Consider the following 57671-nt stretch of genomic DNA (forward strand, 5'->3'; position numbering starts at 1 on the left):
GGCGCGGCCGTCCCGACGGACTTCCCGACAGAACAGCTCCGACTGCGGCGGGCCCATGGCGACGAAGACGAACCTCGCCGGGTGGGCGGCGACGAAATCGACAGCCTCCCGGACGGCCTTTGGATCGTGGATGAAACCCATCGGCGGAATGTGCTGGACCAGCGCGCGCAAGCCGTAGCGCTCGCGCAGGGCGGCGGCCATCTCGGGCGTGCCGCCCACCAGGGTGAGCCGGTCCCCCGGACGGATGTACGCCTCCAGCAGCTCGCGGGTCACGTGCGAGCCTGCGGCGAACTTCAGCTCGAGCCCGGCCCATTTGGCCACCCGGTGCAGGATGCGGCTGTCGTTGGTGCTGATCAGCGCCTGCTCATACGCATCGGCGAAGGCGGGGTCTGCGCGGTGGAGGTCGATGTGCTGCACGTTGGGCGTCACATAGTAGGCGAAGGGCGCCCCGGCCGGCCGCGCCGCGAGCGCGGCGGCCGCCTCCTCCATCCCAAGCGGCGTGAACCGCACGCCGGCGAACCGCACGTCGCTTGGGGACTGATTGCTCGCGGGACGGACTTCCGGCATGGGGGATCGATCAAACCTTAGAAGCGACTTGCGGACAAATGCCTAACGGCGGCGAGACAGACGACGAGGCCATGGCCGGCGTGGGCCCCGCAGGGCCACGGCGCAGCAGGCTCGCTCGGGCCGCCAAGCGGGCGATCGACGTCGTCGGGGCGGCCGTGGGCCTGGTCCTCCTGAGCCCGCTGCTGCTGCTGGTGGCGATCCTCGTCAAGGCGACGTCGCGGGGGCCGGTCTTCCATCCCTGCGATTGGGTGGGAGAAGGCGGCCGCCGCTTTCGTGGCTACAAATTCCGCAGCATGCAGGCGGGCGCCGCCGACATGGAGGCGACCCTGCAATCCCGCAACGAGATGCGAGGACCGGCCTTCAAGGTCACCAACGACCCGCGGATCACCCCGCTCGGCCGCTTCCTGCGCAAGTACAGCATCGACGAACTGCCCCAGTTGTGGAGCGTGCTGAAGGGGGATCTCTCGCTGGTCGGACCGCGCGCGCCGCGGGTCCATGAGTTCGAGCGGTTCACCGAGTACCAGAAGCGGAAATTGGCGGTGAAGCCCGGCATCACGTGCCTCTGGCAGGTGGAGGGCCGTCACCGGATCAACGACTACGACGACTGGGTGCGCCTCGACCTCGAGTACATCGAGCGCTGGTCCCTGTGGCTCGACATCAAGATCCTGGTCCGCACCCTACCGGCGGTCCTGCGGGGGACCGGGCAATGAACGGCGCCGAGCTCGACGCGAGCGTCGTGATCCTGAGCTACGACCGGGTTCACCTGCTGGAGCGGACCCTGCGCGCGGCGCTTGGCGACGACGTAGCCGGCCAGGTTCGGCACGAGATTATCGTCGTCGACAATCACCCGGACCGGCTGGCGGAGGCGCTCGTCGCCGAGCTGGCTGCCCATTCCGGTCGGCGCCTGCGCTACCTGCACGATGCGCGACGCAACATCTCCATCGTGCGCAACCTCGGCATCAAGGCCGCGCACGGCCGCTACGTCGCCTTCATCGACGACGACGAAGCGCCGCAGCCCGGCTGGCTGAACGAGCTGGTCGCCTGCCTGGACCGCACCGGAGCCGACGCCGCGTTCGGGCCGAAGCTGCCGGAGTTCGAGGCGGGCGCGCCGCCGGCCTGGGACCCCGAAGCCTGGAACTTCACCTGCGACTTCCGGGAGCCGCCAGACACCGAGCTCGTGATGTTCGGTCGCCTGCGGCGACGGGGCAAGGGACTGGGCAGCGGCAACGCCATCTTCCGGGTCGCGACCTGCCTGCAGGGACCGGAACCGTTCAGCGTCGCTTTCGGGGACGCCAACGGCGAGGACACCCACCTGCTCTTCCGCCTGGCGCTCGAGGGCCGGCGCTTCGTGTGGTGTCCGACCGCGATCGTCCGGGAGTACATGGAGCGCACTCGGTCCACCCCCGGCTACATCCTGACCCGGATGAAGCGGGGCTCGCAGCACTACGCCACCTGCCGGATCGCCACGAGCCCGACGCCGACACTCACGCGGCTCAAGATCACCGCGCTCGGGATGGCCCAGTGGGCGGTGCACGCCCTGCTCTTCGCCGGATCGGGCGAGTGGCTGGGCGAACGCTCGTACCGGCATCGGATCGGCATGGCCAAGGGGCTCGGCAAGCTGACCTGGCGCGCCCCGATCGGCTTCATCGACGAGCGGGCGGCGTGAGCGGCCCCGTCGACCTCACGATCGCGATCTGCACCTACGACCGGCCCGAGCTGCTCGCCCGCACCCTCCGCTCCTGTCTGGCGCAGCGGAACGCGCTGGGCCTGCGCTTCGAAGTGGTGGTGGTCGACAATCATCCGTCGGGCAGCGCTGCGGCCGTGGTCGCCCAGCTCGCGACGGAGACGGCCGTCCCGGTGCGGTATGTCACCGAGACCACACGCAACATGTCCGTGCTGCGCAACCGCGGTTTCTCCGAGGCGGCCGCCCCGCTGGTCGCCCTGATCGACGATGACGAGGTGGCCGATCCCGCGTGGACGGACGAGCTGGTGGGCGCCCTTCGTCGCACCGGCGCCGATGTCGCCGTCGGTCCCCGGCTTGCGGTGTTCGCCGAGGCGCCCCCGCCCTATGATCCGGCGGGAACGGGCTTCATGCGGGACCTCCGTCTGCCCGATGGCGCCGACATTCCGCTGCTGGACGCCCGCGGCAAGCCGCAGCATGGCCTGGGCACGGGCAATTCCCTGTTCGACATGGCCCGCTGCTTCCCCGACGGCGCTCCAGCCATGCGTCCCGAGTTCGGCGACGCCGGCGGCGAGGACTTTGAGATGTTCGTCCGGCTCCACCGCTCGGGCCGCCGCATCGTCTGGGCGTCCCGGGCCGTGGTCACCGAGACGGTCCTGCCGCATCGAACGTCGACGGCCTACCGGCTGATCCGCACCCAGCGCGAAGCGCAGCACTACGTCACGATCTATCTCGACGTGGCGCCGCATCCCGGCCGTGTCTGGCTGAGCCTGATGGCCAAGGGTCTGCTGCAGCTGGCGGTCGGTCTGGTCCTCGCCACGGCCACGTGGGAGTTCGGATCGACCCGGCGCATCGCGGGACGTCAGCTGATGGCGCATGGTTTGGGCAAGCTGCTCTGGCGCCGGCCCGTGGGCTACATCGCAGAGCCACCGGCTCGCCTTCCGTCCGGCTCAGCCTCGTAGAAGGAGGCCGCTTGCGGGCGTCAGGCGCATTGTCGCACCCGCTGCGCAGCCGCCTGGGGACGGCGGCGACCAGCTTCGGACCAGTCCAAGGCCTTGATCTCCCGAGCAGTTTCGCAGCCTAGCGGCTTCAAGCCTCACTATGCTGCACTGCAACCTTTAGTTAAGTCGATACACCAATCAGTGGAAAACACGGCGCTAGCGATCAACTTGAGAGAAGCGCGCCCCAATTTGAGTACAATCAACGCGCGAACAACACTGTTCGCAGACTTTTCTTCATCATCAAAGCCCCGTATTTCCACGCGACTTTCGGGGACGGGTAGATGATGATTCAGACCACGACTGCGATGGCCACGGTGACCCCGTGCGGTCCCGCCGGCATCAAGATCTTCGCCGATGGCGCGAGCGTCGCCGATTTCGTGCGCCTCCACGACGAAGGCCGGGTGACCGGCTTCACCACGAACCCGACCCTGATGCGCAAGGCGCAGGTCACCGATTACGAGGGCTTCGCCAAGGAGCTGCTCGCGCAGATCACCGACATGCCGATCTCGTTCGAGGTGTTCTCCGACGAGCTCGAGGAGATGGAGCGCCAGGCGCGGAAGATCGCCAGCTGGGGCGATAACATCTTCATCAAGATCCCCATCACCAATACGCGCGGCGAGAGCACCCTGCCCATCGTGCGCCGCCTGTCGCACGACGGCGTGAAGGTGAACGTGACGGCGATCCTCACCCTGCCCCAGGTCGCGGCCACCCTCGAGGCGCTCGATCCCCAGACCCCGGCGATCGTCTCCGTCTTCGCCGGCCGCATCGCGGACACCGGCGTCGACCCGATGCCGATCATGCGCGCCGCCGTCGCCATGGCGGCCTCCCGCCCGAAGGCGGAAGTGCTGTGGGCCAGCGTCCGCGAGGCCCTGAACATCTATCAGGCCGAAGCCTGCGGCTGCCACATCGTCACCTCGACGCCCGACGTGCTGAAGAAGATGGAGATGGGCGGCAAGGACCTCGAGGCCCTGTCGCTCGAGACGGTCGCCATGTTCCGCCAGGAAGCCGTCCAGGCGGGCTACACGCTCTAGCGTACCGCCCCGCCGCCAAGCGGCGGGACCCCGGAGATCCGAACGTGACCAAGGCTCTGGTGCTGGCGGCGGGCCTTGGAAGCCGCATCCGGGGCGTGACCGGCGCGGTCCCCAAGCCTCTTGCGCCGATCGGCGGCGCGCCCATCCTGGCGCACAACCTCGCCTGGCTGGCCCGTTCCGGGATCGACGAGGTCTGGATCAACCTGCACTACCAGGGCGATTTGATCCGCCACGCCGTCGGAGACGGGGCGGCGTTCGGCCTCAAGGTCCACTATGTGTTCGAGCCGGACCTGCTCGGCACCGCGGGGGCGCTTCGCAACCTGCCGCCTGCCGCCGAGGAGCCCATGTGGGTGGTCTACGGCGACAACCTCGTTCGCTTCGATCTCGCTGCCCTTGAAGCCGCCCATCGCGCGGCGAAGGCCGAGGTTACGATCGCGCTCTTCGACCCGGACACTCATGCCAACACCGGCATCGCCGGCGGGCGGGTGCGGCTCGCCGCTGACGGCTCGGTGGAGGCCTTCGTCGAGGGGGCGGCCGCGACGACCGGCCTGGTTAACGCAGGGGTCTACCTCGCCGAACCCACGGTGCTGGACCTCATCCCCCCCGGCCGCCTCGTCGACTTCGGCCGCGAAGTCTTTCCTGCAATGCTTGCGCAGGGCCGCCGTCTGCGCGGCCACGTGATGGAACCGGCCGGCTTCTGCCTGGGATTCGACACCCCCGAGAGCTTCGCCAACGGCCAGGCCCTGATCGCCCGCGGCGCCGTCGACCTGTCGTGACCCCCGCCGTGTTCCTGGACCGGGATGGCGTGCTCAACGCCATCGTCCGCCGTGGGGAGACCATCTCCTCGCCCCGCACGCCGGAGGAGCTGGTCCTCGAGCCGGAGGCGGAATCGTCCCTGCGCGCCCTCAAGCGCCGCGGCCTGCCGCTGTTCGTGGTCACCAACCAGCCGGACGTGCGGCGCGGCCTGATGACGCCGGCCGCCCTGGACGAGATCCATCGTCGCCTCCGCAGCGCTCTCCCGGTCGACGACATCGCCGCCTGCCTGCACGACAACGCTGACGCCTGCGCTTGCCGCAAGCCCAAGCCGGGGCTGCTGCTGGACCTCGCGCAGCGCCACGGCATCGACCTCGCCCGAAGCTGGATGGTCGGGGACCAGGATCGAGACATCGCCTGCGGCCGCGCAGCAGGTTGCCGCACCATCCTGCTCCGCCGTACGTATAACTCCGGATTGGCGGCGGAAGCCGACCTCGTGGTCGAGAGCCTCTCCGAGGCCGCGGCCGCGATCCTGGCCGCAGATCCAGACCCCGCCCAGCGGCTGGGCCCAGAGCACGTGGAGTGACCCGATGTTCGCCGACAGGTTCTTCGATGCCGCCGCCGAGGCTATGGCCCAGCTCGACCGCGAGGCGGTCGAGCGGATGGCCCACGTCCTCGCCGACGTGCGCGACCGCGGCGGCCGACTGTTCCTGCTGGGCGTCGGCGGAAGCGCGGGCCATGCCAGCCACGCCACCAACGACTTCCGCAAGATCTGCGGGTTCGAGGCCTATTGCCCGACGGACAACGTCTCGGAGCTCACGGCGCGCATCAACGACGAAGGCTGGGAGGGGGCTCTGGCGGCCTGGCTGACCACCAGCCGCCTGCGGGCCGAGGACGGCCTCCTGATCTTCTCGGTCGGCGGCGGCTCCGTGAACCCGCCTGTGAGCGCGAACCTCGTGCGCGCGATGGAGCTGGCCAAGGCGCGCGGCGCGGCGGTCACCGGAATCGTGGGCCGCAACGGCGGCTACACGGCCGAGGTCGCCGACGCCTGCGTGGTGATCCCGACGGTCGATCCGGAGCTGGTCACGCCTCTGGTGGAAGGTCTCGCCGCCGTGGTCTGGCACATGCTCGTGTCACATCCGGCGCTGGCCCAGAGCAAAGGCCATTGGGAGCTGGTCGCCGCGGGCGCGCGTCAGGCGGTCAACGGCTGAGCCGACGATGATCTGGACCCGCACACCGCTGCGCGTCACCCTCGGCGGCGGCGGCACCGACCTGAAAAGCTACTATCAGGGCAATGGCGGCTTCATCTTCGCCATGGCGCTCGACAAGTATATCCACGTCGGCGCCCACCGGCCGCTCTACGACGAGCGCGTCGTTCTGCACGGGCCTGACGCCGAGGCCGCGCCGACATCGCGGGATATCCGGCACAAGCTCGTGCGCGCCGCCCTGACGAGCCACGGAATAGACGATCGGTTCGAGATGGCCTCGCTCGCCGATATCGTCGGCGGCACGGGGCTCGGCTCCTCGAGCTGCTTCCTCGTCGGGCTCCTGAACGCGCTGCACGCGCTGAAGGGGCAGTCGCCCTCGCCCCAGGCGTTGGCCGAGGAAGCCTGCACCCTTGAGATCGACGTGCTGCAGCAGGGGATCGGCAAGCAGGACCAGTACATGGCGGCTTTCGGAGGGCTCACCACCCTCGACATCGCCCCCGACGGCGAGGTCCGCGTGGGCTCGGTGGCTCTGGACCGCGAGACGGAAGCCGCCTTCGTCGCCCACACCCACATCTACTACACGGGCCGTCGGCGGGACGCCGGCGTCATCCTCCAGGATCAGAACGCCGCGATGCTGGGCGCCGAGGCGCCGAAGCATGCCACGGTGGCGCAGAGCCTCGACGCCATCAAGGAACTCGGCCACCGCATCCTGGCGACCTGGCGCGCCGGCGACCTGGAGGGCTGGGGCGGCCTCCTGCACGAGCACTGGCTCAGCAAGAAGCAACTTTCCTCGAAGGTGAGCTGGCCGCACATCGATCAGCTCTACGACCATGTCCGCGCCAACTACGGCGTCACCGGCGGCAAGATCATCGGGGCCGGCGGCGGCGGCTTCCTCATGCTCTTCACCCCCGGACCCGGGGCGGAGCTGGAGGCCTACATGGCCAGCTGCGACATGCCCCGGCTGCACTACGCGATAAGCCGCACGGGCTCGGAGGTCCTGTCGGCCGCCGCGTGAGCCGGCGCCGGTCACGCGCCCCGGAACTCCCCACGACGCCGCCGGCCGGGGCAGCTTTTACAATTGTTGACAGTTCCAACTCGCGTGGCGCGGGAATCCAGCCGCGCCAGATGGAGACGCGCGGAGCTCTCCGCCTTCCCATCTTGGCACAGTCGCCCGCCAGGTCCCGAACCGAACCGGCGTCCAGCGCGGCATAAGGTCCTGCGGCGCCTCCGAACCATCGCCGAAACGGCAGCCTAGATCATTGTTTTTGCTGCAGAACGACCGCCCACGCGCTGCTGGCAAGGTCTTCGCATCGGCATGCCCCAGACACCCCTCGGGGCCTGCAACCTAAGGTCGCTGTAGGCGGCCGGGGACGGCCACTAAGGGTGAATGAAAACTTAAGAACGCCGCCGCCGGGCGACCGGTCAGGCGGCGACACAAGGTGTCGGGGTTAGTGCTGACTAGGACGCGGACATCTCGAGCGATCGGGCTCAGCCTGCTCGTGCGGCTGATGCTGACGGCCGTGCTCTGGTGCATGGCCGCGCCGGCGTTCGCGCAGCTGACCGTCTCGATGACGGTCCCGCCGCCCTATACGCCAAACATCCAGCCGGGCGACACGACCGCCCTGCAGATCACCATCACCAACGGCAATCCGAACGCGGCGATCACCGGGACGGGCTTCTCTCTGAACCTGCGGTCGAACGCGAACTCGCAGATCACCATCGTCGACGCTGGCAAGGGCAACGGCGGGGTCGACGCGTTCCGCTGCGCCGATGGCGACACCGCGCTGCCCGCCGGGAACAATGGCGCGGGCCTTGTGTCGGCGCCCGCGGGCGGAACGACGATCACGCTCTCGGGCGCCACCATCCCCGTTCGCGCCCAGCCGCCGAACAGCACGGCGGGACGCTGCGTGCTCACCGTGCTGGTCACCTCGACGCTGCCGGGCGGCAACGACGTGGTGATCCCGGCGGCGGCCGTCACCGGCAACGACGGCGCGGCCCAGAGCAACAGCCAGGCCGCGCCGCAGACGATCACGCCGGCTGCGTTCACCGCGCCGACGATCAGCAAGTCCTTCAACGTGCCCTCGATCGTCCTTGGGAGCACCGCCACCGCGACGCTGACCATCCAGAACAACAGCAGCGTCGCCAGCCTGCCGCTGAATGGCGCGTCGGCCACCCCGGCCTACGGCGTCCGCGACACACTGCCCGCCGGCCTGGTCGTCGCGCCCACGCCCAATCCCACGGTGAGCCCCGGTTGCGGCGGCGCGACGGTGAACGCTGCAGCAGGCGCGGGCTTCGCGGAGGTCGTGGGAGGCAGCATCGCCGCCGGCGGAACCTGCGTCGTCACCTTCGACGTCGCCGCCACCAGCACCGGCACGAAGGTCAACACCATCGACCGGCTGACTGATTTCCACAGCGTGCGCGGCGTGCCGCCGGGCGCGAACGCATCGGCTTCCATCAGCGTCAGCTCGTCCCTGGCGGTGACCACCAGCTTCCTCCACGACCCCGTCGCCATCGATCAGGAAAGCGAGTTCACCGTCCGCTTCGAGAACCTCGGCGGCGTCGACCTGACCCAGAGCGGCGTCTTCACCGACATCATCGGGCGGTTCGACATCAGCGAGACCGGACCCCAAGGCGATCCGGGCGAGGGCCTGATCATCCAGGGGACGGCTCCCGTCAGCATCACCAACTGCCCGGGCGCCAGCATCGTCGTGGCGCCGAACGGCAAGTCGTACGACCTCTCAGGCGTCACCTTCGCGGCCGGCCAGACCTGCACGATCACGTTCAAGTACCGGGGCATCATCACCGTCGACACGCGCGGCGCCGAGACGTTCACCCACTTCATCATGCCGGGCGCGGTGCAGACCACCGCCGGGGTCACCAACACCCTCTCCAGCGCCAGCGTGAACGTCTACAAGAGCCTGCTCGCCGACAAATACCTGCTGGACGCTGGCGGCAATCCGATCACCGATCCCGCGCTCGTTCTCGGCGGCGGTCAGGTGGTCCGCTACAAGCTGACGATCGGCAACTTCGGTCCCCAGGCGGCGCTCGTGGTGACCGATCGCCTGCCCGGCGGCATGCAGATCCTGAACGTGCCGGGCTTCCAGCCGACCTACCAGGGCGACACCGCGGACTGCGCCAATGTCACGCTTTCCGGTCCGGCCAACCGCCCCGTGTTCACATACGCGGGCTTCCCCGGCGCCACCACCTTCGACGCCAAGCGCTGCGACATCTTCTTCTACGCCCAGGTGCCGCTGAGCCTCCCCGACGGGACGGACCTGCGGAACATCATGGATCCGTGCGACTTCCGCATCGGAACCACCACACTGCCGAACCCCACCAGCGGCGGCGCCGACCCGTCGGCCGGAACCGGCGCCTGTGCGCTTCGCGGAACGGGCACCGTCGGCGGCTTCGCCGCTCCGGTCTCGATCAGCCAGCAGTTCTCGACGCCGACGGCAGCCACCGGCTCGCCGGTCCGGCTCACCTACACGTTGGTCAACCTCGGCGGCACCGTTCTGCAGGACGCCGCCTTCACCAACGCCTTCCCGTCCGGCCTGCGCGTCGCCGCCGTCCCCAATGTGGCCAGCACCTGCGGCGGGACGTTCAACGCGGTGGCCAACGCCACGAGCGTCTCCCTGACCGGCGGCTCCGTCGGCCCCCGCGCGAACGGCGGCCTCGGCACGCCCTATGGCAGCTGCACCATCGCCCTCGATGTCACCGGCACGCCGGGGGTCTACACCAACACCATCGCGGGCGGTGGCTTCACCGGCCTGCAGACGCAGCCGTCCGGCCCGCCGCTGCCGATCGCCAGCGCGGGCCAGCCGGTGAACGCGACCATCACCTTCGAGGCGGCGCTCAACACCTCCAAGAGCTTCCTGCCGGCGACCATCGCCAGCGGCGGCCAGTCGCGGGTGACGATCACCCTGCAGAACGCGAGCACCGGTCCCTACAACAACATCCAGCTCACCGACCCGCTACCCGCCGGCATGGTCGTGGCGCCCACGCCAAACGCGGCGACCACCTGTCCTGGAGCGCCTGTTGTGACGGCGGCGGCGGGCGCCTCGAGCGCCTCGCTCTCGGGCGTGATCCTGGCCGCGGGTCAGGTCTGCGACCTGCAGTTCAACGTCGTGGCCACCGGCGGGTCGAACTGGGAGAACCGCATCCCGGTCGGCGCCATCACGGCCGACGGCGGGATCAGCAACGTCACGGACATCGTCGCCACACTGAACAACAGCGCTTCGGCCAGCGTGACCGTGGTGAACGCCACCCTGCCCTCTTCGCTGACCGCGCCGGGCCAGACCTCCACCCTCACGGTCACCCTCACCAATCCGGGCTCAGTGACGCTGACCAACCTCGGCCTGACCAACTACCTCACGGCCAACGGGCTGCAGGGCGGCGCGCCGCAGGGCTTCGTCATCGCATCCAATGCCAATCCGGTGACCACCTGCGTCGGCGGCACGGTCACAGTGCTCGACAATCGCAGCTTCCGGCTCAACGGCGCGACCCTGGCCGGCGGCAACCAGTCCTGCACCTTCCAGGTGGACGTCACGCTGCTGGAGCTGGGCACCCGGACGAACATCATCCCAGCGGGCGCGGTCCAGAACGACCAGAACATCACCAACACGGCCCAAGCCACGACGAACCTGGCGCTGTCCGGCGACATCGGCGTGGTGAAGCAGTTCAGCCCGACGGTCGTGCGCCCCAACGTCCCGTCGCGGCTGCGGGTGACGGTCTACAACCTGCTGACCACGGCGGTGCAGAACATCCAGTTCACCGACACCCTGCCCGCAGGACTGGTGATCGCCCCAACCCCCAATGCGACCACGACGTGCGCCGGCGGCAGCATCACGGGCGCGGCGGCGGGAGGCACGACGATCGGCCTGACGGGCGGGCAGCTCGCCGCCTCGGCCGGCGTGGCTCAGATCTGCCTCGTTGAGGTGGATGTCGTCTCCGCCACCCGCAACGCTTACGTCAACACCATCGGCATCGGCGGCGTGACCGGAACGACCAACGGCGGCACGCCGGTACAGAACGTCGTCGAGGCCGAAGCCATCCTGCAGGTCCGCGACCCGGTGGTGATCACCAAGGCCTTCGCCGACGACGAGCGCACGCCCGGCCAGGCGAACCTGCTCACCATCACCTTGGCGAACCCGAATTCGGTGGCGCTCACCAATTCGAGCCTGGTGGACAACTTCCCCGCCGGCGTCACCGTCGCCCCGGCGCCCGCGCCGGCGGCGAGCACCACCTGCCCCGGCGGCGTCGTCAGCGCTCCGGTCTCGGCGACGAGCGCGGCCCTGACGGGGGCGACGCTGCCGGCGAACGCGAGCTGCGTGGTCACCGTCTGGGTGCGCAGCAACACACCCGGCGCCTACGTCAACACCATCCCCGCCAACAGTCTGTCGACGCTGATGGGCGTGACCAACGAGCTGCCGACGAGCGACCAGTTCCTGGTCAACGAGCCGCCCGCCGTCGCCAAGTCCTTCGGACCGCCGGCGATCGCGGCCGGCGGGGTCTCCACCCTGGTCATCGCCCTGACGAACAACAACGTCGGGCCCGCGACCCTGACGGCGCCGATGACCGACCTGCTGCCGGTCTCGCCCGGGGCTATCCTGGTTGCTCCCGCGCCCGCGGCCACCAGCACCTGCCTCGGGACCGCCTTCGCGCCGACGGCGGGCGCAGCCTCGGTGACCCTGCCGGCGGGGGCGATCATCCCGGCGGGCGGCTGCCAGCTTACGGTCGACGTCACGGGCGCCGTCCAGGGGACCCACGTCAACACCATCGACGCCGGGGCCCTCGTCACCAACCGCGGCGTCAACGTCCAGCCGGCGACGGCCAATCTGTCGATCAGCCCGCTCGGCGTGATCAGCGGGCGCGTGTTCCGAGACCGGAACCTCGTCCCGAACGGCCTGTTCGACGGCGCCGACACCGGCCTGGCGGGCGTGACGCTGACCCTCACCGGTCTCGACTTCGGACCGGATGGGACCCAGGGCACCCCCGATGACGTTGGTACGATCGCGTCCCGGAACACCACCACCGACGCCTTGGGCGCCTTCGCCTTCACAGGGCTGAACGCCGGCCAGTATACGGTGACCCAGGCCAGCCAGCCGGCGGGCACCGTCAACGGCATTACCACCGCTGGCTCCATCGTCGGCGCCGGCGGCGGCGCGACAGGCGCGGCCAGCAACCCCACGGCCACGTCGAGCGTGGTCGCCAACATCCGCCTCGGCTTCGCCGCCAGCCAGGTGGACAGCTCGCCCAACAACCTGTTCGCCGAGGTTCCGGTCTCCAGCCTGGCGGGCGTCGTGTTCCTGGACCTCGACAACGATGGGCTGAAGGATCCGGCCGACCTGGCGCTCGCCGGCGAGTCGATCGAACTGCTGGACGGCGGCGGAGCTGTGGTCGCAACGGCGGTGACCGACGCCGCCGGAGCCTACGCCTTCACGAATATCGGCCCGGGGACCTACACCCTGCGTCAGCCGAACCAGCCGGTGGGCACCACCGACGGCATCGTGAGCCCTGGAGCCGTCGGCGGCGGCGGCTCGCCCGGCGTCGTCGCGGCAGGCCCCAGCCGGATCCAGGGCTTGATCCTGCCCCCCGGGGCAGCTTCCACGGGCAACAACTTCGCCGAGCGGCCTGCCGGCCGGCAGATCTCCGGCCGGGTCTATCTCGACGTCAACAACAGCGGCGTGTTCGACGGCGGCGACACCGGCATCCCCGGTCAGACCGTGGTGCTGACCGGGACCGACATCAACGGTTCCGTCGGACCGGTCAGCCAGCTCACCGACGCCGCTGGCCAGTACATCTTCACCAACCTGCTGGCCGGCACCTATACGCTCACGCAGCCCGCCCAGCCGGCGTCGACCCTGAGCGGCCCGACAAATCCGGGCAGCACGGGCGGCCTGGGCAGCGACCCCGCGGTCACGCCCTCGACGATCGGCGGCGTCAACCTGACCGGCGGCGCCCTCGTGTCGACCGGGAATAATTTCGGCGAGCGCAGCGCCGCCCCCTCCGGCCCGGCGCCGATCCCGAGCAACGGGTCGATTTCCGGTCGCGTCTTCATCGACCTCGACGACGACGGTCAGCCGAGCGCGGGCGAAGCCGGCCTGGCGGGCGTCAGCCTGCGCCTCACCGGCCTGGCCAGCAACGGAACGCCGGTGGACCTGGCGGTCTTCACCGACGCCGAAGGCGGCTACCTGTTCGCCAACCTGCCGCCCTCGGGCGCAGACGGCTACACCTTGGCCGAGACCCAGCCCGCCAGCCATGCCGACGGCAAGACGTCCGCCCCCTCCGGCGCCCTGGCTTCGGCCAAGCCCGTTGCGGCGGGCGCGCAGGATACGGTGACGGGCATCGCGCTCGGCCCGGATGAGGCCCGCAGCGGCTATAATTTCGGCGAGCGGCCGCCCGGTGCGGCTGTGCGCGGCCGGATCTATCTGGACGCCAACGCCAGCGGCGCGTGGGACGCCGGCGACACAGGCCTTCCGGGCGTCGCCATCCGCCTGACCGGGACAGACACCGCCGGCGCCGCCGTGGACCGGAGCCTCGTGACCGACGCCGAAGGCCGTTACGCCTTCTCGGGCCTGCCGGCGAGCGGGGCCGCCGGTTACACCGTGACCCAGACCCAGCCCGCCGCCTATCGCGACGGCGTCACCCTCGTCGCCGCGGGGCAGCCCGGTACGGCCGCCTCGACCAAGCCCGTCGCGGCGGGCGACGCGGACCGCATCACCGGCCTCGTGCTCGCCGCCGGCGACGACCGGCCGGGCTACGACTTCGCCGAACTCAATCCCGGCGCCGAGTTGACCGGCTACGTCTTCATCGACGCAGACGACGACGGCGCGCGCGACGTGGGCGAGACCGGCATCGCCGGCGTGCCGATCCGGCTTTCCGGCGCGGACGCCACGGGCGCCGCCGTCGACCGCACCGTCCAGACCGACGCCGCGGGACGCTTCCGTTTCGCAGGCCTGCCGGCCAGCGGCGCGGCCGGCTATACCCTGACCGAGCTGCAGCCGTCGGGCGTGCGCGACGGGAAGACCGGCCCCGGCCAGGGCCTGCCCGGCCAGGCCGTCAGCGGCAAGCCGGTTGGCGTCGGCGATCAGGATCGGATCACCGGCATCGTCGTGGGCGCCACCTCCACCCTCGCCGACTACCTTTTCGGCGAGATCGGCGTCCCGCAACTGAAGCCGCCCATCGTCAACGGCTACGTCTACTTCGACCGCGATCGCACCCGCGTGCGGCCGACCGACGGCACGGTCGTGGGCCAGGCCGGCTGGACGGTGATCCTGCGGCAGAACGGGACGGTGATCTGCACGACCACCACCGATAGCCGCGGCTTCTATCAATTCGACAACCTGCACTGCCCGCCCTACGAGGTCAGCGGCCTGCCGCTCGGCCCGGGGTACTCGATCACCTTCGAGAAGGATGGCGGCGGTCTGCCGGCCGAGCCCACCTCGGGCGGCAACCGCGGGACCCCCGTCAGCCGCCAGATCCTCAACATCACCCTCGGCCCGGCCGATCAGGTCGTGGAACAGAACCTGCCGCTCGACCCGGCCGGCGTGGTCTACGACGCCCAGACCCGGGCGCCGGTGCGCGGGGCGGTCGTGGTCATCAGCGGACCCGCCGGCTTCGATCCCGCCACCCACCTGGTCGGCGGCCTCGCCGCCCGCAGCCAGGTGGTCGGCAGCGACGGGATGTACCAATTCCTGCTGCAGAACGGCTTCCCATCCGGCGTCTACACGCTCGCCGTCACGCCGCCCGAAGGCTACCGCCCGGGCCCCTCCACTCTGTTGCCGCCCTGCACGGGGACGCTGAACGTCGGGCCGATCCCCAGCCCGGCGCTGGTTCAGGCGGGGCTCACCGCGCCCTCGGCGGCCGTGACCTCGCAACTCGACCCCAACGCCTGCCCGGGGCTGGTCCCCGGCGGTGCGAACACCACCCAGTACTATCTGGCCTTTGGGATCACCAACGGCGGCTCGGCCGACATCCTGAACAACCACATCCCGCTGGATCCCTTCGCCGGCGCCCTGCTGATGGTCACCAAGACCACGCCCATGGTCACGGTCTCCCGCGGCGACCTGGTGCCCTACGTCATCACCGTCGCCAACCCGCTGCCGACAGCGCTGACCGGGGTCCGGGTGCGCGACCAGCTGCCCGCCGGCTTCCGCTATCGGGAGGGCAGCGCCACGCGTAACGGCCAGAAGGCCACGCCGGTGGTCTCGGGCGGGACCGTGGATTGGCCGGTCGAAGACTTCGCGCCCAACGAGAAGAAGACCTACGGGCTGATCCTCGTGGTCGGCGCCGGCGTCGGCGACGGCGACTACGTGAACCGCGCTTTCGTGGGTCGGCCCGCGGCCGCCGACCCGCTGTCGAACGTCGCCACGGCCAGCGTCCGCCTCGCGCCCGACCCGACCTTCGACTGCGCCGACGTCATCGGCCGCGTCTTCGACGACGCCAACGCCAACGGCTATCCCGACGCCGACGAACACGGCATCCCGGCGGTGCGACTGGCCGCGCCCAACGGCCTGCTGATCACGACCGACGCGGAGGGACGCTTCCACGTCCCCTGTCCGGCCGCGCCGGACCCCGACCGGGGGTCCAACTACACCCTCAAGCTCGACGCCCGCACCCTGCCGACCGGCTTCCGGGTCACCACCGAGAATCCACGCGAGGTGCGGCTGACGCGAGGCAAGATGGCGCGCCTCAACTTCGGGGCCACCATCCATCGGGTCGTTCGCATCGAGCTGACGGACGCCGCCTTCGCCGCGGGCGGGCTGGACCTGCTGCCGACCTGGCGGGCACAGCTCGACGCCCTGCCCCGGACCCTGCTGGAGCGTCCTTCGGTCGTACGGATCGCCTATGCGCCCGGGGCCGACGCCGCCCTGCGCAAGGCTCGCACCCGGGCCGTCCGCGAGCAGCTCGCCGCCGCCTGGTCGAAGCTGAAGGGCGCCTATCGTCTGGAGATCGAAGTGGAGGAGACGCGCTGATGCCGGCCTCCTCCAAGACCCGCCTGATGGCCGCCGCAAGCGTGTTCTGCCTCGCCCTCGCCGCGCCGGCCTCCACCGCCGCGCTGCAGGCGGCCGGGTCGCGCGAGCCGCAGGGACGCCGCCTCGACCGCAGTCAGGTGCGCGTCGCCCCGCCCGGTCCCAACACCGAGCGCGAGGACCGCGCCTTTGCGCCGCTAGGCGGTTCGGCGGCCGTCGTCCGCGAGATGCGTCCGTTAAGCGTCCCACCGGCGTCTCCCGCACCGACCCTGCCGCCGCTGGTGATCAGCGACCGCGTCGTCGGCGCCGGTTTCGCGTCGGGCCGGGCCGACCTGCGCCCGGAAGCGCTCGCTGAACTCCAGGCCCTCGTCGCCCGGGTCCGCGGCAAGCCCGGTCTACGGTTTGAGATCGTCGGCCACACCGACAACCAGCCGATCTCGGCCCGCCTCCGCCCCGTGATGCCCAGCAACCAGGCGCTGTCGGAAGCTCGCGCCGCGGCCGTCGCACGGCACCTGGCCCAGGCGCTCGAGATTTCGTCGGCGCAAATTGCCGTCTCCGGGCGCGGCGAGAGCGATCCCGCCGCAACCAACGATACGCCGGAGGGCCGGGCCGCGAACCGCCGGGTGGTGATCCAGGTCTGGTACGAGACGCCCGCTCCGGTCCCCGCGCCGCCGCCGCCACCGACGCCCCCACCGCTTGCGCCTGTGGTCACCGCTGACCCCTGCGCGCCGGCGGCGCCCGGCGGCCAGCCCTTCGCCATCAGCATCGACGGAGTCCCCCAGACGGGCGACACAACCCAACAGGAGGCCGACCGCCAACGCTGCGTGGACGTCGCCCTGCAGGAATCCGACATCCAGGTCCGCTACGATCCGCTGGACGCCGCCCGCAGCCTCAACGTGTGGCCGGCCACGGGCGTGGTGGGCCGTGACGGCGCCGTCACCTGGCTGACCCAGGCCAATTACAGCTGGTGGATCAAATCGGCCGAGGTGCGGGTGTTCACCTCCGGCCAGACGACGGACGATACGCCTGTCGCCGTCCTGCCGGTGGAGATCGGCCAGCCGGTCACCTGGCGTCCTCCGGCGGACGTCGGCGACACGATAGGCTATGTGCTGCGGGTTTATGACGCCGAGGGCCGGTTCGACGAGACGGCGCTCAAGACCGTCGACCGCCTCGACATGCCCGCGCCTCGGCAAGCCGCCGAAGCGGCGTTGGCCGGCTGGGGCGAGTCCAGCCTCAAGCTCAGCAACATCCCGCTCGACGGCGCGGCGGTCACGGTGAGCGGCAAGGGCGTCGCGCGCGACCAGACGGTCTCGGCGCTCGGCGCGGCGGTCCCCGTCGACGCCGACGGCGCCTTCGTGGTGCGCCAGATCCTGCCGGAGGGCGCGCATCAGGTGGAGGTGGAGGTCAAGGGCGCCGACGGCGTGGCCCAGAGCTTCGCGCGCAACCTGGCCGTGGCGCGCAAGGACCTGTTCTACGTGGTCACCGCCGAGGTGACCGCGGCCAAGGGCCGGACGACCGGTCCCGCCGCCCTGGTGACCGGCGACGACCGCCGCTACGACGACGCGGACACGCTCGACGGCCGGATCGCCTTCTACCTCAAGGGCAAGGTCCTGGATGACATCCGGGTGACGGCCAGCGCCGACACCCGCGAGCAGCCGATCGGCGACCTGTTCTCCAACTTCGCGCGCAAGGATCCCGACTACCTGCTGCGCCGGATCGACCCGAACCGCTACTACCCGGTGTACGGCGACGACAGCACGGTGGTGGACGACGCCCCCACCCAGGGAAAGTTCTACGTCCGGGCCGAACGCGGCGCCTCGCACCTGCTGTTCGGCAACTTCCACACGGCCTGGACCGGCACGGAGCTCACCCAGTACACGCGGGGCCTGTACGGCGGTCAGCTGGTCTGGAACTCCGCCGAGCAGATGGAGACCGGCGAGCGCCGCACGCGGGTCGAGCTGTTCGCCGCCGAACCCGGCACGCTGCAGTCGCGGGAGGAGTTCCGCGGCACCGGCGGCTCGCTCTACTACCTGCGACGCAAGGACCTCACCGAGGGCTCGGAGCGCATCTGGGTCGAGGTGCGGGACGCCGACTCGGGCCTGGTGCTGCAACGGACCCTGCTCGAGCCCGCGCAGGACTACGAGATCGACTACCTCCAGGGCCGCTTGACCTTGCGCGCGCCCCTGTCATCCACCGCCGAGGGCGGCGGCCTGGTCGCGGCGTCGAGCCTCGACGGCAACCCGGTCTACCTGGTGGCCTCGTACGAATACGTCCCGGGGCTGACCGAGGTGGAAGGGGCCGCCGTGGGCGTGCGGGCCAGCCACTGGCTCAACGACGTCCTGCGCCTGGGCGCCAGCCACTACCGGGAAGGCGATGACGCGGCCCGCCACGAGTTGAGCGGGTTGGACGTCACCATCCGCCGCAGCGCCGGCAGCTGGCTGCGGGGCGAGGTCGCCCGCTCGGAAGGCGCTGGGACCGGGGCGCTTACCTCCCTGACCGGAGGGTTCGACTTCAGCCAGAACACGGCCGCGACCCGGCGCAAGGCTGACGCCTGGCGGCTGGACGCCGCGATGGACCTGAACGACTTCATGGCCCGGGCTCGCGGCCGGGTGACCGCCTACGCCCAGCAGCGTGACGCCGGCTTCTCGGGTCCAGGCCTCCTCACCCCCGGCGGCGAGGGGCTGCGCCAGGAAGGCGTGGCGGCGGTCGTGCCGATCGCCGAGCGGGCCGAGATCGCAGTCAAGGCCGACGCGCTCAAGGCGGGCGACGCCCGCGCCGAGAGCGCCGAGGCGGCCGTGCGGGTGAAGCTCAACGACGAATGGGGCCTGTCCGCCGGCGTGCGGCACGACGACCGCACGCTGGGCGCCAGCGGTCTCGGCGGCCTGCAGAGCGCAAGCCCCACCCTGAACCGCAGCGGTGAGCGGACCGACGCGGTTGTGCGGCTGGACTTCCGCCCCCTCGCGCCTGCGCAAGCGGCTTCGGAGACTGGCCCGGCCGCCCTGCCGCCCCCCGCTCCCGCCACCGCAACCCTGGCGACCTCCATCCCGGGCCTTGTCGGCTCCGCCCCGGGTCCCGCCGGCAGTCTTCTCGCGACCACGTCACCTACTGCGCCCGGCGCGCTCAATCCGCTCGACGATCCCGCCGCGACGGTGGGTGTCGCGGCGACGCGGACGCCTGGGCTGGCCTACCGGCCCTACAATCTCTACGCCTTCGCGCAGGGCACCTTGGCGCGCACCGGCGACCGTGAGGCGAACGACCGTGCGGGCGTGGGCCTGGGCTGGCAGGTGAGCGAACGGCTGCGTCTGGGCGCTCAGGTGTCGGACGGGACCGGCGGCGTCGGCGGCAAGCTTTCCACCGACTACGCGCTCAACGACCGCAGCACCCTGTACCTGACCTACGCGCGGGAATCGGAGTCGCCCGAGCTCAACTACGGCGGCCGCCGCGGCGTGCTGACGGCCGGCGGACGTACGCGCCTGACCGACCAGCTCGGGCTCTTCGCCGAAACCCGCCAGGCGTCGGGCGAAGGCCCCTCCAGCCTCACGCGCGCCTTCGGCGTCGACTTCGCGCCGGCGCAGGCCTGGACCACCGGCGTGAAGGCTGAGTTCGGTCGTCTCAGCGACAGGCTCTCGGGCGACGTTGACCGGAAGGCCGTCAGCCTCAACCTCGGCTACAAGGACGAGCGGCTGAAGGCGGCGACGGTGCTTGAGCTTATCCGCGACGAGACCACCCGGCTGGGGACTGCGGACGGATCGTGCGCCGTCGCGGCCACGCCTGCGGCCAGCCCCTGCGTCGCGCCGGCGGGCTCCGATACTCGCGAGACCGTGCTGTCGCGAACCAGCCTCAGCTACCAGGCGACGCCGGATTGGCGGGCGCTCGCGGCCCTCAACCTGTCGCGCAGCGCGTCTAGCGAAGGCGCCTTCTACGACGGCGACTATACTGAGGCCGTCCTCGCAGCCGCTTACCGGCCGGCCGCCGGCGACCGCCTGAACGCCCTCTTCAAGTACACCTACTTCTACAATCTGCCCGCCAGCAGCCAGATCGATGGCTCCCGCGGCCGGCCGATCGACTACACCCAGCGCAGCCACGTGCTGAACGTCGACGCGATCTACGACGTGACCTCTTGGCTCTCCCTCGGCGCCAAGTACGGCCTGCGTATCGGCGAGCTGCGGGACTCTCGCACCGGCGGCCCCTGGTACGACAGCCAGGCCCAGCTCCTGGTGGGCCGCGCCGACCTCCACTTCGTGCGCGAATGGGACGCCACGCTCGAGCTCCGGAACCTGCGGGTGAAGGAGACCAAGGACGACCGCACAGGCGCGCTGGTGGCCATCTACCGTCACGTCGGAGACAACGCCAAGGTGGGCGTCGGCTACAACTTCACCGACTACTCCGACGACCTGACGGACCTGTCCTACCGCAATCGCGGCCTGTTCCTGAACGTCCTCGCCAAGTTCTGACGGCCGCCCGCGGGGCCGCCATCTAGTTGAACGCGACCTCCGAGACGATCCGGCGTCCATTGAGCCGGCGGAGCTGGACCGCAACCTGCACCACCCCCCGCACGTACTCGATGATCTCGCTGCGCTGCAGGTTGGAGCCGGCCTGAAGCACCATCAGCGCGATCTGCTCCACCGCGGCCGCGGGCCCGTCGGCATGCACGGTGGTCAGCGACCCTGGGTGGCCGGAGTTCACTGCGCGCAGGAAGCTGTAGGCCTCGGCCCCGCGCAATTCCCCCATGATGATCCGGTCCGGACGCAGGCGAAGCGACGCCTGCAGGAGATCGTCGGTGCTGACGCTCGTCTCGCCCAACCGCCCGCGCACCGCGACCAAGCCGACCGCGTTGGCGTGGCGAAGCACGAGCTCGGGCGTGTCCTCGATCAGCACCAGCCTTTCCTCGGCGGGGATTTCCCTGAGCAGTGCATTCAGGAACGTCGTCTTGCCCGTAGAGGTCCCACCCGAGACGACGATGTTCTTCCGGGCGAGAACGGCCGCCTTCAAGAACGCCCCGATGCGGCCCTCGCGCAGATGCGCGCGGAGCTGGGCGTCGGCGTCCGGCGGAGCGTCCAAATGCGCCATCCGAACCTCGGCGAAGGCGCCGGCTGCCTCGTAGTCGTCGACGCCCAGATCGCTCACCACCTGCTTGCGGATGGCGATGGCCATAGGCCCCCTCGTCGCTGGCGGAGCGACGATCTGCACGCGCGGCCCGTTCGGCAGGGTGGCCGCCAGGAGCGGGTTCTCGCGGTTGACCCCCTGATGCGAGGCGGCAGCGATCTGTTCCGCCAGCCGCCGCAGCGCGGTGTCGGTCAGTTCGGGGGCGGCGAAGCGTTCCGGCGGGCGCCCGAGGGTCTCGATCCAGATCTCGCCCGGAGCATTGATCATGATGTCGGTGACGTCGGGGCGCTCCAGCCAAGCCGACAACGGCCTCAGATAAGCGGACAGGTAAGCGCCGCGCTCCATCGAGATCGTACGGGCGCTCACGGCGGGGCCGCCCCGACCGAGGAGAAGTCCAGATCCCGCGCGACGAAGATGCGGATCGCGGTGCCCTGCGCCACCCGGATCGTCGGCGAGATCGCCTGAGGAGAAGATGCAGAAGACGCAATGGAGCTGGCGTCCTGCGACGAGCCGATGACGATCTGGGCTGCCGGCGGCCCCGCCGCCGCCGCGACGCCGGCGTTGATCACCGACAGCAAGATCGAGCCGCCGAAACGCTGCAGGAAATGGCGGTCGACCTTGCCGGCCAGACCTGCCCGGCCGAGCTCGTCGGCGCCGGACGAGCCGATCTGGATCGAGGCGCCGTCGGGCCGCAGGATACGGGTCCAGATCACGAAGGCGCGCGAGGCGCCAAGCGCCTGCGCATTGCGGTACTGGCCGATCACCCGACTGCCGCGGGGGATCAGCACGGTGCGCCCGTCGAAGCTTCGCACGTCGCGGCTGACCACCGCGCGGGTGAAGCCTGGGAGATCCGAATTGAGGGCGGTTTCGAGCACCGCCGGGATCATCGCGCCTTGCGCCACCACGGAAGAGGTGTCGTGCAGCATCACGGCGCGCGATCGTTCGGCGGGAGCCGCCTCGGCGCGGGCCGCGAACTGCTCGTCGGCGTTCTGACCGGGGCCGCGACCAGCGTCGGGCTGCGAGCCTGCCTTGGCCGGAGGGACCCCGGGGTTCGGGCTGTCGCCGAAGTCGATCACCAGAATCGGCGCCAGACCCCGCGGATCGCCCATCGGCCTGGCGACTGCGGGCGCCGGAGCTGGCGGTGTCGGCGGCGGCGCGGGCGCCGGCTCGAACGTGATCGGCGGAGGCTCCGGGAACGGCTCGGCGACGAACTCCGGCGCCGGTTCGGAGGGCGGCGCCAACGCCACCCCCCGCGCCGCAGCCTGCATCGCCAGGAGCTCGGGCGGCGGGGGCGGAGGAGGAGCCGGAGCGGCGGCGGCGCCTGACGGCTCCACCCGCATCGAGGGCGGCGACGCCGTTCGATGGGTCGAAAGGCCGACGAACACGACTAGCCCGACGAGCCCCGCGCCGACGCCGATGAGCCAGCCGCCCCGACGTCCGCTTCCGCCGACCGCCGGGCGCGGGTCGCCGTCGAATTTGATCGGCGCCGCCTGCCGCGGCGGGGGAGGAAGATCGAAGGCGTCGCTCATGGCCTCAGGCCTCGAAGCGCGGACCGTCTACGGGAGCTCGCCGGCCTCGGCGACCCGGCGACCGGGGCAGGTTCGCGCCAGGCCTCGTTGATCAGGACGGTGACGTCCTTGCCGTTGCGCAGCACGAAGCGGGGCGCAACCTGTTCCACCACCTGGAAACCGTCCCGAACGCTGTAGTTGACCAGACTTTCACCGCCGTCTGGGGACGCCAGGAACAAGGCCGGCACCGACACGGCGTCGGGCCAGCGGAAGTAGGTGAAGCGGCCGTCGTCGAACACCACGGCGGGCACGATCGCCCGCGATCCGGTGTAGCTGTAGGCGGTGTTGCGCCGTTCAGGCGGCGCAGCATCGTCGGCGGGTTGCTTCTCCTCGGGATAGGTGAAGCGCATCACGTAGGGCGCGGCCGTGGTCCCGTCGGCAGGGCGCGCATTCAGGTCGAACAGATAGGCGCGGCGGTCGCTCACCACCGTCATGTTCGTCTGGGTGGCCCTGTCCATCGGCTTGAGGAAGAGCAAGGTCGCCGCCTTGTTGGGAGTCACCTGCCAGGATGCGCCATCGCCGATCGAGACGTTCTCGATCCGCTCGCCAGGGGCGAACTGGATCATGATCTGAAAGCCGAAGGCCGCGTCCACCCGCACGACCTGATCGGGATCGTAAGGAACCACCAGGATGCGCGGATCTTGCAGGTTGGCGACCGGAGCCGGCGCATCCGCCGCCGCCGCGCTGGCCGCTATGACCAATGCTCCCAGGAAGGAGAGCGCGACCGCCGTCGACTTCATAGGGGCAGGTCCGCCATCGCGGCCGCCGCGCCTGGCGCAGTTTCGGCGTCGCGCCGATAGCGCGTCACCTGGAAGCCCAGCGGATTGGCCAGCCGCTCGCCCATGCGGGCCGGCGCATTGCTGTAGCGGAACGCGATCACCGAGGCCCAGGCCTCGGGGGGCGCGGGCGGGCCGCCGGCCTCGCTGCGGACAGTGTCGAACCGGACGAGGGCCGTCGTCGGGCTGAGGAGCGAGATGCTCTTGATGGTCGTGGACACCACCGTCGTGGGCCCGTTGACGTTGAGGGGGCTCTCCGGAGTGGATTTCTGCATCAGCCGCACGTAGTCCGCGCGCGCCGACCCGGCCGACTGGACCAGCACCTTGCGGTAAGCATCCCGAAGGTCCGTCGCGTCGAAGGTCTCGCGCGCGAGCACGTACTGCGCGAGATTGGCCTGGGTGACCGCCAGATCCTGGGTCAGCGGACCTTTCGCCAGAGGCTGCACCGTTTCGACGTAGCCGGTCTGACGATCCACGCTGATGGTGTAGGGAACGACGGTCTTCAGCGGCGCGAGGGCGGCGAGCGCCACGGCCTCCAGGGCGGCGATCGCCACGGCCGCGGCGGCGACGATCCAGGCGAGCTTTCGGGACGCGCGCAGCGAACCGTGGATGTCGGCCGCCCAGCTCCCGGCCTCCTTGTAGTAGCGCTCGCGCGCAGCCTTGTCCGCACCGGGGCCGTTCATGCTTCACCTCGCAGGCCACGGCCAAGGCGGGGCTGAGCGTTGCGGCGCGGCGCCTGACCCAAACGGACGTCCGGAGCGATCCCATCGCGCGGACGGGACCCTGACGCCGCTGGCCCTTCGCTGCGGTCTTGGGGCACGGACAAGGCGGCGACCGACCGCGCGAGCGTGGTGGCGGTGCGGCGATCCTGGGAGACCGCCGCCGCGGCGACCCGCTCGGCCCGGGTCTGAGTGGCGGGAGCGGGCGTCTGCCGCCGCTCGACCGCCTCCTGCCTGGCAGGCGGTCGTGATGCGCGCGGCAACCGGAAGCCGGTGGCGATCACGCCGGCGGCGATGCTGAGGCCGAGCGTGGCTACGGCGAGCACGACGACCAGGATCAGCACCCCGTAGGCAACGCCCGGCATGTAGGTCCGCGTCTCGCGCATCGTTTCGATGGCGGCGAGCGCTGGCGAGAGCAAGGCGAGACCGAGACCCAGGACCAGGGTGGTCGACAGCGGCGCGAAGGCGAAGCCCAGCGTCGCCCGCAGCCACCCCTCGAACAGTCCGCGCGTCGCGTCGAACAGGAACAACGCGAGGAAGATCGGCCCCAGCCCCAGAAGCAGGCCAAGCGCGATCTTGGACGCGAGCAGGACGCCGAGAGTCGAGATCAGGAGGATGATGGCCGAGCCCTGCAACAGGAGGGAGTCGAACCCGGGCTTGCTCAGGAGGCTCGACACCCCGACGCCTGTGGAAGGGGAAGCGGGCGCCGGCGCGGGAACGCCCGCCATGGGCAGCTGCGGCTCGGCTGCGGCCGGAGAGCCGGGCGGCGCCGCCGGCGAGAAGGCGGTCAGGTTGTCGAACGCGCGCTGGAGGCCGCTGAAGACGTCGCCGCCATAGGCCGCCCCGGAGGCTCCGAGGTTGTGGAGGATGGCGGTCCCGATCTGCTGGGGTCCGTCGAACAGCAGGCGATAGACGACGGTCTGGTACGTTCCCCATTGGGTGGCGAGCGCGACGACCGCGCCGATCTTGACCGCGGAGAGCGCCAGCTCGCTGACGTTCATCGGCGACCGGCCCAGCAGCAGACGGTAGCCGATCAGCGCCACATAGACGGTGAGCAGCACCGTCAGGACCGACGTGAAGGTCCCCGAGGGCGTGAAAAGGGCGTCATATCCCGAGCGGGCCAAGGTCCCCACGCGGCAGTCCGTCGAGCGCAGGAGGCTGGAGACCAGCGGGTCTTCGGGGCTCGGGAGCGGGCAGGCTTGAGGCATCAGGCGAGCCCCTCCACCAGGCGCGGCAACCACGCCTCGGGCGCGTCGCCGTACTTCGCGCGCAGGGTGTCGAGCTCGCGCACCGCGCTCTCGCGCCCCGACAGAACCTTCAGGAGGCCAGGCATGCCGGAGAGGTTCAGCCGCGCCACGACGCTGTCCGCGCCATGCTTGATGAGGAAACAGCGCGCGCTGTCCGGCAGGGTGCGCACCAGTTCGAACTCGTGATCGGTCAGGCCGAAGCCCGTGCAGTAGTCGGAGCGCTGCGCCTTCGGATTGACCATGAAGATCTGCGTCGCCGCCTGCTCGATGATGGCGGAGGCGATGCGGCTGGTGAGCGCATCAGCGGCGCTCTGGGTGGCGAAGCCGACGATCCCGTTGCGCTTGCGGATGGTCTTTTCCCAATCCTTGATCCGTTGGACGAAGACGTCGTCGTCCAGCGCCTTCCAGCCTTCGTCTATGACGATGATCGAAGGCGTGCCGTCGAGCCGCTCCTCGATCCGGTGGAACAGGTACATCATCGCCGGCGTGCGCGCGGCCGGATCATCCAGGATCTGGGTGAAGTCGAAACCCACCGTGCGGGCGTCCAGGTTCAGGCTGTCGTGCGCCTCCCCGGCGGTGGGCGGCGGGTTGTCGAACAGCCAGGCCCGCTCGCCCTCGCCGTGCCACGGGGCGAGCCGCGCGGCGAGATCCCCTGACGATGGCCGCCGCCCGCCGCGGAACAGCTCGGCGAACCAGCGCAGCTGCCGGTACTCCGCCGGCTGGGCGAAGTTGGCGTCCACCGCCTCCGCGATGGCCGCCATGTCCTCCACGTCCAAAGCAGGCCCGGACCCGCTGACAAGCTTGGCGGTCCAATCGATGAGGAAGCGCCGGTTGGCAGGCGTTTCGGGCAGGAGCAGGGGGTTGAAGCCGGTCGCCGCGCCGGGCCGCAGGATCGCGTAGGTCCCACCGATCGCCCGCAGGAAGATCTCCGCGCCGCGATCCTTGTCGAAATAGATCGTCCGCGGCGCCAGCTTCTGGGCCTGCGCGAGCAGGAAGGCCAAGACGACGGTCTTCCCGGAGCCGGAAGGCCCGATCAGGGTGAAGTTGCCCAGGTCGCCGTGATGGAAGTTGAAGTGGTAGGGTCCCGCCGAGGTCGTCTCCAGCAGGGTGATGGCTGCGCCCCAATGCCCTCCCCTCGCCTGCCCCACCGGAAAGCTGTGCAGGCTGGCCAGACCGGCGAAGTTGGCGGACGAGATTAGCGCCCGCCGGGCGATATCCTTGAAGTTGCCCGGGAACTGGGCCCAGAACGCGGACTCCAGATTCACGTCCTCGCGGACGGCGATGATGCCGAGTTCGGTGAAGGCAGCCTGCACGTCGGACGCCGCCTCGGCCAGTTCGTCGAGGCTCTGCGCCCGGACCATGACGCTCAGGTGATGCTCGCCAAAGCTGGCTCGGCCGGCCGCGACGTCATCCTTCGCCGCCGTGAGGTCGCTCCGAAGCGTGAGCGCCTCGTCGTCCGCGGCCCGCATGCGGCGGATCGCCGTGTTCATGCGGTTCAGCGTCTGCTGGCGCTCGACGAAGGCGAAGCTCTCGGTCAGCACCATTTCGGCCGGCAACCGGAGAAGGTCGTCCAGCATCCCGGGAGCCGTCTGCCCGGGATAGTCCTTCACCGAGATCATCGCCGCGAAGCTGCGGGGCATGCGTCCCGCCGCCGACATCTCGATAGCCTCGGCGCCGAAGCTGATGCGGCGGTAGGGCAGATAATGGCCCAGGTCGGCTTCCGGCAGGCGCACCGGACCCAGTTCGCCGTTGTAGATCGTCGACAGGAACTCCAGCGGCTCGGAACAGGCGCCCTGCGGTCCGTCGTACACCGTGAGGAGCCGCGCGCCATAGGCCGACAGAGCCGAGACCAGGGTTTCGCGGGCTCCGTTCATCGCCGCCAGGTCACGACGCACGGCGGCTTCGGCGTCCTGCGGCGACGCGGCGGCCCGCATCCCGGAAAAGAGCGCCTCGAGCCAACCGATGCGTCCCTGCAGGGGGCGGCGAACGAGCGTGAGGAACAGGTCGTTGACGTAGAGCTGTCGCGTCGACAGGCGCTCGCGCCAGGCTTCGTGCAGCGAGCGGCTGAATGGATCCTCGTACTCGCCCTCGAGGGCTGGATCGACCCGGCGGCGGACCACGTGGTGGTAGAGCGCGAACCTTGAATCCGCCACTCCGCGCAGCATCGTTTCGCGGACGGTCTTCCGATAGTTCAGCTCCCGCGTTTCGGCCGTCTCGAACAGGAACCCGTCAAGCTTCAGCACCTGCAGGAGGCGGCCATCCCGGGTGACGATCGTCGCATCGTCCAGGTGGTGGGCGAACGGCAGGCGCGATCCGGCGGACTGCTCACGGTCAGCGCGGGGCTTGGCTATGCCGCCGGAGAGGGTGTCAGCCATGTCAGGCGGAGTAGGAGTTGCAACGCCAGAAGCTGGCGTTCTTCACGCGCGGAGAGCGCGTCATGCGGACCAGCCAGAGGTCGAAGAAGCGAGGCTCCCGCAGGCAGGCGAGATAGCCCGCCACGTGCACGACGAGGGCGATCGGCAAGGCGGCGAACGACCGCGTGACCAGGAAGAGTTCCAGGGTGATCACCGCGTTCAGCACGAAGTAGCTGTAGGTCACACCGGCGAACATCTGCGGACGGGTGAGCGCGCCGAACACCGGATCGCGATCCAGTTCCGTCACGACTCAGAATCCCGCCGAGACCGACCGGATGCCCGCGACGATCGAGGCGGCTCCGAACAGGATGAAGCACCCGAGGATGACGACGGCGCCACGGCGCCAGTCGATCCGTCCGGTCAGCATCATCAGGCCGGTGGCGCCCACGGCGATGACAGCCAGCGTCGTCGCCACGTTGCCGAGCAGGGTTCCTTCAAGCCAGCTCACCGCGTTGAGGATCGGTCCCGATCCGGCCGGATCCAGCGACTGGGCCTCCGCCGCGCTAGCGCTGAGCATGCCCGCGGCGATCGCCAGCAGGAACGCCGCCGGGTTCGACTTCGATGACGATGGCCCGCGCATCATTTCACTCCCAGTTTCGAACGCCTTCCGAACGGCGTCGTCTTTCTTGATCGCGCTCGCGGCCGCGGAGCATGCCGGCGGCCGGCGCTGGCGCCGGCTTCGAGAAGCCCCTCACCTGCGCACGATGTCAGAACTGTAGCATCGGCTGACAATACGCCAATAGGTTATTGACGACGTGACAATAACTCTGTCTGGACGTGGATGGCGGGTCGTCCTGAGGGGGCTGCGCGAGTCCGGAGACCAAAGGCCGGCGTGATCCGCCGCCCGAGCCCGGATGATCGCCGGCGAGACGATGCTGCGCCGGCGATCGGGGTCGAGCAGGTCGCTCAAACCAGGAAATGAGGACCTGTTTTCGACCTAGCAGGTCCGGACCGGCTTGCCGGTGTCCGGGGGAACGTCGCACTTCGGGCCCGTCGGGCCACCGCTATGATAGATTTCCTGCAGCGGAAGTTCGTCCACAAGCGCAGGGGTCGCCGCGAGCGGCGCGGGCCGGCCGGAGAACTGACCCATGTCTTTCAGCACGCTCGTCGCGCAGTTGGTCCCAAAGCGGGCGCAGTCGGCGACCGCCTGGTAGTTCTTATAGACCCCGTAGTAGGTCATGTAGTTGATGTTGCTGTTGTTTCCGCTCGGCAGGGTATGCTCCGCCTTGTACGTGCCATCAGGCTCGATCTGGATGATGTGTTTCTGGCTGGCCGGCGTGGAGATCGAGTTGAACACGTCGAACGCCCATCCCTGATCGACGACGCTGTCGTCATTGTACGCCACGATCTGCACGTGGGCGTTCGACGGCATGGTGATCGTCCCCGTCTGCGGAAGGGACCCGTTCAGATACACATACGAGGTCGCGTTCAGCGCGAACCACATGGAGTTCGAGCCCCAGCCCGTCGTGGCGACCTGTTGCGCCAGCCAGGGGATCGCGCCCGCCCCGAACGAATGGCCCCACACGCCGATGTTGGACAGATCCATGCGGTAGCCGGAATTCGCGTTCAGCGTCGACGCTGCGTACTGGAAGCCGGTGAAGATCTTGTTGTAGGCCGGATCGGGCGATTTGCCGGCATAGTTCGAATACACGACAATATAGCCATTGCTGACCATGTTCTCGATGAGGTTGCCGTAGAGGCTCGGCAGCGAGTTCACGAGAAGGTTGCCTGGCGCGATGAAGATCACCGGGCGATTGGAGTCGTTGCAGGTCCCGCCCGTGCGCGGCGTGCCCGTCCCCACCGGAACGTGGACCCAGTTGTACTGGTTGAAGCTGCCGTAGCCGCCCACACGGGTCCCTTGTGTGCAGGGCCCGGGCCCTCCCAGCTGGTTCAGACCCGGCTGCGGGGGCGGAGTCTGCGCAGCCGCCGGAGCGGCCAGCGCGCCGGCGATGACGACGCCGCTCGCGATAGAGATTGTAGCCAGACGATATAGTCGTTCGATCATTGTTTCCTCGCCTAGGTTGTTGCTTCTACGCTTACGGTTGCGGAGCATCGGACTCTATTGACGTGGCGTCAACAGTTGTTGACGTATAGTCAATAGAGTCCGTCGCGGCGAGGCGGCCGGGACGATCGTGAGCGAAATTGCGCGCGTCTAACGGGGCGCCATGCGCAGGGCGCCGTCCAGGCGGATGGTTTCGCCGTTGAGCATCGGATTGAGGACGATGTGCTCGGCGAGCATGGCGAACTCCTCCGGTTCGCCAAGCCTGGCCGGGTTCGGGACCGAGGCGCCGAGGGCCCCGCGGACATCCTCAGACAACCGGGCGAGCAGCGGCGTATCGAAGAGCCCGGGGGCGATGGTGCAGACGCGGATGCCGCGCGAAGCCAGGTCGCGGGCGGCGACAAGCGTCATGCCGACGATGCCGGCCTTCGCCGAGGCATAGGGATCTGGCCGATCTGGCCCTCGTAGGCCGCGATGGAGGCGGTCATGATCACCACGCCGCGCTCGTTCGCCGCGGGCTCGTTCCTGGCCATGCTGGCGGCGGCGAGCCTCAGGACGTTGAAGCTGCCGACGAGGTTCACGTTGACGATCCGGGCGTAGGCCTCCAACGAGCCCGGCCGCCCCTCCTTGTCGAGGATCCGCAGCGCCCCGCCGTGACCCGCGCAGTGCACGACAGCGCGCAAGGGGCCCAGGCTTTCCGCCGCCTCGATGGCCGCGACCACCTCGGCCTCGCTGGTGACGTCGGCTGGCGCGAAGGCGGTCGCGCCGATCTCGCGAGCGACGGTCTCGCCCTGAGATGTCGCCAGGTCGATGACGACGACCCGGGCGCCGCCCGCAATCAGACGCTCAGCCGTCGCGCGGCCCAGGCCGGATGCGCCACCGGTGACAATGGCGACTGCGCCTTCGATCTTCATGGATGCTCCTCATGCCCACAGGCTTTGTCACGGCCGCCCTGGCGCACCAGGCCGGCTGATGTTCGGTTGGTTGGAGGCTGCGCGGTCCGGCTGCGCCTCGTCAGGTCTCAGCCAGGGCCGTCAGGCGGCCCCGTATCAGCTCTTCGGCCCCACCCACGATCCGCTCGATCAGCTCACGCACGGTCGGGATGTCGTCGATCAGGCCAGCCACCATGCCGCAGGACCAGGCGCCGACATCCATCTCGCCGTGCTTCATGACCCGGGGATAGACGCCGGCGACCTCGGGAGCGATGTCCTGGAAGGTCACCTCCCCTCCCAGCCGACGCTCAGTCGCCAGAAGGCGCTCCACCCCGGCATTGGCCAGCACCCGCTCGGTGTTGCGCAGCGGCCGCATGATCAGCCGCGTGTCCAGCTCGGTAGCTTCGAGGATCGCCCGCTTCACGTTCTCGTGGACGGGCGCCTCCCGCGTCGCGATGAACCGGGTGCCCATGTTGATGCCGTCCGCTCCCAGGGCCAGGGCGGCGACGAGCGAGCGCTCGTCCGCCATGCCGCCGGAAGCGATGAACGGGATGTCCAGCTCGTCCGCGGCCCGTGGCAGCAGGATCATGTTCGGGACATCATCCTCGCCCGGGTGCCCGCCGCACTCGAAGCCGTCGACGCTGACGGCGTCGCAGCCGATCCGCTGGGCCTTCAGCGCGTGCCGCACCGACGTGCATTTGTGGATCACCTTCACGCCGGCCGCCTTCAGCGGGGTCACGGCGCGCTCGGGATTGTTGCCGGCGGTCTCCACCACCGGAACGCCGTGATCGATGATCGTGCGGACATAGCCCGGATAGTCGGGAGGGTTCACCGCGGGCAGGAACGACAGGTTCACGCCGAACGGCTTGCTGGTCATCGCCCGGCATTTCTCGATCTCGGCGCCCAGGGCTTCGGGCGAGCCCAGCGTCAGGGCCGTGATGATCCCAAGCCCGCCCGCCTCCGAAACGGCGGCCGCCATCTCGGCATAGCCGACGTAGTGCATTCCGCCCTGGACGATGGGGTGCTGGATTCCGAGCAGCGAGGTGATCCGCGTCTTCATCGCGTGGAACGTCTTCCCAGTTTCTGCCGCGGCCCTGGACGACCCGCCGCTTCCGATCAGCCGGAGTCCGTGAACCGCCCCCGCGTCTGTTGACAGAATGTCAGTACAACAATAGCTATGCAAGCCATCGGCGGAGCGCAGAAGGGTCCTTGGTCGCCCGACCACGCGCCCGTCCGAAAAGAAGAAGACGTGGCCTTGGGAGCGCCTGGTAGTGAACGACGCAGCGCTGCTCATCGACCTCCACGCACAGATGCGCCGCATCCGCGCGTTCGAACTCGCCGCGGGGGAGCTGATGGAAAAGGCGCTCATCCCCGGCTCCGTGCATCTTTCCGTGGGGCAGGAAGCCGTGCCGGCCGGCGTCTGCGCTCTCCTGCGCGCTGACGACCAGATCACATCCACTCACCGCGGCCATGGCCACATGCTCGCAAAGGGCGGGCAGATCGCTCCGATGATCGCCGAGCTGTTCGGTCGCCAAAGCGGCTCCTGCGGCGGCAAGGGCGGCAGCATGCACATCAGCGATCCCGGCATCGGCGCCCTCGGCGCCAACGGGGTGGTCGGAGCAGGTCCGCCGATCGCCGTGGGCGCGGCCTTTGCGAACCGCTTCAAGGACACCGACCGCGTCACCGTGGCGTTCTTCGGCGACGGCGCGAGCAATCAGGGATCGGTCCACGAGGCCGGCAACATGGCCGCCCTTTGGAAGCTGCCCGTCATCTTCGTCTGCGAGAACAACGGCTACGCCGAATTCACCCCGCGAGCCCGGCACCAGAAGATCGCGGATATCGCAACCATGGCCGACGCTTGGGGAATGGACTCGATGGTGGTCGACGGCATGGACGTCATGGCCGTCTACGAAGCCGCGCGCGCCGCCGTGGAGAAGGCCCGCAAGGGCGGCGGCCCGACCTTCATCGAGGCCAAGACCTACCGCTTCTACGACCACATCGGCTTCAAGGGGCTGAGGCTGAAGTACAGGTCTGCGGACGAAGTCGCCGAGTGGCAGACGCGCGATCCGATCGAGGCCGTCGAGCGCCGGCTGGCCGAAGCCGGGGTGCTTTCGGCAGAGCAGGCAGCGGCGGTCGGAAAGGCCTTCGAAGAGGAGGTCGCCGCAGCCATCGCGGCGGCACGCGCCGCCCCGCCTCCCGATCCGGCCGCACTCATGCAGGACGTCTACACGAACCGCGAGGCGTCATGAGCCAGCCTGCCCACACCGACCCCCGGCCAGCGGCCGGCCAGCGGCCTCTCAAGTATGGCGCGGCCATCAACGAAGCGCTCGCCATAGCCATGCGGACCGATCCCACCGTCTTCCTGGCGGGCGAGGACGTCGCCGTCGGCGGCGTGTTCTCGATCTACCGGGGTCTTGCAGAGGAGTTCGGCACGAAGCGCGTGGTCGACACCCCCGTGGCGGAAGCCGGACTTGCCGGCCTCGGCGTCGGCGCCGCCGCGACCGGGCTGCGGCCGGTCATCGACATCATGTTCATGGACTTCATCGGCATCGCCATGGACCAGCTGGTCAACCAGGCCGCCAAGATGAAGTACATGTTCGGCGGCAGCCTGCGCATGCCGCTGACCATCGTCACGGTCGCTGGAGCCGGAACGGGGTCCGCCGCCCAGCACTCGCAGTACCTCGAGGCCTGGTTCTGCCATGTGCCGGGCCTCAAGGTCGTCATGCCGTCGAACGCCTACGACGCTAAGGGCCTGCTGCTGGCGGCGATCCGCGACGACAACCCGACGCTGGTGATCTTCAACAAGCGGACGCTCGGCGTCTCCACTCATGTGCCTGAGGAGGACTACGAGCTCCCCCTTGGCAAGGCTCGCGTGGTGCGCACCGGCCGTGACGTCACCGTGGTGGCCTCAGCGCGGATGGTGGCCGAAAGCCTCGCCGCCGCCGACCGGCTTGCGGCGGAAGGCGTCGAGATCGAGGTCGTCGACCTGCGCACGGCCTCGCCGCTCGACAGCGAAACCATCATCCAGTCGGTCCGAAAGACGGGCCGCGCCGTCGTGGCTCACGAGGCTGTCCGCTTCGCAGGCTTCGGCGCGGAAATCGCGGCTCAGATCCAGGAAGAAGCCTTCGATCGGCTCAAGGCGCCGGTCGGCCGGGTAGGCGCGCCCTTTGCTCCCGTACCGTTCGCTCCAGAGCTGGAACGGCTGCATGTCCGCAACAGCGACCATGTGGTGGAAGCGGTTCGCGCCGCCCTCGCCTGGCGCAAAAGCTAGGAAAGCTCAATGCGTTCAGAGATCCTCATCCCCATGATCGGCATGACCATGACCGAGGCGACGGTGGTCGAATGGCTGGTGCCGCACGGCGGCCGGGTCGCCGCGGGCGATCCGATCCTGACGATCGAGACCGACAAGACCACCGTCGACATCGAGGCGGAAGCCGCAGGCCAGGTTCAGCATGGCGTCGAGAAGGGCGTCACGCTGGCGCCCGGCGACGTCGTGGGATGGGTCGTGGGCGACGCCTAGCGGCGAGCCGAGCAAATGACGGAAGACACGCGCGAACCCGTCCTGGTGACCGAACGGCTGGGGCACGTCGTGGTCCTGCGCCTGAACCGCCCGGAAGCTCGCAACGCCATGAGCCCGGAGTTGAGCGCCGCACTCGGGCGGGCGCTGCTCGCTGCGGAAAATGACCATGAGATCCGCTGCGTCGTCCTCACGGGGACGGGGGACAGGGCCTTCTGCGCCGGAATGGACCTGCGCGCCTTCGCAGCAGGACAGACGACGCCAGGGCCGCCGGACGAGAACCGTCAGGCCGTCGCCCGGCTGGTCGACGGCAAGCTCGCCAAGCCGGTGATCGGAGCGGCGAACGCCACGGCTGTCGCGGGCGGCTTCGAGATGTTGATGGGTTGCGACCTGGTCGTGGCCTCATCGGCCGCGCGGTTCGGCCTGCCGGAGGCGAAGCGCGGCCTGTTCGCGGCGCGGGGCGGCATGTTCCTGTCCTCGCGCATCCCGGTGGCGATCGTCCTCGAACTGGCCCTCACCGGCGACCCGATAGACGCTCAGCGAGCCTATGAGCTAGGGCTGGTCAACCGCGTGGTCCCGCCGGCCCAGGTCATGCCGATGGCGCTGGATCTCGCGGAGAAGATCGCGCGTAACGCGCCGCTGGCGATCGCCGCGTCACGCGATCTGGTGAAACTCGCCATGACGGACACCGAGGCTGCACGGACGCGCCAGACCGAATGGCGCGAACGGGTGTTCAACAGCGTGGACGCCAAAGAAGGCGCGCAGGCGTTCGTCGAAAAGCGCGATCCGGTCTGGAAGGGGCGCTGAGGGCGCCCGGCGGCGTCCGTTTCAGACGCCGAAGACGGCAGCGCTTCGTTCGATGGTCCAGGCCGCGGCCGCGATCCCGATGACGTAGGCCGGCGCGAGCTGAGCGATCCTCGGCCAACGGACCAGGTGCGGGCGCAGGAGCGCCGCCAGCGCGAGCATCATGCCGATGAACGCGAGTTGCCCGAACTCCACGCCCAGGTTGAACAGGACCACGGCGGACAGCAGGGCGGACTTCTCCAGCTCGAGCGACATGAGGCCGCCGGCGAATCCCATGCCGTGGAGCAGGCCGAATGCGAAGGCCACGATCCACGGGTAGCGGATCGCGAGGCTGGTCTCGCCGCGCTGGGCCCGCAACACCTCGGGCGCGAGGAACAGGATCGACAGCGCGATCAGGGCTTCGAGCAGCGCCGGCTGCAGCGAGATCAGCCCGAAGGCTGCGGCTGCAAGCGTCAGACTGTGGGCCAAGGTGAACGCGCTGACCGTCTTCAGGAGCGCCCATCGATCCCGGACGATCAGCATGAGACCGAGCACGAACAGCAGATGGTCGGGGCCCGTGAGGATGTGTTCGATCCCGAGCCGAACGAGCGCGAGCATACCGGCCGCGTTCCCGTGCTTGAGCGCTATGCGGTAGGAGGGCGTCTCGGGACGGATGATGGTCTCGCGCGGGTCCGCGCCGAGCGGGTTCACGCGAACGAAGACGTCGGTGATCGTGCCGGACAGCCCTTCCACCGAGACGGTCTGGCCATCGAGCGGCTCAGGGGCCCTGACAGTCCACACGCTGATCATGAAGCCGGGCGTGGCGTAGCGGTCCGAGGGCGGGCGCTCCAGCCAGCCGCTGGACAGGTGGGGCGTCAGGCGCAGCGCCACGTCGCCCATGACCGGCTGTTTCCAGCTGACGCGGTATTCCGCCGGCGCGGTCTCGACGATCTCGAGATAGGCGGGACGCACCTCATGAGCCGCAGCCGCTCCCGACAGCATGGCCAGAACAAGCGTCAGGATCGCGAGCAATCCGCGTTTCACGGACGCGCCTCGCGGTCGGCGCGGATCACCGTGAACCGCCGGGCCAGCTTGTCGAAGGCCTCGCGATTGGCGCGCTCCTGCGCATCCCGCAGATAGTCGGCTCGCACGGCGTCCTTCACGGCTTCCAGCGGAACCGGCCCGGGGGCCTGGCGGGCGTTCACATAGAGAAGATGCCAGCCATAACCGGAGCGATACGGGCCCGACCAGCGCCCCACAGGCGCCTGGAAGACAGCCTCAGCGAAGGCCGTGCGGCCGAACAGCCGCTCCACCTGCGCCGCGTCGGCGGCCGAGAAATCGTACAGGTCGGGGAACGGGTCGCCTCGGTCGGGTGCGCGGGTGACGCCGTTTGGAATCGCCGCCAACAAGGCCTGAGCGCGCGCGGCGGTCACGGCGTCGCCGCCTGGATCGGGCGCGAAGTAGATGTGCGAGAAGGTGGCCTTCGGGTGGGACTGGTAGCGTCCAGAGTGGCGCTCGTAGAAAGCCTTCAGCTGGATCGCCGTCGGCTCGGCCGGGGCGCGCGTATCGTCCATGAGGAACTGCATCTTCTGGATGACGCGGCGGCGCACGATCTCGTCGCCTTCATCCAGTTCCAGCGCGCGACCTTCACGGAAGAGGATCTCGTCCTTGATGTCCGCGCGAACGAGCGCCTCGAGAGTGGCGGCGTCCGGCTGCGCGCCGAACTGCATGGCGTATTGCCCCGCCACCTGGCCGACGCGTTCGGGCGTGACGACGATCCGGTGGGTGTCGGTGTGGACCTGATAGACGCGTCCTGCGAGGAACAGTAGGAGCCCGGCCACCACGAAGTGAAGCAGCGGCTCGGCGGCGATCCGGCGCAGGCGGGCTACGGCTCCGGAAGAAGCCGAGGTGGCCTCGCCTGGGGCCGGTTCGTCCTCAGGCTGACGAGAATAGCTCAGTCCGTTCATCGCTTCACCGACGCTATCACCCTTGCTCACACCGAGGGTCGCCCGCGTCGCCGCGTCGGCGTCACGACCGCGCGGGGACCGCCTTCGCAGATGCGCTCCTGAGTCCGGAGGGCGTGAACCAGATCGGTGAAGACCAGGCGCGCTCCTGGATCGTGGACGGCGCGCCTGTCGGAACCGGCAGCTTGTGGCGGATCGCCATCAGGGTCGACCACCGCGGCGTCGGGATCTCCAGGGCGCGCGCGTAGTAGACGGCGGGAGCGCCGGCGTCGAACTCGGGATCGGTCCACACCGCTGTAAGCACGGGCGCGCCGATGGTGTTTCGGTAGGCGCCGGTCTTCAGATCCACGGTGCTTCCCACCGGCGGGCTGTGGCCGTTCACCGCGGCGCGTCCACCCAGCGCGGCGTCGAATACCTTCTCGCCGTAGGTCCCGTCGGGCTTCAGCCAGACCTTCACGACCTGAATCCGGTCGAGGTTTGCACCGTCCGGATCCTTCACGGCCTGAAGTATGAACCGCGGCGCTCGCGCCGCCGCGGGCTTCGCCGGCAGGTCGGAGCCCATCGCGACGCCGGTCGCATAGGCCTTCGCCACCCAGGCCGTCTCGCGGATCATCTTCGGATCGTAGCCCCAGCCGCCGAACATCCGGAGCCGGATGCGGGTGCCGGACGTGGCGAACGTCTCCTTGCGCTTCAGGGCGGCGAAGATGGCGTTGCGGGTGTTCTCCTCCGCCCACACGCCCGTCAGAGCGGCGCTGCTGTATTGCACCGGCTCCATGCTCTGGGGACCGGGAGGACGTTCTCCGGGCGCCCGGGCGGTGATCAGCCGCCGCGCTTCGGGCTGGGCGGCCGCCAGCACCTTGGCGTCGACCTGCAAGGATGCGTTAGGCGTGGCGCCCTCATCGCTCACCGTGAGGCCGGTGTGGATATCCGAACCGCCGACAACGCCCATCTTGAACGGGTTCGCTCCCGTCCGCGACTGCACGACGAGGCCCCTGCCCCAGGCGTCGCGGACGTAGGAGCCCGGCCGCTTCGGCCCGGGCTCACCGCTGAAGATCCGATCTATGACTTCGAAGTTGGCGAACTCGTCGTTCGGCGAGAGCACGGGCGTGGTCTCGGAACTTCCCTTGATCTGCGCCATCTCCACCAGCGGCTCGTTCGCGGCCCGCGCCAGGGCGTAGGCCTCGTCGATCGGCCGGCCATCCGAGGTGTTCCAGTCGAAGGTCCGCCCGTCGGAGAGGTTGGAGTTGTGCGGGATGGCGATCACGTCGGTTCCCCGCGCCCTCACCGATTCCAGGTACCGCCAGAGATCCTCCGGCCTCTGAGACTGGAGCGACGTGAAGGGCGCCGGCGCCCGATCCCCGTTGAAGATCACGTTCCGGTGCAGCGTCCTCTCGTCGGGCAGCGACGTCCACTCGTAGCCGACGAAGGTGGTGAACTTGCCCGGTCGATAGTTGGCGTTGGCCGCCCGGATCTCCTTCGCCCATCCGTCGGCGGCCTTCTCGGCGGCTTTCAGGTCGCCGACGAAGGGACTGGGATGGCCCACGATGGTGGCGCGCACCGCCGCGAAGACCTCGCGCCCGCCCTTTCGCAGCCCCTGGCCCGTCACGCTCTTGGAGAACTGGCTTTCCGGGTCATCCAGCTCGGTCATGGCGCCGAGGTACTCGGCGTGGTCCGTCACCGCGGCGAAATCCAGCGGCCAGGCGCGCTTGGCCGGCGCCGGGCCTGGCACGGACGTTCCCAGGTCCTTCGACGCCTGTAGGGCCGGAACCATCACCGTTTCGCCCTGTGCGAACTTGTAGGCCTGGTCGGGCGTGATCCTCGCCGCGTTCGTCCACGCGTCGAACGACATCGTCGTGTGCAGGTGCAACTCGCCGAAGAACGCCCGCCGCTGGGCGGGCGCGATGCGGCTTCGGTAGGTCTCGCCCGGCGCGGTGGCCCGCTCGGATCTGGCCGCGGTGGCGCGTGCGGCGGCGCTGTCGCCATGTTGCCAGACGGCCAGGGCGGCCCCGCCCACCACGATGAATGACGCCGGCGCGATCAGGAGCTTTCCGAACTTCATCGTCGCATTCCTTCTATTCTCGGAAATCGGGCGAACGATCCCCATCGCGCCTGACGGCGTCCTTGGCGGCTCAGAAGCGCGACTTCACCTCGAGAGCCACCGTCCGCGGCTCGTTCAGAGTGCAACGGAGCACGCCGAGACCGGTGACGTTGCTGACGATCCCGTAGGCCGCGAGGTTGCCCTGGTTGAAGATGCCGACACAGACGTCCTTGGACGTGAGGTTCTGTCCGGCAAGGGCGACTTCCCAGCGCTCACGCGGCCCCCGGATCGCAAGGCGGGCGCCCAGCAGCGCATAACCCTTCTGGATCGCCTGGGGGTTGTTGTCGGCGGACGCGCTGAGGTTCTGCGAACTGGTGAACGAAAGGTCGCCACGCGCGAGCCAGGTCATGCCGCCCACAAGATCACCGATGTACTGTGCGGACGCGGCGCCCTGCCATTTCGGCGCATAGGGAGGGCGGGTTCCCGTCAGGTCCTGCGGGGTCCCGAAACCGGGGAGCGCCGGCGCCCCGCGGAAGTCGAGGTATTTCGAGTCCAGGTAGGCGCCGGACAGGGTGAGCGTGAGCGGCGTGCTCGGACGAGCGACCAGGTCGAACTCCATCCCTTGCTGCCGGAGCTCCCCGTTGTTTCTGACCCGCGAGCGAACGCCGTCGAAGGTGCGGAACTGGTAGTCGCTGATGTCGGTCCGATAGAAGTTGACGTTGGCGATCAGCCGGTGGTCGAACAGCTCGGTTTTCGCGCCCACTTCCCAGTCCGACACGGTCTCGGGGCGGAACGTCCTGTTCGCCGCGCCCACAGCGGTGGTGCCGGGACTGGAGTCGAAGCCGCCCGACTTGAAACCGGTCGAATGGTTGATGAACAGCATGATGTCTTCCGACGGCCGATAGGTCAGGTCGATGCGATATGTGACCTTGTCCTGGTCGACCGACAGCGCCGTCACTTCGTTCGCCTGGGAGGCGGTCGGATTGACGGACAGCGCCCGGAACGATCCGTCCTTCTTGTCCTTCGTGTAGCGCACGCCTCCGGTCACGCCGATCGCATCGGTGATGCGGTAGGTGCCCTGCAGATAGGCGGCATAGGACTTGGTGATCTGATCGAAGTAGGAGACCGCCGCATTCTGCAGGGGATTGGCGTTACATGCCGTCACTCTGGCGGCGGTGCTCGTATTCCTCAGGAAGACGTTGCAGTACGCCGGATACAGATCGGTGGCTTGATCGATGTCGTAGTCTTCCTTGAAGTAGTAAAGACCGGCGACATAGTTGATCCGGCCGCCGAAGAGCTCGGTCGGCGAGACGATCTGAAGCTCTTCCGAATGGCTGGCGCTGTCGAAGGTGCTCAGGCGCGACTGAAGAGCGATCGGCACGATCGCGCTCGATCCCTCCAGTTGCAGGTCATGCCAATCGCGATAGGCGCTGATCAGCTTAATCTCGTGGCCGAGCGGCCCTTCCCAGGTCAGGTCGCTGACGACGCCCGTCTGGTAGTCGTTCAGGTTGCCCGACTGCTCCTGGAAGACATGTCGGCTGTAGGTGCGGTCCAGATAGGGCGTCTGCCCGACGAGCGGCCCGGGCCCATCGGGATCGAGGCGGGCTTTCCAGTTCGCGGCGAATGTCGGGGTCACCGAACTGGCGAGCACCGTCAGAACCGGCCGCCCGTTGCCCGTGATGTGCTGATAGTCGCCCTTCACCGTCCAGGTCAGCGTCGGCGCGATCTCCCAACGCAGGCCGCCCCGGACCGAGAAGGAATCCTGCTGACCGATGCGACGGCCGTCCAGGTCGTTCACCCCGTAGCCGTCAAGGGTATAGGCGAGGACGGACAGGCGACCGGAGATGTTCTCGGTCAGCGGTCCGGTGATCATGCCGGTCAGACGGCGGCTGCCGTAATTGCCGATCGAGCCCCGCACCTCCCCGCCGAAGGTGCTGGACGGATCCCCGGTCCGCAGGTCGATGGCGCCCATGGAGGCGTTCCGGCCGAAGAGCGTGCCCTGCGGGCCCCGCAGCACCGCTACGGAGGCGATGTCGTTCAATCCCGCGAGGAGCGACCCGACCCGCGCCACGTAGGCGCCGTCCACGAACGTCGCGACGCTGGGTTCGATCGCGCTGTTCGCCGCCGTGCCGATCCCTCGGATCATCACCCGCGTATTGGTGACCTGCAGGGAGGTCGTCAGATTGAGATTGGCCGTGATGCGACGCAGATCCCGCACGTCCTGTACGCCCGCCGCTTCGAGCGTGCTCCGGCTGAAGGCCGAGATCGAGACCGGCACGTCCTGGACGTCTTCCGCGCGCTTCTGCGCGGTGACGATCACCGTCTCGACAGCGGCCGGCGATCGGTCTGCGGGATCCGTCGCCTGGGCATGGGCCACCCCCGACAGCAGGGTCGTCGCGAGTACGCCGCAGGACGCCGTTGCGAAGAGTCTCATCGCCGTTTTCCTCCCCAAAGATTCTTCTTTTTTTCTGTCCCCCGACGATCGCTCCGTCCGCACGGCGCGATCCGAGTCCCTGACACAATGTCAGTAAGATATTTGGACGAAGTGTCAATACCGTCGCTTGCGGGCGGAGCGAAGGCGCGACAGGCTAGGCGCCTGAAAGGCGGACTGAGCGGCCCACACATCTGGCCTGCCCCGATGTTCTCGGCTAAATGTCGCGGCTACGGGTAACGGTAGCGTCGGGACTGCGGAGGCAACCATCGTCACAACGCCAAAGGCCAAGCCGCGACGCACACGGCTTAGCCCCGAAATGCGCACCCAGCACCTCCTGGACGCCGCAGCTGAGGTCATCGTCGAGTCGGGCCTGGATGCCCTCACCATGGAGTCCGTGTCGGAGCGGGCGTCGGTCAGCCGCGCCCTCAGCTATTTCTACTTCGAAAGCCGCGCCGAACTGGTGCGTGCGCTGTACAATCGCGAGTTCGGCCGCCTCTACGACGCCATGGTTCCGGCGTTCGAGGCCGGGCAGAACCTGGAGGAACGCGTCCGGGCTGCGGTGCAAGCCTATTTCGACATCGTGGCCAGCCGTTACGAACTCTTCGCGCTGCTCAACACCGCCATGGACGGTCCACAGTTCCGACGCGATCGGCGCCAGCGCTTTCGGGCGTGGGAGCAGTATGTCGGGGTGCTGGTCGGAGAAGAACTGCGTCTCTCGCCGATCGAGTCGCGCATCCTCGCTCGTGTCTTCATCGACGTCGTCGCCCGCTGCACCCTGCTCTGGAAGCGCGACCGGCTGGACCGCGCCGAGGTGGAAGAGCTTTGCGTAAGATATCAGCTCGGCGGCTTCCGCAGCGTACTGGAGGCCGTGCCACGCGCCGAGCGTGACGCCTCCTCCGCCTGACTTGCGCCCGACCGCCTCCGCTAGAGACGTCACCTCCCCGGAGGCTTCACGAGACCATCTCTTCCCGAATGTACTTGCGGGCCAGCCAGAAGAGAGCCGCTGATATCAGGCCGAAATAGGCCGAGACGATCAGCGCCCAGCGCACGCCCTCCGCCTTGCCTAGTCCAAGGCCGAAGTTGAACAGATCCGAGAGCGCGCCCACCGCCAGGGCGCCCAGGCCAAGGCCCATCATATTGATGATGAAGAGCACGATGGACGCGCAGGTCGCGCGCATCTGCGGCGGGACCAAGCCCTGAGCCGAGGCGAACACCGGCCCGTGAGAGAGCGCTCCCAGCACGTAGTTGGGGATCAGGAAGAGCAGCGCCACCACCAGGCTGTCCGCCGTCATGGCGATCGTGAAGAACGGGACGGTGGCGAGCGACGCGATGGCCGGCACGGAGGCGTAGGCCCTCAGGTCCCGGCCGCCGAAGCGGTCTGCGATGACGCCGCCGGCGTAGCTGGCGGTCGCGCCGAAAACGCCGCTCAGCAGACCAAGGCTGATGCCTATGAAGCCTACGGGCTTGAGGCCGAAGTTGCTGGCGAGCGTGGCGACCTCGTCGCCGTGGACACGCAGCAGGAACGCGGCGGTGAACGGCGCGTGACCATACCCGATGAACGCCTTGATCGAGGCGGCGAAGCTCATCAGCCAGAAGGTTCGCTTGCGCATCAGATAGGTCAGCGTCGCACGGAAGGTCATGCGGGTGGCGCGAGCCGCTTGGGCGGCCTCGGCCGCCATGGCGTCTCGTGGCTCCTTGAGCGTGAAGAACACGACCACCGCCAGAAGAAGCCCCGGCAGGCCGGCGAGCAGGAACGCGGTGCGCCAACCGAAGACATCGGCGATGACCCCGCCCAGGGCGAGGCCGAACAAGCCGCCGATCGGTCCGCCCATCTGGAAGATCGCCAGGGCCGAGGCCCGCTTCTCCCTGGGCGTGTAATCCGCGATCAGCGCGTGGCAGGTCGGCGCACAACCCGCCTCGCCGACGCCCACGCCCATGCGGGCGGCCACCAGGGTGGGAAAGCTCACCGCTCGCCCACAAAGCGCGGTGAAGCCGCTCCAGACCACGAGCGAGCCCGTGATGATCCACACGCGGTTCATGCGATCGGCGAGCCTGGCGAGCGGCAGGCCAAGGCCCACGTAGACGATGCCGAAGGCGAACCCCGTGAGCAGGCCCAGCTGCGTGTCCGTGATCTTGAGCTCGTTCTTGATCGGCTCGGCCAGGATCGTGACGATCTGCCGGTCCAGATAGTTCACGGTGTAGGTGAGCATCAGGATGAGGAGCGCGTAACGGCGGAACCGTTCGGACACCAGCGGGATGGCGGGCGTGGGTGGCGCGTCGGGCGCGATCGGAGGGGCGATGGTCATGCTGAGCTTATTCCTCCGGTCGGCCCGGCGAGAGGGCGACGCGCGTCCGTCTATTTATTATACGTTTCGTCAATAAGCCATCAAGGTCGCGTGGACGGCGAGGACCCCGTCGCCCGCGGTCCATCACCTCCGGCCTGGCGAGGCCCTTCGCGGCGAAGGCGCGTCTAGCGGCGGATCCACGCGGCGGCCTGTGCGCGGACGGCCTCGATCAGGCTGTCCAGCGCCACGGGCACGTCGAGGGAATGCAGGCCCCACTCGGTGCGGAACCCCTCCGGCCCCGTGTGGTCGCCGGTGATCTCGTCGGTGCGCGGATCGGCCGGATCGCCGTTCACCCGAATGGCCAGGCGCGTGCCGGCCGCGTCCGTCACGCACCCCCCGCTGATGAGGCCGGGGACCTTCACGTAGCGCGTCTTGATCGGCCGCATCGGGGTCACCCAGGGCTTCGGCGGCAGGGCGGTCGGATGCATCGACGTCGCCCCGAAGACCGGCTCCATCACCGCCCAGCCGCCTTCCAGCGCCGCGGGATTGGTGCAGGCGACCTGCATCCCAGGCCGCGTCGTCCGCCCGAACCGGCTGTTCTCCGGCGGCGGCGTGCTCTCACGGAACGTCGCATAGGTGATCAGGCAGCCGGTCTGGCCCTTGGCGCGACACAGCGGCAGCGCCTTGAAGTCGCCCCCGACGTCCTTGCCTGCAGGGACGACGACATCGTTCCCGATCAGCAGCGCAGAGACGATCTTGGCCTGGTCCGGCTTGCCGTCGATCTCCTGCTGGATCAGACGCTTCAGCACGTACGCGCCCTGACTGTGACCGATCAGGACGACGCCCCGACCCGCATTGTCCCGCTTCAGGTAATCCCGCCACGCGTCGCGGACGTCGCCGTAGGTGAGGTCACGATCGACGGCCATCGGCTTCCCCGCCGCCGCCGCGCTCAGCGCCGGGATGGTGACCTGCCGGTAGATGGGCGCGAAGACCCGGCAGACCAGGCCGAACCGGGCCACCTGCCGCGCGACCGTTTCGATCTCCTCCGGCCCAGGGATCATGTCGGAGTTCGGCGTCGGGTCCCTCGAGGCGGTCGGATAGACGTAGAAGCAGTCGATCGGAGCGTTCTGGCTGCGTCTCGCGCGCTCGACGGAATAGGCGCCGCTGGCCGCGACCACGGTCGCGCTGAGGTCAATGTCGCAAGCGTCGCCGGAACGGCCGGGCCGGCACAGCCAGGCTTCCGGTCTGGAATAGTCGTTGGCCGCCGGCCGCTGAGGCTCCGCCTGGGCGCTTGCCGCCAGCGCCAGCCCGAGCGCTGCTCCTGCAATCCCAATCCGCCGCATTGCAGTTCTCCTTTGGTCTCGTTGCCGTTCAGAAGCCGGGCGCTCCGGCTTCGCCACGAAGACCGCGCCGCCTGCAGGCGGTCCGCGGCGTACTTGAGAAGAGGCGCCCCCGCCGCGAGGGCGGGGGCGAGGGTACTCGGAGACGGACGCTCAGCCGTGAAGCCGAACGATCCGATCCGGACGGGAGGGATCCGGACCGAGAGATCTTAGAACTTCTGAGTCGCCTCGAGCCGCAGCATCCGACCACGAGGATTGCCCACCAGGGTGTCGTAACCCACGAAAGCCTGGAACGGCGGAGGATCTCGATCGAACAGATTCAGTATGTTCGCCCGGAGCGTCAGATCCTTCCATCGGGCAGGATTGTAGATGTAGTTCAGGTCGACGGTGATGTAGTCCTTTTTACCGCGACCGTATTCGCTGAACACGTCGTTGACTGTCCCCGGCGCGTCGACAATAGGCGTCCGCGATTCGGCCGGCTCGTCCTTGAAGCCGTCGAAGTAGTTGGCCCGCAGACCGATGCTGTGCTCGTCGTTGGCCCAGCGCACCGAGGCGTTGCCGCGCCACCTCTGGCTTGGCGATCCCGTCTGGCTCGAGTTCCTGTAGCCCAGCCGGTCGCCGCCGGCTTCGAAGACGACGCCGTTCAGCACGAAGTCCCCGGCCTCGTACTTCACGGTCTGGGTCGCGTTCGCCGAAAGCGTGACGTCGCCCCCGAACAGCGGGTGGATGTAGGAGACGTCATAGTCGAGGCCGTTCGTATCGAAGCGAGGACCGTTGCCGACCACGATGTCCACCAGGGACACGTTGGCCGCGGTCGTCACCCCCTGCTGGCAGGGCCCGTTGTTGAACGCGATGAACGAGATCAGGCGGGCCGAGCAGTCCGCAACATGGGCGGTGGTGCCGACCCCCGGCACGCCGGCGTGGAAGACGTCGTCGATGACCGCGAGGCTGCGCGACGTGACCACCTGGTCCTTGATCTGGATTCCCCAGTAATCGACGCTGGCCCGGAGATAGCCGCCAAGCACCTCCCCTTGGAATCCCACTCCCAAGTTATAGGTGATGGCGTTCTCGGGCCGGATGTCCTCATCGACCGTGGTGAGCGTGGGATAGTTGTACCCCGTCCCGAACCGCGTGTTGTCGAACGCAAGGATGAGCTGCGATGAGCCTGGCGTGAGGTAGAGCGCATCCGTCGCCCGGAAGTTGGTGCCGTAGGATGCGCGCACGTACACGCTGTCCGTCACGTTCCACTTGCCCGCGACACTCCAGATCGTCCCCTTGAGGTCGCCCCCGTTGAAGGACTCCTGGCGGGCCGACGCACTGACGTGGAGCCTGTCGAATACGGGCAGGCTCAATTCGCCGAAGAATGCGAGCGCCTCGGTGTCGAACTCGGTCGATTGCGTGACGAGTTCGCCCGGGTAGATGCGGCGCGAGAGCGAATAGAAGTTGCCGGTCCCCTGGTCGCCGGGGCAGCCCCGCGACGTCGGACGCACATTGGGCGGGATCGGCGGCTGCGGCGTCTGCCCGGTATGCGAGTAGGGGCACAGCTGCGACAGGAGGCGCTGCTCCTCCTCGTCGGGAGCGAGCACCGCGCCCGATCGCTCGTACCGCCGCCACTGCGTACCCGCAGCCCAGCCGATCGCGCCCCCCGGCAGCGTGAACAGGCTCTCGGGAACCTTGCCCGTGAACACGGCGTCGAACACCAGGGAGGTGTCCGTGAGGCTGGTGCTCCGCTCGCTCCACATCCAGTCGATCAACGTCGGGTCGTTCAGGAAGCCGGCCGGACCCGTGCTTGAGGCCTGGGTCGCCCCCGCCCCCCAGTTCGGCGAACCCGACGTGGGGAAGTTGGGGTTGACGGCTCCGTTCGCCGCCGAGGTCTGGAAGTTGCTCTGGAACGGGTTGAACCAAAGGCAGCCGTTCGTCCCGGGGGCCGTGTCGGACTGGATCCCGATCGTGCGGTTGAAGGCCGCGGCGCTCGAATAGTCGGTGGGGACGCGATCGACGGCCTTGCAGTTCGGCCCGCCGTAACCCATCAGGGCATCCTGCAGGCGGTTCGCGAACCAGTCGCCGTTGTCGAGGTTCGTCTGCTTGTAACGGCTGAACTGAACCGAATAGTCGTAGGTCACGCCGTTCAAGACGGCGCCCAAGATCGTGTTGTCGCCGAATTCCCCCTTCAACCCGAGGGCGCCCCTGTACTCCTCGCGCCGCACGCTCGACTTGATCGGCCCGTAATCGTACTGGGGATGCCCGCCGAAGAGGTAGGGCCGATAGATCGAGGACGTCAGCAGCGCCATGCCGGGCCCGACGTCGTTCGCCGTCCCCGCCTGGCGGCGGTTGAAGTCCGCGATGAAGGGATTCTGCACCAGCGTGCCGGTGGCCTGGCCGCCGACGGTGTAGACGGCCTGCTCGTACGGCACCAGGTAGCGGCAGCTCGTCGTGGCGCAGACCGTCGCGATGGCGGGGTCCATCGCCCGGGCAGCGATAGGGCTCGCGCCCGGCGGGCGAACGCCCGTGCTGTCGTACCTGTTGTAGGTCGCCTCGGCGTGCAACCGCATCGTGTCCGACAGGTTGGCGTTGGCTTCGCCATAGACCTGATACCGCGTGAAGCCTTGCACCATGTCCGTCCACGGCGCGGGCTTGAAGGCGCAGAGCGTCTGCGTCGCCCCGCCGCCGCCGGGCTGCAGGTCCCGGATAAGGGCGCCGCCGACAGTCGCGCAGTCATTGTCGCTGCTGAAGTCGTTGAAGTGCGCGCCGACCACGCCGCCACCGGACCCGAGCGCGGCGTTCGAGGGCTGCGCCGCCGCCCAGTTGGCGTACCGGTGGAAACGGGCGGTGGTGTTGGAGAGCGCCCAGCCCGACGGATTCACCGCGAAGGGGAGATCGCCATAGTCGCGCTTGGTCGCGAGCATGGAGTCTTCCTTTTCGTACGTACCGGACAGCAGGACGTTGCCGCCGCTGCCCGTCCATCCGCCCAGGACGTTGGCCCGGTAGGCCCCCTCGCTGCCTTTGTAGAGCGTGCGGCCCAGGGTGATCTCAAGTCCGTCGACATCTCGTCGGGTGCGGAAATTGACCACCCCGCCGACCGCGCCGGCGCCGTAGGTCGCGGACGCGCCCTCCTTCAGCACCTCGATCGCGCCGATGGCGTCCATGGGGATCGTATTGATGTCGCCGCCGCCCGAGGCGGCGGTCAGGCGGCGGCCGTTCAGCAGGACGAGGGTTCCGTCCACGCCGACGCCCCGCAGATCGATCCGCTGGCGGCCGTTGGCGACGACGAGGGCGCCCGCCGTGGCGCCGCCCATGTTGTCCGTGTTCAGCGCCGCGCTCGGCAGCGTGCGAATGAACTCCGTCGTGGAGGGCGAACCCTGCTTCTTGAGTTCGTCGTAGGTGAAGACCTCCACCGGCTTGGGCGCGTCCTCCGCCGCCGTGCGGATCAGCGAGCCGACGACGACGACGGCCTCCACATTGCCTTCCTGAGCGGCGTCGAGCGCCTCCTGCGCCCATGCCGCCGAACCTCCGCTTACAAGCCCGAGGATCAGCGCAATCCTCGACGCGCCGCAAAGCGCCCTTCTCATCGTCCACCCTCCCCCATCGCGTGTCATGTCGATCCGTGAGAGCGATTGCTCCGCCGGCCGCTGACATCATGTCAGTAGTATATTAGACAAACCGACAATAGCAATCGCTGGGTGGCGCCCGGTCTCCGAAGAGGATGACGCGCAAGGCCGCTCGGATCGGAAACGACAAGGAGGCCGTGATGCGCTTGAAGGACAAGGTCGCCGTGATCACCGGGGCGGCGCACGGGCAGGGGAAAGCGGAGGCGGCGCTTTTCCGCGCCGAGGGGGCCGAGGTGGTCATCACCGACATCGATTTCGAGGCCGGAACGGAAGCCGCGGACGCGCTCGGCGCCGTCTTCGTGCGTCACGACGTGTCTGACGAGGCGGGCTGGCAAGAGGTCGTCGACACCGCCGTGGCTCGGTATGGCCGGGTCGACATTCTCGTGAACAACGCGGGGATCTTCGCCCGTGGCGATCTCCTCGGCACCAGCCTGGACCTCTACCGAAAGGTCATCGACGTGAATCAGGTGGGCGCCTTCCTCGGCATGAAGGCCGTCGCGCCCGTGATGATGAAGCAAGCCTCTGGTTCGATCATCAACGTGTCCTCGATCGCCGGCCTTCGGGCCGCTCCGAACGGCTTCGCCTACGGCGCATCGAAGGCCGCCGTCACCGGCATGACCCGGTCGGCGGCGCGCACGCTCGGCCCGCACGGGGTGCGGGTCAATTCGGTCCATCCGGGGATGATCGAGACGGATATGATGGATGTCGTCACCGACGGCGAGGCGGAGACCTTCCGCCGCCTGGCTTCGACGGTGCCGCTGGGCGGCCGGCACGCTTCGGCCGCCGAAGTCGCGCCGCTCGTCCTGTTCCTGGCGTCCGACGAGAGCAACTACTGCACCGGCGCCGCCTTCGTCATCGATGGCGGGGTCATGGCCTAGAGGTGCGGCCGCGCCCAGCGCCGCGCTTCCGGGTTCCGGATAACCCTTAGACCGAACCGCCGGCGCGGTCGCGCCTCTCACGGGTTCGGTCGGAGAAGCGGCCGATACCGCACGTCCCGGCGACGGGTCGTGCAGATCGGCCGCGTCACCGGCTCAGAAGCGGGCGTCCAGCCTCACCCCCACGTGCCGGAAGGCCTGCGGCCCGAAGTAGTGGACCGTCCCCCCCGGATTGATCGCCTGGTTCGGCGCCGCGCTGATGGCCGCGGCCCAGTGCTTGTTGAGGATGTTCGTGGCGTACAGCGTCAGGCGCCAGCGATCGTCGTCGGCTCCGATGCCCACTTCGCCGCCCAGCAGGCCGAACGGCTCCTGCCGCTGCAGAGGGTCGCCGTTCGGGTTGTAGAACACGTCGCTCTGCCAGACGTAGTTCAACCGGATGTGGCCGGAGTAGGCGCCGAACATGTTCGGCCGGTCATAGGCGCTCGACAGGTTCACCTGGACCTCCGGCGCTCCCGCCAGACGGTTGCCCGACGCGTTGATCGAGTTCGAGGCCGGGTCACACCCGGCCTGGCGCGCGGTGGTCCCGGTCGCGGGGTTGGTCAGATAGACGTAGCAGGGCACGCCTGCGAAGTCGCCGTAGTGGGCGTCGAGCACGGTGGTCCCGGCCGAGATCGTGAGTTCGGGGACGGGACGGACGGTGGCGTTCACCTCCAGCCCCTTGACGCTCACGTCGCCCGCGTTCTTGGCCAGGGTGACGAAGCCAGCCGGCGTCGCCGAGAACACCTGCTGCTGGAAGTCCTTGTAGTCCGTCTGGAAGACGTCGGCGTTGATCACCAGGCGGCGATCGAACAACGAGGCCTTGACCCCGACCTCGTACGTCGTCGGGATCTCGGGCCGGACCTGCTGAGGGTTGTTGCCCGCCCGCAGCAGCGGCGCGGACAGGCCAAGCGCGCTGAACCCGGGGCCCTTGTAGCCGCGCGCAACGGTTCCGTAGACCATGATGTCGGGCGTGAACTGGTTCTGCACGGACACGCGCCAGGACAGGTTGTCGGCGTCGGTCTTCTCCCGATAGGCGGGGAAACAGTTCTCCGTCGCCGGGGCGTTGGCCGCCAGCGCCTGCGCCTTGGTGATGCAGGGCACATTGGAGGGATACGGCCCGTCGTAGCCGACATAGAAGGGCGTGGTCGGCCGATAGAGCGCGCCGGTCGGATTGGTCGGATACACCAGGTACTGAAGGCTGAGATCGTCGCGCGTGTAGCGGGCGCCCGCCGTCAGGGTCAGGGTGTCGGTCACGCGCAGCCGCCCCTGACCGAACACCGCCGCGTGGTCCGAGGTGACGGTCGCGTCGTTGGAGCCGCTGTACAGGACCCGCAGGTTCGGCGGCGTCGTCGCGCTTCCGAACGGCGGCGTGTGGAACGACCCCTCCTGGGTGGAGAGCGAGCGGACGCGCGAGTTGAAATAGTAGAGCCCCGCCACGTAGTCGAAGCGTTCGTAGACGGGAGAAGTGATCCTCAGTTCCTGGCTGAAGTTCGCATTCTTCGTCGCGCCGCCGTTGCGGTCCACGTTGCTGAACGTGGCGTAGTCGGCGTCGTAGAAGGCCCGCCGGTTGGTCTGACGATACCCGGTGATGGCCGTGAGGGTGTAGCCGCCCGGCAGCTTGTACTCCAGGTTCAGCGCGCCGCCCGCCACTCGCCCGTTGCCTTCCGGCAGGTTGTCGGCCGCGGCGGAGAAATTGTTCGGGCTGGCGACGATCCCGTACTGGGCGTTGGCGACCCCGGTCGGCGAATTGGCGGCCGGCACATACCGGGTCACGTTGTTGCAGCAGTACTCGCCGGAGTAGTTGGCGTCGAAGGACAGGACCGCGTTGAACTTGTCGCTGGGCTGCCAGCGCAGCTTGGCGCGGACGCCGTTGATGTCGATCCCGCCCACATCCTTGTTGAAGACCGGGTAGTGGAACCACGGGTCGAGATGGTTGTGCGTCACCACCAGCCGGGCCGCGAGGTCGTCGTTGATCGGAACGTTGACGATCCCCTGGAGCACGCGCTCGTTGTTTTCCCCGAAGCTCAGGTGGGTTTCGCCTTCGAACACGCCGATCTTCGGGTCCTTGGTGGTGATGCTGATCACCCCGGCCGAGGCGTTCTTGCCGAACAGCATGCCCTGCGGCCCGCGCAGCACCTCGACCCGGTCGATATCCGCCAGGATCGCCGCGGCGGAGGCGTCGTTCAGGATGACGCCGTCGATCAGCGTCGAGACGCTCTGCTCGAGACCGGCCGAATAGGTCGACGTGCCCACGCCGCGCACCGCGAACGCCGAACTCTGCGGGGAGATCGACATGCGGAAGTTCAGGCTCGGATCGATCTGGCGCAGGTCTTGGAGGTTGGTGATTCCGCGCTCGCGAAGCGCGTCGCCGGTCGCGGCCACGACGCTCAGGGGGACCTTCTGGAGATTCTCCGCCCGCTTGTTGGCCGTGACGATCACGGCCTCCACCTCGGATGTGTTCGATTGCGGCGCGGCGGTCTGGGCGTGCGCAGCCCCGCTCAACAGCGCCGAGGCCAACACGCCCCAAGAGGCAGTACCGAAGAGCTTCATCCCTAAACCCCCAAGATTGTTTGTACGGGCGCGCGCCCCGCCTGCCTGGGTCAAGGAGAACGACCAGGCTGACGACATGTCAGTAGCATATTATACATCTCGTCAATAGATGTCCGGTGAGATTGCGCGCCAATTTGACGGCGGGCAGCCTCGGGCCCCGCCACTCCAACGTTGTTGACACCGTGTATAATTATCCCGGAGCATGCCGGCTTCGAGCAACTGCGGAAGGACCGGTGGGCGCGATGACGAACCCGACGGCCAGCGACACAGAGCAGACCGCCGCCCACGTGACCGGCTACGGCACGCGCGCCTATCGCAGCTACGTGCTCTGCGCGCTGCTGTTCGTGGCGGTGCTGAACCTTTCCGACCGCGCCCTGCCGACCATCCTGTCTGAACCGATCATCGAAGATCTGAAGATCAGCGACACACAGTTCGGCTTGCTCAAGGGACTGGCCTTCGCCGTCCTTTATTCCTTCGCCGGCATCCCCATCGCCTTCCTGTCCGAGACCCGCTCGCGCGTGTGGGTGATGACGGCCTGCATCGTCATGTGGTCGCTCGCGACCGCACTCATGGGGCTGGCCTATCCGATAGACATCGGCGGCCTGGCGATCTCAGGATTTGCCGTGATGGCCCTGTGTCGAATGCTGGTGGGCATCGCTGAGTCCGGATGCACGCCCCAGACCAACTCCCTGATCGCCGACTATTATCCGCCTGCCAAACGCTCCACGGCGGTGGGCTTCTTCGCCATGGGCGGCACCCTGGGCGCGTTGGCGGCCAACCTGATCGGCGGGCCGGTGAACGAGCTCCTGCGCAGCCATTTCACGTCCGCAGCCGCCGCGGCGCGCGGCGTCACCCAGTCCCTCTCGGCTGCGGCTTGTTCGACCAACAACCTTCCAAATCTCACCGACGCCGCTGCGGAGGCCTGCCGGGACGGAACCTCGATGGCCTGGCGCGGCTGCTTCGTCCTCATGGGCCTGGTCGGCGTCATCTCGGCCGTCGGCTTCAAGTTGACGGTCAAGGAGCCGCCGAGAGGCTATACCGACCCGCCAGGCGCGGCGCCCCGGACGCGCGCGACGCTGCGGGAGCTCATCCGCGTTCTGGCGGGCAAGCCCACGTTCTGGTGGATGACGGCGGCGGCGACCACCGCGGGCTTCTGCACCTACGGCATCAACACCTTCCAGACCTCCTTCGTGCGGCGAGTTCACGGCTTCTCCCAAGTGGAGGCGTCGCTCTTCTTCAACATCCCTTCCGCCGTGGCGGCGTCGATCGGCGTGCTGGTCACGGGCTGGTTGGTGGAACGCATGGCTCACCGTCATCCGAACGCGATCACCTGGTTGCCGGCGTTGGGGCTGTTCCTCTGTGCGCCGCTCTATCTGATCGGCTTCTCCTCCGACACGCCCTGGGTCGCCATCGCCCTGGTCAGCTCCGGAGCCATGGTGAAGTACGGCTATGTCGCCGCTCAGTACGCCATCGTGCAGGGGGTCGTGGGCGGCGCCATGCGGGCCACGGCCACGGCCATACTCCTGCTGGCGCTGAACCTCGTCGGCCTCGGACTGGGCCCGGTGGTGGCCGGCGGCTTGTCCGACCTCTACTTCCAGATGCAGGTCGCCAGCGCCGGGCTCGGCGAGCTGTCGCGAAGCCAGTGTCGGGGCCTCGCGCTCGCTGCGTTGTCGCCGGAGATGCGGGAGCTTTGCGCCACCGCCGACCCGAAGGCGTTGCGGCAGGCGATCCTCTCGCTCGCCGGCTTCTACGTGGCGCCAGGCATCCTGCTGCTGTTCGCGATGCGGACCCTGCAGCGGGACCTGATCAAGGCATAGAAGGCTCTCGGCGCCGTTTGGCGCCCGCCGGCGCACCAAGCGCACGGACCCTGGTTGGAACCGCACAACCTGCGGGAACCGGGGCTTGTCGCCCGCCCCTAGTCCTGAACGTCGAACAGTTCCTGCGGGAAGTCGTCGTTGGCCGACAGGCGCCAGCTCGGCCGGCGGCGCTCGATGAAGGCGTTCACGCCCTCCGCCGCGTCCGCCTGTCGAACCGACCAGGCGAAGAGACGGTCCTGGAAGGCGCGCGCCACCGCGCGGTCCGGCTCCTGCAGCAGCTTGCGCGCCGCGAGCTTCGTCAGCGCCGCCGGCAGCGGCGCGACGTTCTCCGCGATCTCATGGGCGACGGAGAGCGCGAGCTGCACGATCTTGTCGCGGGGTGCGATGCGCGAGACGAGCCCCAGTCGGTGGGCTTCGACGCCGTTTATCTTCCGCCCCGTGAGGAGCAATTCCATCGCCGCGCCGTAACCGATCTGGCGCGGCAGGCTCCAAAGGAGATCGCCGTCCGGGATGACGCCCCGCCGATGGAAGACGAACCCGATGGTCGCATCCTCTGCGGCCACGCGGATATCGGCGCTCATGGCCATGGTGATCCCGGCGCCGACGGCCGCGCCGTTGATCGCCGCGATCACCGGCGTACGCAGACTGTCGGCGGAGCGGAAGCCTTCGGGATAGTCCTTCGCGACCTCCTCGCGACGGCCGCTGTTGAAGTTCTTGGCCCCCGGCAGCAGCGCGGCCCCGGCGCAGAAAGCCCGTCCGGCGCCAGTGAGCACGATAGCGCGGATCCCGTCGTCCTCGTCGAGCCGCCGGTAGGCGTCGCTGAGATCCGCCGCCATCTCCCAGTCCCACGCGTTCAGCTGGTCGGGCCGGTTCAACGTCACGATGCCGACAGAGCCGTCGAGCTTCACGTCGATCGAATTGTAGCTCGGCATTGGCTCGGCGGTCATCATTGGCTCTCCTGGGCACGGCGCGAATTCCGCCTCGCCCAGTCACGGCGGCGGTTGCGAACTGACGCTTTGTCAGTAGTATTCCAGACGATGTGTCAATAGCAAGCAGGGTTGGGGAGCCGTCAATGACTTCGCCGGGTGAAATGAATGCGGGGCGGCTTGACGCGAGGGAAGGATACGAAGGCTACCTGGGCGGCGTCCGCATTCTCGAGATCGGCGACGAGCTGGGGGAGTATTGCGGGAAGATCCTGGCCGGTCTTGGCGCCGACGTCGTGCGGGTGGAGCCCCGAGGCGGAGAAATCACGCGCGGGTATGGGCCGTTTTACCACGACCAGCCGCACCCCGATCGCAGCCTGTACTTCTGGCATTACAACTTCGGCAAGCGCGGCCTCGAGCTCGACCTCGGCGATCCGGCGGACCAGGCGCGCTTCCGCGACCTGGCCATCGCGGCGGACGTGATTCTCGACAGCCGGCCACGCGGCTATCTGGACGGGCGGGGCCTTGGGCGCGAAGCTCTGGCCGGCGCCAACCCCGGCCTCATCCACGCGCGGATCAGCCCCTTCGGGGACACGGGACCTTGGGCCGATCGCCAGGCCTCCGACCTCGTCCACCTCGCACTGGGCGGCGTCGCCATGAACTGCGGCTACGACCCCGACCCGGCGGGGAAGTACGACACGCCGCCGGTCGCGCCGCAGATCTGGCAGGCCTATCATATCGCCGGCGAGATGATGGCGATGTCGATCATCGCCGCGCTGATCTATCGCCAGAAGTCCGGGCACGGCCAGTCGCTGTCGACCAGCGTCCACCAGGCCGTCAGCCAGAATACCGAGACCGACATCCCCAGCTGGCTGTTCCTGCGCGCCGTACATCGCCGCCTGACCTGTCGGCACTCGGCGACGGTCGCCCGCAGTCCTTCGCTGGCGGCGACCAAGGACGGCCGCTACGTCCTCCCCTACCGGACCTACCTTATGGCCGGGTTCAACATCTGGGATGACACGGTCGCGGTCCTGCGGGACTACGGCATGCAGGCCGATCTTGAGGATCCCCACTACGAGACGGCCCGGGACACGCCGGTCGCCCGCGAAAGGCTCGAGTTCCTCACGGAACGGCTCGTCGGCCGCCTGCCCTTCGATCGCGACGTCTGGCTCGATGCACAGCGGCACGGACTACCCTGGGCGCCCATCCGGCGACCGGAGGAGAACCTGGCCGATCCGCACTGGCTGGAGCGTGGGACATTCTTCGATGTTCACCATCCCGAACTCGGCGAGACGTTCAAGTACAGCGGCGCCAAGTGGTACTCGGACGAGGTGGCGTGGCGGCGCGGGCCGCGCGCGCCTCTGGTGGGCGAGCACAACGCGACCATCCCCGCCGAGTGGACGCCGCGCCGGGAGCCGCCGCGCGTGCACGCCAATGCGCGTATGCAGGCTCCGCCCCTGAAGAGCGCGCTCGGCCGTCCGTTCGCGCTCTCCGATGTCCGGGTGATCGATCTGGGCTGGATGCTGGCCAGCGCCGGCGCCGGCCGGTTCCTCGCGGCCATGGGGGCCGAGGTGATCCGCGTCGAGCACGAGAGCCGGCCCGACGGCATGCGGCTCAGCCCCGCCGGCGCCTTGCCGCCGGGCGGCCGTGCGCAGCGGGAGGCCGCCACCAGCCCGATCCCCGCGCCGACGTGGGCCCCGGACCTGAACCGCAGCGGCTGCTTCATGGAGATCAACGCCGGCAAGCTGAGCGTCGGCCTGAACCTCAAGGACCCCGAGGACCGGCGCCGCCTCGAGGCGCTCATCCGCGACGCCGACATGATCGTCGAAGGCTATTCGCCGGGCACCCTGACCCGCATGGGGCTCGGTTACGAGCGCCTGAAGGAACTCAACCCCAGCATCATCTATGTTCAGCAGAGCGGCCTGGGGGAACATGGCCGCTACGGCCGTATGCGCACCTTCGGCCCCAGCGCCCAGGCGATCACCGGCATCAGCGAAATGTCCGGCTTGCCCGAGCCCTATCCGCCCGCGGGTATCGGCTACTCGTACCTGGACTGGTGCGGCGCCTACAACATGGCGACCGCCATGCTGGCGGCCCTGCACCGGCGTAACGCCACGGGCCTTGGATGCCACATCGACGCCTCACAGGGCGACGCCGGCCTCTACCTGACGTCGACCGCGACGCTGGATTATTCCGTGAATGGCCGCCGCTGGTCGAGGTTCGGCAACCGCTCGCCCTACAAGCCGGCCGCACCTCACGGCATCTACCGTGCCGCCGGCGACGACCGCTGGATCGCCATCGCAGCCTTCACCGAAGAGCACTGGCTGGCCGTGACCGACATCCTCGGGCTGGAATCGCTACGGGCCGACCAGCGCTTCGCGCGTCTTGCCGACCGGCTTGCCAGCCAGGACGCGCTGGATCGGCTGATCAACGAGGCGACAACCTGCTTCGATCCGTTCCAGCTGATGGAGGCGCTCCAGAAGCGCGGCGTCCCGGCAGGGGTCTGTCAGACCGCCGAGGACCGC

At 68.9% G+C, this 57671-nt stretch carries 38 protein-coding genes and 1 pseudogene (2 of these 39 only partly in view); 18 read left to right on the forward strand and 21 right to left on the reverse strand.

Features of this window, described 5'->3' with window-relative positions:
* Positions 1–567, reverse strand: the 5' portion of a protein-coding gene (locus ACO2Q0_RS04440) for a WecB/TagA/CpsF family glycosyltransferase (RefSeq protein WP_423350266.1). Its footprint begins 231 nt before the window's first position; 567 of the gene's 798 nt are visible here — the first part of the coding sequence; the start codon lies at positions 565–567; its stop codon lies off the left edge, out of view.
* Positions 568–605: 38 nt separating this feature from the next.
* Between ACO2Q0_RS04440 and ACO2Q0_RS04445 the strand changes: the two genes are divergently transcribed.
* The 10 genes from ACO2Q0_RS04445 (at position 606) to ACO2Q0_RS04490 (ending at position 20666) form a co-directional block, all read left to right on the forward strand.
* Entirely contained in the window at positions 606–1277 is a 672-nt protein-coding gene (locus ACO2Q0_RS04445; protein WP_423350267.1) for a sugar transferase, read from the forward strand.
* Entirely contained in the window at positions 1274–2233 is a 960-nt protein-coding gene (locus ACO2Q0_RS04450; RefSeq protein ID WP_423350268.1) for a glycosyltransferase, read from the forward strand. The genes ACO2Q0_RS04445 and ACO2Q0_RS04450 overlap by 4 nt, the downstream gene beginning before the upstream one ends.
* Entirely contained in the window at positions 2230–3210 is a 981-nt protein-coding gene (locus ACO2Q0_RS04455; protein WP_423350269.1) for a glycosyltransferase family 2 protein, read from the forward strand. The genes ACO2Q0_RS04450 and ACO2Q0_RS04455 overlap by 4 nt, the downstream gene beginning before the upstream one ends.
* A 320-nt stretch (positions 3211–3530) precedes the next feature.
* Complete coding sequence (locus ACO2Q0_RS04460) at positions 3531–4280, forward strand: transaldolase (protein WP_423350270.1); 750 nt, start codon at positions 3531–3533, stop codon at positions 4278–4280.
* A 44-nt stretch (positions 4281–4324) separates the two neighbouring features.
* Entirely contained in the window at positions 4325–5056 is a 732-nt protein-coding gene (locus ACO2Q0_RS04465) for a nucleotidyltransferase family protein (protein WP_423350271.1), read from the forward strand.
* Complete coding sequence (locus tag ACO2Q0_RS04470) at positions 5053–5619, forward strand: D-glycero-alpha-D-manno-heptose-1,7-bisphosphate 7-phosphatase (protein WP_423350272.1); 567 nt, start codon at positions 5053–5055, stop codon at positions 5617–5619. Before ACO2Q0_RS04465 ends, ACO2Q0_RS04470 begins: the two co-directional genes overlap by 4 nt.
* Positions 5620–5623: 4 nt before the next feature.
* The gene (locus ACO2Q0_RS04475) at positions 5624–6244 is read left to right on the forward strand and encodes an SIS domain-containing protein (RefSeq protein WP_423350273.1); all 621 of its coding nucleotides are present in this window, start codon (positions 5624–5626) and stop codon (positions 6242–6244) included.
* A 7-nt stretch (positions 6245–6251) separates the two neighbouring features.
* Complete coding sequence (locus tag ACO2Q0_RS04480; RefSeq protein ID WP_423350274.1) at positions 6252–7256, forward strand: hypothetical protein; 1005 nt, start codon at positions 6252–6254, stop codon at positions 7254–7256.
* 436 nt (positions 7257–7692) lie between these two features.
* Positions 7693–16215, forward strand: coding sequence for an SdrD B-like domain-containing protein (locus tag ACO2Q0_RS04485; RefSeq protein WP_423350275.1), 8523 nt, complete (start codon positions 7693–7695; stop codon positions 16213–16215).
* Positions 16215–20666, forward strand: a complete 4452-nt coding sequence (locus tag ACO2Q0_RS04490) for an OmpA family protein (RefSeq protein WP_423350276.1) — start codon at positions 16215–16217, stop codon at positions 20664–20666. Before ACO2Q0_RS04485 ends, ACO2Q0_RS04490 begins: the two co-directional genes overlap by 1 nt.
* A 22-nt stretch (positions 20667–20688) precedes the next feature.
* On the opposite strand, the gene virB11 is transcribed toward ACO2Q0_RS04490, so the two are convergent.
* From virB11 to ACO2Q0_RS04545, 11 genes and pseudogenes are all read right to left on the reverse strand, one after another.
* Positions 20689–21684, reverse strand: a complete 996-nt coding sequence (virB11, locus tag ACO2Q0_RS04495; protein WP_423350277.1) for a P-type DNA transfer ATPase VirB11 — start codon at positions 21682–21684, stop codon at positions 20689–20691.
* Complete coding sequence (locus ACO2Q0_RS04500) at positions 21681–22847, reverse strand: TrbI/VirB10 family protein (protein ID WP_423350278.1); 1167 nt, start codon at positions 22845–22847, stop codon at positions 21681–21683. The genes virB11 and ACO2Q0_RS04500 overlap by 4 nt, the downstream gene beginning before the upstream one ends.
* Complete coding sequence (locus tag ACO2Q0_RS04505; protein WP_423350279.1) at positions 22844–23626, reverse strand: TrbG/VirB9 family P-type conjugative transfer protein; 783 nt, start codon at positions 23624–23626, stop codon at positions 22844–22846. The genes ACO2Q0_RS04500 and ACO2Q0_RS04505 overlap by 4 nt, the downstream gene beginning before the upstream one ends.
* Positions 23623–24345: a virB8 family protein gene (locus tag ACO2Q0_RS04510; RefSeq protein WP_423350280.1), complete on the reverse strand. Its 723-nt coding sequence runs from the start codon at positions 24343–24345 to the stop codon at positions 23623–23625. The genes ACO2Q0_RS04505 and ACO2Q0_RS04510 overlap by 4 nt, the downstream gene beginning before the upstream one ends.
* Positions 24342–25589, reverse strand: coding sequence for a type IV secretion system protein (locus tag ACO2Q0_RS04515; protein WP_423350281.1), 1248 nt, complete (start codon positions 25587–25589; stop codon positions 24342–24344). The genes ACO2Q0_RS04510 and ACO2Q0_RS04515 overlap by 4 nt, the downstream gene beginning before the upstream one ends.
* Entirely contained in the window at positions 25589–28003 is a 2415-nt protein-coding gene (locus tag ACO2Q0_RS04520) for a VirB4 family type IV secretion/conjugal transfer ATPase (RefSeq protein WP_423350282.1), read from the reverse strand. Before ACO2Q0_RS04520 ends, ACO2Q0_RS04515 begins: the two co-directional genes overlap by 1 nt.
* 1 nt (position 28004) lies before the next feature.
* Positions 28005–28289, reverse strand: a complete 285-nt coding sequence (locus ACO2Q0_RS04525) for a type IV secretion system protein VirB3 (RefSeq protein ID WP_423350283.1) — start codon at positions 28287–28289, stop codon at positions 28005–28007.
* A gap of 3 nt (positions 28290–28292) precedes the next feature.
* Complete coding sequence (locus ACO2Q0_RS04530) at positions 28293–28622, reverse strand: TrbC/VirB2 family protein (protein WP_423350284.1); 330 nt, start codon at positions 28620–28622, stop codon at positions 28293–28295.
* A 357-nt stretch (positions 28623–28979) separates the two neighbouring features.
* On the reverse strand, positions 28980–29891 hold the full coding sequence (locus ACO2Q0_RS04535; RefSeq protein WP_423350285.1) for a hypothetical protein: 912 nt from the start codon (positions 29889–29891) through the stop codon (positions 28980–28982).
* Between the two features lie 303 nt (positions 29892–30194).
* A pseudogene (locus tag ACO2Q0_RS04540) lies at positions 30195–30955 on the reverse strand (SDR family NAD(P)-dependent oxidoreductase).
* A gap of 100 nt (positions 30956–31055) precedes the next feature.
* Positions 31056–32033, reverse strand: coding sequence for an NAD(P)H-dependent flavin oxidoreductase (locus ACO2Q0_RS04545; RefSeq protein WP_423350286.1), 978 nt, complete (start codon positions 32031–32033; stop codon positions 31056–31058).
* A gap of 211 nt (positions 32034–32244) precedes the next feature.
* Between ACO2Q0_RS04545 and ACO2Q0_RS04550 the strand changes: the two genes are divergently transcribed.
* From ACO2Q0_RS04550 to ACO2Q0_RS04565, 4 genes are read left to right on the forward strand one after another with little or no spacing between them, the layout of a single operon-like run.
* A complete protein-coding gene (locus ACO2Q0_RS04550) occupies positions 32245–33222 on the forward strand; it encodes a thiamine pyrophosphate-dependent dehydrogenase E1 component subunit alpha (protein ID WP_423350287.1) in 978 nt (325 codons plus the stop codon).
* The gene (locus ACO2Q0_RS04555) at positions 33219–34244 is read left to right on the forward strand and encodes an alpha-ketoacid dehydrogenase subunit beta (RefSeq protein WP_423350288.1); all 1026 of its coding nucleotides are present in this window, start codon (positions 33219–33221) and stop codon (positions 34242–34244) included. Before ACO2Q0_RS04550 ends, ACO2Q0_RS04555 begins: the two co-directional genes overlap by 4 nt.
* A 9-nt stretch (positions 34245–34253) precedes the next feature.
* Entirely contained in the window at positions 34254–34493 is a 240-nt protein-coding gene (locus tag ACO2Q0_RS04560; protein ID WP_423350289.1) for a biotin/lipoyl-containing protein, read from the forward strand.
* Positions 34494–34508: 15 nt separating this feature from the next.
* Entirely contained in the window at positions 34509–35297 is a 789-nt protein-coding gene (locus tag ACO2Q0_RS04565; RefSeq protein WP_423350290.1) for an enoyl-CoA hydratase-related protein, read from the forward strand.
* Positions 35298–35318: 21 nt separating this feature from the next.
* On the opposite strand, the gene ACO2Q0_RS04570 is transcribed toward ACO2Q0_RS04565, so the two are convergent.
* From ACO2Q0_RS04570 to ACO2Q0_RS04585, 4 genes are all read right to left on the reverse strand, one after another.
* On the reverse strand, positions 35319–36317 hold the full coding sequence (locus tag ACO2Q0_RS04570; RefSeq protein WP_423350291.1) for a HupE/UreJ family protein: 999 nt from the start codon (positions 36315–36317) through the stop codon (positions 35319–35321).
* Complete coding sequence (locus ACO2Q0_RS04575) at positions 36314–37270, reverse strand: peptidyl-prolyl cis-trans isomerase (protein WP_423350292.1); 957 nt, start codon at positions 37268–37270, stop codon at positions 36314–36316. Before ACO2Q0_RS04575 ends, ACO2Q0_RS04570 begins: the two co-directional genes overlap by 4 nt.
* 31 nt (positions 37271–37301) lie before the next feature.
* Positions 37302–39296 carry a DUF3604 domain-containing protein gene (locus ACO2Q0_RS04580; protein WP_423350293.1) on the reverse strand — a complete coding sequence of 665 codons (1995 nt, stop codon included), beginning with the start codon at positions 39294–39296 and terminating at the stop codon, positions 37302–37304.
* 70 nt (positions 39297–39366) lie between these two features.
* On the reverse strand, positions 39367–41709 hold the full coding sequence (locus ACO2Q0_RS04585) for a TonB-dependent receptor (RefSeq protein ID WP_423350294.1): 2343 nt from the start codon (positions 41707–41709) through the stop codon (positions 39367–39369).
* Positions 41710–42025: 316 nt separating this feature from the next.
* Between ACO2Q0_RS04585 and ACO2Q0_RS04590 the strand changes: the two genes are divergently transcribed.
* On the forward strand, positions 42026–42613 hold the full coding sequence (locus tag ACO2Q0_RS04590) for a TetR/AcrR family transcriptional regulator (protein WP_423350295.1): 588 nt from the start codon (positions 42026–42028) through the stop codon (positions 42611–42613).
* A gap of 46 nt (positions 42614–42659) precedes the next feature.
* Here the strand turns inward: ACO2Q0_RS04590 and ACO2Q0_RS04595 are convergent, their stop codons facing one another.
* The 3 genes from ACO2Q0_RS04595 to ACO2Q0_RS04605 all read right to left on the reverse strand — a co-directional run bounded on the left by ACO2Q0_RS04595 (position 42660) and on the right by ACO2Q0_RS04605 (position 48903).
* The gene (locus ACO2Q0_RS04595; RefSeq protein ID WP_423350296.1) at positions 42660–44015 is read right to left on the reverse strand and encodes a spinster family MFS transporter; all 1356 of its coding nucleotides are present in this window, start codon (positions 44013–44015) and stop codon (positions 42660–42662) included.
* A 164-nt stretch (positions 44016–44179) separates the two neighbouring features.
* Positions 44180–45337, reverse strand: a complete 1158-nt coding sequence (locus ACO2Q0_RS04600; protein ID WP_423350297.1) for a DUF3089 domain-containing protein — start codon at positions 45335–45337, stop codon at positions 44180–44182.
* A 206-nt stretch (positions 45338–45543) separates the two neighbouring features.
* Entirely contained in the window at positions 45544–48903 is a 3360-nt protein-coding gene (locus ACO2Q0_RS04605) for a TonB-dependent receptor domain-containing protein (protein WP_423350298.1), read from the reverse strand.
* A gap of 179 nt (positions 48904–49082) precedes the next feature.
* Here ACO2Q0_RS04605 and ACO2Q0_RS04610 point away from each other — a divergent pair, with 179 nt between their 5' ends.
* On the forward strand, positions 49083–49820 hold the full coding sequence (locus ACO2Q0_RS04610; RefSeq protein ID WP_423350299.1) for an SDR family NAD(P)-dependent oxidoreductase: 738 nt from the start codon (positions 49083–49085) through the stop codon (positions 49818–49820).
* 153 nt (positions 49821–49973) lie between these two features.
* Here ACO2Q0_RS04610 and ACO2Q0_RS04615 read toward each other — a convergent pair whose 3' ends face one another.
* Positions 49974–52406, reverse strand: a complete 2433-nt coding sequence (locus ACO2Q0_RS04615; RefSeq protein WP_423350300.1) for a TonB-dependent receptor — start codon at positions 52404–52406, stop codon at positions 49974–49976.
* A gap of 242 nt (positions 52407–52648) precedes the next feature.
* On the opposite strand from ACO2Q0_RS04615, the gene ACO2Q0_RS04620 reads away from it, so the two are divergent.
* Positions 52649–54223 carry a spinster family MFS transporter gene (locus ACO2Q0_RS04620; protein ID WP_423350301.1) on the forward strand — a complete coding sequence of 525 codons (1575 nt, stop codon included), beginning with the start codon at positions 52649–52651 and terminating at the stop codon, positions 54221–54223.
* A gap of 98 nt (positions 54224–54321) precedes the next feature.
* Here the strand turns inward: ACO2Q0_RS04620 and ACO2Q0_RS04625 are convergent, their stop codons facing one another.
* Entirely contained in the window at positions 54322–55170 is an 849-nt protein-coding gene (locus ACO2Q0_RS04625) for an enoyl-CoA hydratase/isomerase family protein (protein WP_423350302.1), read from the reverse strand.
* Positions 55171–55295: 125 nt separating this feature from the next.
* On the opposite strand from ACO2Q0_RS04625, the gene ACO2Q0_RS04630 reads away from it, so the two are divergent.
* Positions 55296–57671, forward strand: partial view of a CaiB/BaiF CoA transferase family protein gene (locus ACO2Q0_RS04630; protein WP_423350303.1) — the 5' portion only. Its footprint extends 219 nt past the window's final position; 2376 of the gene's 2595 nt are visible here — the first part of the coding sequence; the start codon lies at positions 55296–55298; the stop codon falls past the right edge of the window.

This window comes from Phenylobacterium sp. VNQ135 (assembly GCF_049445735.1).
GTDB lineage: Bacteria > Pseudomonadota > Alphaproteobacteria > Caulobacterales > Caulobacteraceae > Phenylobacterium.

Bases quoted from the DNA above. Each gene is read 5' to 3' on its own strand.
- ACO2Q0_RS04445 (WP_423350267.1), top strand. From the start codon at position 606: ATGCCTAACGGCGGCGAGACAGACGACGAGGCCATGGCCGGCGTGGGC.
- ACO2Q0_RS04450 (WP_423350268.1), top strand. From the start codon at position 1,274: ATGAACGGCGCCGAGCTCGACGCGAGCGTCGTGATCCTGAGCTACGAC.
- ACO2Q0_RS04460 (WP_423350270.1), top strand. From the start codon at position 3,531: ATGATGATTCAGACCACGACTGCGATGGCCACGGTGACCCCGTGCGGT.
- ACO2Q0_RS04475 (WP_423350273.1), top strand. From the start codon at position 5,624: ATGTTCGCCGACAGGTTCTTCGATGCCGCCGCCGAGGCTATGGCCCAG.
- ACO2Q0_RS04480 (WP_423350274.1), top strand. From the start codon at position 6,252: ATGATCTGGACCCGCACACCGCTGCGCGTCACCCTCGGCGGCGGCGGC.
- ACO2Q0_RS04490 (WP_423350276.1), top strand. From the start codon at position 16,215: ATGCCGGCCTCCTCCAAGACCCGCCTGATGGCCGCCGCAAGCGTGTTC.
- ACO2Q0_RS04500 (WP_423350278.1), bottom strand. From the start codon at position 22,847: ATGAGCGACGCCTTCGATCTTCCTCCCCCGCCGCGGCAGGCGGCGCCG.
- ACO2Q0_RS04505 (WP_423350279.1), bottom strand. From the start codon at position 23,626: ATGAAGTCGACGGCGGTCGCGCTCTCCTTCCTGGGAGCATTGGTCATA.
- ACO2Q0_RS04510 (WP_423350280.1), bottom strand. From the start codon at position 24,345: ATGAACGGCCCCGGTGCGGACAAGGCTGCGCGCGAGCGCTACTACAAG.
- ACO2Q0_RS04515 (WP_423350281.1), bottom strand. From the start codon at position 25,589: ATGCCTCAAGCCTGCCCGCTCCCGAGCCCCGAAGACCCGCTGGTCTCC.
- ACO2Q0_RS04520 (WP_423350282.1), bottom strand. From the start codon at position 28,003: ATGGCTGACACCCTCTCCGGCGGCATAGCCAAGCCCCGCGCTGACCGT.
- ACO2Q0_RS04530 (WP_423350284.1), bottom strand. From the start codon at position 28,622: ATGCGCGGGCCATCGTCATCGAAGTCGAACCCGGCGGCGTTCCTGCTG.
- ACO2Q0_RS04545 (WP_423350286.1), bottom strand. From the start codon at position 32,033: ATGAAGACGCGGATCACCTCGCTGCTCGGAATCCAGCACCCCATCGTC.
- ACO2Q0_RS04555 (WP_423350288.1), top strand. From the start codon at position 33,219: ATGAGCCAGCCTGCCCACACCGACCCCCGGCCAGCGGCCGGCCAGCGG.
- ACO2Q0_RS04560 (WP_423350289.1), top strand. From the start codon at position 34,254: ATGCGTTCAGAGATCCTCATCCCCATGATCGGCATGACCATGACCGAG.
- ACO2Q0_RS04565 (WP_423350290.1), top strand. From the start codon at position 34,509: ATGACGGAAGACACGCGCGAACCCGTCCTGGTGACCGAACGGCTGGGG.
- ACO2Q0_RS04580 (WP_423350293.1), bottom strand. From the start codon at position 39,296: ATGAAGTTCGGAAAGCTCCTGATCGCGCCGGCGTCATTCATCGTGGTG.
- ACO2Q0_RS04585 (WP_423350294.1), bottom strand. From the start codon at position 41,709: ATGAGACTCTTCGCAACGGCGTCCTGCGGCGTACTCGCGACGACCCTG.
- ACO2Q0_RS04590 (WP_423350295.1), top strand. From the start codon at position 42,026: ATGCGCACCCAGCACCTCCTGGACGCCGCAGCTGAGGTCATCGTCGAG.
- ACO2Q0_RS04595 (WP_423350296.1), bottom strand. From the start codon at position 44,015: ATGACCATCGCCCCTCCGATCGCGCCCGACGCGCCACCCACGCCCGCC.
- ACO2Q0_RS04600 (WP_423350297.1), bottom strand. From the start codon at position 45,337: ATGCGGCGGATTGGGATTGCAGGAGCAGCGCTCGGGCTGGCGCTGGCG.
- ACO2Q0_RS04605 (WP_423350298.1), bottom strand. From the start codon at position 48,903: ATGAGAAGGGCGCTTTGCGGCGCGTCGAGGATTGCGCTGATCCTCGGG.
- ACO2Q0_RS04610 (WP_423350299.1), top strand. From the start codon at position 49,083: ATGCGCTTGAAGGACAAGGTCGCCGTGATCACCGGGGCGGCGCACGGG.
- ACO2Q0_RS04615 (WP_423350300.1), bottom strand. From the start codon at position 52,406: ATGAAGCTCTTCGGTACTGCCTCTTGGGGCGTGTTGGCCTCGGCGCTG.
- ACO2Q0_RS04620 (WP_423350301.1), top strand. From the start codon at position 52,649: ATGACGAACCCGACGGCCAGCGACACAGAGCAGACCGCCGCCCACGTG.
- ACO2Q0_RS04625 (WP_423350302.1), bottom strand. From the start codon at position 55,170: ATGACCGCCGAGCCAATGCCGAGCTACAATTCGATCGACGTGAAGCTC.